This window comes from Moraxella nonliquefaciens, from assembly GCF_001679005.1.
Taxonomy (GTDB): domain Bacteria; phylum Pseudomonadota; class Gammaproteobacteria; order Pseudomonadales; family Moraxellaceae; genus Moraxella; species Moraxella nonliquefaciens.
This window is the reverse complement of the sequence record NZ_LXTW01000032.1, coordinates 519043-573714: the sequence shown is the minus strand read 5'-3', so window position 1 is coordinate 573714 and position 54672 is coordinate 519043. Positions and strand designations below refer to the sequence as shown.

General features: G+C 41.9%; 45 protein-coding genes, 2 tRNA genes and 2 pseudogenes (1 of these 49 only partly in view). 34 read left to right on the top strand and 15 right to left on the bottom strand.

Annotation, left to right across the window (positions count from 1 at the left end; translation table 11 throughout):
• Positions 1–357 precede the first annotated feature (357 nt).
• On the bottom strand, positions 358–2304 hold the full coding sequence (locus tag A7456_RS09575) for an OmpA family protein (protein ID WP_067007343.1): 1947 nt from the start codon (positions 2302–2304) through the stop codon (positions 358–360).
• Positions 2305–2634: 330 nt separating this feature from the next.
• On the opposite strand from A7456_RS09575, the gene A7456_RS09570 reads away from it, so the two are divergent.
• Positions 2635–3756 (top strand): tyrosine recombinase XerC, encoded by a 1122-nt coding sequence (locus tag A7456_RS09570; protein WP_145916113.1) that lies wholly within the window; start codon positions 2635–2637, stop codon positions 3754–3756.
• Here the strand turns inward: A7456_RS09570 and A7456_RS09565 are convergent, their stop codons facing one another.
• Positions 3757–4611 carry a nitrilase-related carbon-nitrogen hydrolase gene (locus A7456_RS09565; RefSeq protein ID WP_067009906.1) on the bottom strand — a complete coding sequence of 285 codons (855 nt, stop codon included), beginning with the start codon at positions 4609–4611 and terminating at the stop codon, positions 3757–3759.
• 286 nt (positions 4612–4897) lie between these two features.
• On the opposite strand from A7456_RS09565, the gene rpoN reads away from it, so the two are divergent.
• Positions 4898–6499: an RNA polymerase factor sigma-54 gene (gene rpoN / locus A7456_RS09560; protein WP_067009903.1), complete on the top strand. Its 1602-nt coding sequence runs from the start codon at positions 4898–4900 to the stop codon at positions 6497–6499.
• A 60-nt stretch (positions 6500–6559) separates the two neighbouring features.
• Here rpoN and A7456_RS09555 read toward each other — a convergent pair whose 3' ends face one another.
• Positions 6560–7048: a hypothetical protein gene (locus tag A7456_RS09555; protein ID WP_066888130.1), complete on the bottom strand. Its 489-nt coding sequence runs from the start codon at positions 7046–7048 to the stop codon at positions 6560–6562.
• A gap of 580 nt (positions 7049–7628) precedes the next feature.
• On the opposite strand from A7456_RS09555, the gene A7456_RS09550 reads away from it, so the two are divergent.
• The 12 genes from A7456_RS09550 to A7456_RS09495 all read left to right on the top strand — a co-directional run bounded on the left by A7456_RS09550 (position 7629) and on the right by A7456_RS09495 (position 16632).
• Positions 7629–9347 carry an acetolactate synthase 3 large subunit gene (locus A7456_RS09550; RefSeq protein WP_227713316.1) on the top strand — a complete coding sequence of 573 codons (1719 nt, stop codon included), beginning with the start codon at positions 7629–7631 and terminating at the stop codon, positions 9345–9347.
• Entirely contained in the window at positions 9347–9859 is a 513-nt protein-coding gene (ilvN, locus tag A7456_RS09545) for an acetolactate synthase small subunit (protein WP_067009897.1), read from the top strand. The genes A7456_RS09550 and ilvN overlap by 1 nt, the downstream gene beginning before the upstream one ends.
• Positions 9859–10134 (top strand): putative quinol monooxygenase, encoded by a 276-nt coding sequence (locus A7456_RS09540; protein WP_067009894.1) that lies wholly within the window; start codon positions 9859–9861, stop codon positions 10132–10134. Before ilvN ends, A7456_RS09540 begins: the two co-directional genes overlap by 1 nt.
• 54 nt (positions 10135–10188) lie before the next feature.
• Positions 10189–10428 (top strand): hypothetical protein, encoded by a 240-nt coding sequence (locus A7456_RS09535; protein WP_067009891.1) that lies wholly within the window; start codon positions 10189–10191, stop codon positions 10426–10428.
• Positions 10419–10787 (top strand): PIN domain-containing protein, encoded by a 369-nt coding sequence (locus A7456_RS09530; protein WP_062498101.1) that lies wholly within the window; start codon positions 10419–10421, stop codon positions 10785–10787. Before A7456_RS09535 ends, A7456_RS09530 begins: the two co-directional genes overlap by 10 nt.
• Positions 10788–10832: 45 nt before the next feature.
• Positions 10833–11855 carry a ketol-acid reductoisomerase gene (gene ilvC, locus A7456_RS09525; protein ID WP_067009888.1) on the top strand — a complete coding sequence of 341 codons (1023 nt, stop codon included), beginning with the start codon at positions 10833–10835 and terminating at the stop codon, positions 11853–11855.
• A 167-nt stretch (positions 11856–12022) separates the two neighbouring features.
• On the top strand, positions 12023–12427 hold the full coding sequence (locus tag A7456_RS09520) for a hypothetical protein (protein ID WP_067010058.1): 405 nt from the start codon (positions 12023–12025) through the stop codon (positions 12425–12427).
• Between the two features lie 307 nt (positions 12428–12734).
• Positions 12735–12947 (top strand): cold-shock protein, encoded by a 213-nt coding sequence (locus A7456_RS09515; RefSeq protein WP_066888116.1) that lies wholly within the window; start codon positions 12735–12737, stop codon positions 12945–12947.
• 414 nt (positions 12948–13361) lie between these two features.
• On the top strand, positions 13362–14111 hold the full coding sequence (locus A7456_RS09510) for an electron transfer flavoprotein subunit beta/FixA family protein (RefSeq protein WP_067009885.1): 750 nt from the start codon (positions 13362–13364) through the stop codon (positions 14109–14111).
• Between the two features lie 137 nt (positions 14112–14248).
• Positions 14249–15181: an electron transfer flavoprotein subunit alpha/FixB family protein gene (locus tag A7456_RS09505; RefSeq protein WP_066888111.1), complete on the top strand. Its 933-nt coding sequence runs from the start codon at positions 14249–14251 to the stop codon at positions 15179–15181.
• A gap of 162 nt (positions 15182–15343) precedes the next feature.
• Positions 15344–16171: a threonine/serine exporter family protein gene (locus A7456_RS09500; RefSeq protein ID WP_067009882.1), complete on the top strand. Its 828-nt coding sequence runs from the start codon at positions 15344–15346 to the stop codon at positions 16169–16171.
• Positions 16171–16632 carry a threonine/serine exporter family protein gene (locus A7456_RS09495; protein ID WP_067009879.1) on the top strand — a complete coding sequence of 154 codons (462 nt, stop codon included), beginning with the start codon at positions 16171–16173 and terminating at the stop codon, positions 16630–16632. The genes A7456_RS09500 and A7456_RS09495 overlap by 1 nt, the downstream gene beginning before the upstream one ends.
• 7 nt (positions 16633–16639) lie before the next feature.
• Here A7456_RS09495 and A7456_RS09490 read toward each other — a convergent pair whose 3' ends face one another.
• Together A7456_RS09490 and rsmG are read right to left on the bottom strand one after the other, a co-directional pair.
• Positions 16640–17398 carry a ParA family protein gene (locus tag A7456_RS09490; RefSeq protein ID WP_067009877.1) on the bottom strand — a complete coding sequence of 253 codons (759 nt, stop codon included), beginning with the start codon at positions 17396–17398 and terminating at the stop codon, positions 16640–16642.
• 30 nt (positions 17399–17428) lie between these two features.
• Positions 17429–18088, bottom strand: a complete 660-nt coding sequence (gene rsmG, locus A7456_RS09485; RefSeq protein WP_145916112.1) for a 16S rRNA (guanine(527)-N(7))-methyltransferase RsmG — start codon at positions 18086–18088, stop codon at positions 17429–17431.
• Between the two features lie 139 nt (positions 18089–18227).
• Here rsmG and A7456_RS09480 point away from each other — a divergent pair, with 139 nt between their 5' ends.
• Positions 18228–20606, top strand: coding sequence for an ATP-binding protein (locus A7456_RS09480; RefSeq protein ID WP_067009871.1), 2379 nt, complete (start codon positions 18228–18230; stop codon positions 20604–20606).
• Positions 20607–20726: 120 nt separating this feature from the next.
• Here A7456_RS09480 and A7456_RS09475 read toward each other — a convergent pair whose 3' ends face one another.
• On the bottom strand, positions 20727–21299 hold the full coding sequence (locus tag A7456_RS09475; RefSeq protein WP_158512519.1) for a 4'-phosphopantetheinyl transferase family protein: 573 nt from the start codon (positions 21297–21299) through the stop codon (positions 20727–20729).
• Between the two features lie 231 nt (positions 21300–21530).
• Here A7456_RS09475 and nth point away from each other — a divergent pair, with 231 nt between their 5' ends.
• On the top strand, positions 21531–22178 hold the full coding sequence (gene nth / locus A7456_RS09470) for an endonuclease III (RefSeq protein ID WP_067010055.1): 648 nt from the start codon (positions 21531–21533) through the stop codon (positions 22176–22178).
• An 11-nt stretch (positions 22179–22189) separates the two neighbouring features.
• Here the strand turns inward: nth and A7456_RS09465 are convergent, their stop codons facing one another.
• On the bottom strand, positions 22190–23857 hold the full coding sequence (locus A7456_RS09465; protein WP_067009867.1) for a formate--tetrahydrofolate ligase: 1668 nt from the start codon (positions 23855–23857) through the stop codon (positions 22190–22192).
• Positions 23858–23900: 43 nt separating this feature from the next.
• On the opposite strand from A7456_RS09465, the gene A7456_RS11950 reads away from it, so the two are divergent.
• Positions 23901–24029, top strand: a complete 129-nt coding sequence (locus A7456_RS11950) for a hypothetical protein (protein ID WP_265091063.1) — start codon at positions 23901–23903, stop codon at positions 24027–24029.
• On the opposite strand, the gene A7456_RS09460 is transcribed toward A7456_RS11950, so the two are convergent.
• The 3 genes from A7456_RS09460 to A7456_RS09450 form a co-directional block, all read right to left on the bottom strand.
• Positions 24004–24459: an Mpo1 family 2-hydroxy fatty acid dioxygenase gene (locus A7456_RS09460; protein WP_066891409.1), complete on the bottom strand. Its 456-nt coding sequence runs from the start codon at positions 24457–24459 to the stop codon at positions 24004–24006. The genes A7456_RS11950 and A7456_RS09460 overlap by 26 nt on opposite strands.
• A 25-nt stretch (positions 24460–24484) precedes the next feature.
• A complete protein-coding gene (gene pnuC / locus A7456_RS09455) occupies positions 24485–25255 on the bottom strand; it encodes a nicotinamide riboside transporter PnuC (RefSeq protein WP_067009864.1) in 771 nt (256 codons plus the stop codon).
• Between the two features lie 223 nt (positions 25256–25478).
• Positions 25479–26708 carry a BaiN/RdsA family NAD(P)/FAD-dependent oxidoreductase gene (locus A7456_RS09450; protein ID WP_067009861.1) on the bottom strand — a complete coding sequence of 410 codons (1230 nt, stop codon included), beginning with the start codon at positions 26706–26708 and terminating at the stop codon, positions 25479–25481.
• Between the two features lie 130 nt (positions 26709–26838).
• On the opposite strand from A7456_RS09450, the gene pgsA reads away from it, so the two are divergent.
• The 5 genes from pgsA to A7456_RS09425 all read left to right on the top strand — a co-directional run bounded on the left by pgsA (position 26839) and on the right by A7456_RS09425 (position 33077).
• Positions 26839–27486, top strand: a complete 648-nt coding sequence (pgsA, locus tag A7456_RS09445; protein WP_067009858.1) for a CDP-diacylglycerol--glycerol-3-phosphate 3-phosphatidyltransferase — start codon at positions 26839–26841, stop codon at positions 27484–27486.
• Positions 27487–27617: 131 nt separating this feature from the next.
• Positions 27618–29768, top strand: a complete 2151-nt coding sequence (locus A7456_RS09440) for a cytochrome c biogenesis protein CcdA (protein WP_158512518.1) — start codon at positions 27618–27620, stop codon at positions 29766–29768.
• 250 nt (positions 29769–30018) lie between these two features.
• Complete coding sequence (locus A7456_RS09435; RefSeq protein WP_145916111.1) at positions 30019–31293, top strand: phospholipase A; 1275 nt, start codon at positions 30019–30021, stop codon at positions 31291–31293.
• 3 nt (positions 31294–31296) lie between these two features.
• Positions 31297–32055 (top strand): ComF family protein, encoded by a 759-nt coding sequence (locus A7456_RS09430; protein WP_067009852.1) that lies wholly within the window; start codon positions 31297–31299, stop codon positions 32053–32055.
• A gap of 242 nt (positions 32056–32297) precedes the next feature.
• The gene (locus A7456_RS09425; protein WP_067009849.1) at positions 32298–33077 is read left to right on the top strand and encodes a hypothetical protein; all 780 of its coding nucleotides are present in this window, start codon (positions 32298–32300) and stop codon (positions 33075–33077) included.
• 93 nt (positions 33078–33170) lie between these two features.
• On the opposite strand, the gene A7456_RS09420 is transcribed toward A7456_RS09425, so the two are convergent.
• On the bottom strand, positions 33171–34937 hold the full coding sequence (locus tag A7456_RS09420; protein WP_067010049.1) for a GspE/PulE family protein: 1767 nt from the start codon (positions 34935–34937) through the stop codon (positions 33171–33173).
• Between the two features lie 189 nt (positions 34938–35126).
• Positions 35127–35354 (bottom strand): hypothetical protein, encoded by a 228-nt coding sequence (locus A7456_RS09415; RefSeq protein ID WP_066888080.1) that lies wholly within the window; start codon positions 35352–35354, stop codon positions 35127–35129.
• 292 nt (positions 35355–35646) lie between these two features.
• Here A7456_RS09415 and alaS point away from each other — a divergent pair, with 292 nt between their 5' ends.
• From alaS to rpmG, 9 genes and pseudogenes are all read left to right on the top strand, one after another.
• On the top strand, positions 35647–38361 hold the full coding sequence (gene alaS / locus A7456_RS09410; RefSeq protein ID WP_067009847.1) for an alanine--tRNA ligase: 2715 nt from the start codon (positions 35647–35649) through the stop codon (positions 38359–38361).
• A 104-nt stretch (positions 38362–38465) separates the two neighbouring features.
• Positions 38466–38561: pseudogene (locus A7456_RS12095) on the top strand (IS982 family transposase); the annotation flags it as partial.
• Positions 38562–38603: 42 nt separating this feature from the next.
• Entirely contained in the window at positions 38604–40757 is a 2154-nt protein-coding gene (locus A7456_RS09405; protein ID WP_067009844.1) for a DNA methyltransferase, read from the top strand.
• Positions 40747–43509, top strand: coding sequence for a DEAD/DEAH box helicase family protein (locus A7456_RS09400; protein ID WP_067009841.1), 2763 nt, complete (start codon positions 40747–40749; stop codon positions 43507–43509). The genes A7456_RS09405 and A7456_RS09400 overlap by 11 nt, the downstream gene beginning before the upstream one ends.
• A gap of 332 nt (positions 43510–43841) precedes the next feature.
• Positions 43842–45128 carry an aspartate kinase gene (locus A7456_RS09395; protein WP_066888072.1) on the top strand — a complete coding sequence of 429 codons (1287 nt, stop codon included), beginning with the start codon at positions 43842–43844 and terminating at the stop codon, positions 45126–45128.
• Between the two features lie 151 nt (positions 45129–45279).
• A pseudogene (gene csrA / locus A7456_RS09390) lies at positions 45280–45447 on the top strand (carbon storage regulator CsrA); the annotation flags it as partial.
• Positions 45448–45537: 90 nt separating this feature from the next.
• Positions 45538–45882, top strand: coding sequence for a HopJ type III effector protein (locus A7456_RS09385; RefSeq protein WP_066891381.1), 345 nt, complete (start codon positions 45538–45540; stop codon positions 45880–45882).
• A 276-nt stretch (positions 45883–46158) separates the two neighbouring features.
• A complete protein-coding gene (gene rpmB / locus A7456_RS09380) occupies positions 46159–46395 on the top strand; it encodes a 50S ribosomal protein L28 (RefSeq protein WP_036362158.1) in 237 nt (78 codons plus the stop codon).
• Positions 46396–46415: 20 nt separating this feature from the next.
• Positions 46416–46571 carry a 50S ribosomal protein L33 gene (gene rpmG / locus A7456_RS09375; protein WP_003659281.1) on the top strand — a complete coding sequence of 52 codons (156 nt, stop codon included), beginning with the start codon at positions 46416–46418 and terminating at the stop codon, positions 46569–46571.
• A gap of 179 nt (positions 46572–46750) precedes the next feature.
• On the opposite strand, the gene A7456_RS09370 is transcribed toward rpmG, so the two are convergent.
• Positions 46751–46837: transfer RNA gene (locus tag A7456_RS09370), tRNA-Leu, on the bottom strand.
• A 22-nt stretch (positions 46838–46859) separates the two neighbouring features.
• A tRNA-Cys gene (locus tag A7456_RS09365) sits at positions 46860–46933 on the bottom strand.
• Positions 46934–47247: 314 nt separating this feature from the next.
• Here A7456_RS09365 and A7456_RS09360 point away from each other — a divergent pair.
• The 3 genes from A7456_RS09360 (at position 47248) to A7456_RS09350 (ending at position 53669) form a co-directional block, all read left to right on the top strand.
• Positions 47248–48714: an efflux RND transporter periplasmic adaptor subunit gene (locus A7456_RS09360; protein WP_067009838.1), complete on the top strand. Its 1467-nt coding sequence runs from the start codon at positions 47248–47250 to the stop codon at positions 48712–48714.
• A 9-nt stretch (positions 48715–48723) separates the two neighbouring features.
• Positions 48724–51870, top strand: a complete 3147-nt coding sequence (locus A7456_RS09355) for an efflux RND transporter permease subunit (RefSeq protein WP_067009835.1) — start codon at positions 48724–48726, stop codon at positions 51868–51870.
• Positions 51871–51944: 74 nt separating this feature from the next.
• A complete protein-coding gene (locus A7456_RS09350) occupies positions 51945–53669 on the top strand; it encodes an efflux transporter outer membrane subunit (RefSeq protein WP_067009831.1) in 1725 nt (574 codons plus the stop codon).
• A gap of 150 nt (positions 53670–53819) precedes the next feature.
• Here the strand turns inward: A7456_RS09350 and A7456_RS09345 are convergent, their stop codons facing one another.
• On the bottom strand, positions 53820–54672 hold the 3' portion of the coding sequence (locus A7456_RS09345) for a hypothetical protein (protein WP_067009828.1). Its footprint extends 104 nt past the window's final position; the window shows 853 of its 957 coding nt (coding positions 105–957); the start codon falls outside the window, past its right edge — the gene reads right to left on this strand; it ends in the stop codon at positions 53820–53822.

Here is a 54672-nt window from a genome sequence, read left to right as displayed (position 1 = left end):
TTTAAACTTATCTTAATAATGTTTATTAACAATAATCATACTCAATATTAACAGTATTATACAAAATGATATTAGTTTTGGCAAATGATTAATATCAGAAAAACTCATTAATGATATTGTGGATTTTTATAAGTATTTGTAATTAATTTAATTTTATATTTTTATACGAAAATGTCAGCCCTAAATTTTCATAAAATCTTATAAATGATAAATTTACGGTATTTTGTGGCATTAATAACAAGCATATTTTATTTCATTTGTATTGCTATATTGTAAATTTTATTTAAAAATATTACATTTTGATGAATAAAAAACCTGTGATTGAACACAGGTTTTGTTATTTTGAGTTTTTGATGCTTAACGCAACTCTCTTTGTATGCCCGGCTCTTGTTCAGAACCAATCGTGGAATCACTGAGTCTAAAAAAGTCATCAGGTAAGTTGGGTATGGTGTCTGGCGATGGCGTCAGAGGCATGTTGGTGCCGATATGATCTGATGGGGTAGGGGCTTGATACTGGGTGGGGTGGTTACCTATAATGACTGGCTGTGCATTTTGCACAGGTTGGGGCAAATAATTGCCATCAGGCATGCCTTGTATGGGCATATTTTGGTCAGGCATGTATGTGGTGGGGGGCATCATGATGGCGTTTGACTCTGGTAACAGCTGAGCGATGTCTACATTGAGTGCAGATAAAGTTGTCTCATCATATACCAAAAACTCTGTTCGTTCATTTTTAAAGCGTCCCAACTCGGTTACGTTGTCCGACACAGGAAAGCTGTCACCTACGCCCTTGGGGGTCAGCTGCTCATCATTTACCCCTTGCCCCACCAAAAAGTCTTTGACCGCTTCTGCTTGTCTTTGCGATAGGTTCAGATTTGCCATGCGGTCAGTGCCATCTTTGCCACTGGTGTGGGTTACGATGATAAGCTTGATGTGGGAGTTGGTTTTGATTTTTTCTGCCAGCAATGATAGCATCTCATGACTGTTGGTAGGTAACTCATCTCTGCCATTAAAGTCAATAATGCCAAGATTTGCCGAACGTGATAAATCATAACTGTCAGGGGGGTCATCTAAATTATTTAGGGCAGCAGTGGCACGCTCAAAACTTTGACTGATAGCACTTTTTCTGTCCAAAGCAGGGGCAGGCGATACTTCAAATTGTGGTGCGAGTAGGGCGATGTCATTGATGATTCTGGGTAAGATGTCCATCTTTGGTGTATTGACATAGATGTGATTGCCAACAATCTCAATGCTGGTGAATGGTTCAGACTTAATCATCGCCATGATGCTCTCTAAACGCTCTAATCCTGTCATTGATGTGCCAAAATTATCATCAATATCCATGATACAGCCAATTTGTCCAAAGTTGTTTTGTAACACATTAAGCAACTGCTCTTTGAGCTGGGCATTACCTATCTCAGCTTGACAGGCGTACAGCGTGCCATTTTCACCTGATGTCAGCGACAGACGAGGTGAGTTTAGGGATTTGACGGTAGGTGTGGCGATGTGCGTGGCGATATTGGGGTCATCGATGACGACTGTCTTTGATTTGTTTTTTAGTAGATGCCACGCCACACCCCCAACAGTCAAAGTGATGAGAGTTACTCCCAGTATGATTAACAAAGGATTTGAGCGTGCTATTTTAGGTTTGATGGGTTTATGATTGATAAGGTTGTTATTTATATTAGCAGTTGTGTCGTTATTTGTATTATTATAAATACTGTTATAAATACTGTGATGAACGTTATTTTGATTGATGTCATCATGATTGAGATGATGGTCTTGTTGGTCATCGCTTGGGGGCGTATTAGAGCCATTGTCATTGGCAGGATGAGCGGGGCTGTCAAAATTACCAGATGCCCCATCAGCGGTTGGCATTTGTGTGTTTAATTGTTCAATCTTTTGAGTTAATGAACTTTGGATGAACTGGGATGACCATGCAGGCAAATGCGTGCGACTTGATTCAAAATTCTGTGCCAAAAAAACAATCAGCCCATCACCTCCTGCCAAATTTGCCACCTCTACCATCATCGGTGGGGTAATGGCTCTAAGCAGTGTCATTGTGGTTTGTTCATCCATGTGAAAACTGCGTGCCAAACGCTTTGCCAAAGGTTCTGCTTGTATGCCCCATAAGGCGACCAGGTTATGATTTTTAACGTGGGTGCTGTCAAAATTGTCATCAAGTTCAATCAAGCGTGCCGCACTTAGGGCATAATACTGTTTTAACAAATCTGCACTTGTGTCTTGGTTTGAGATGCCCATGGAGCTTGATACCAACCCATGTAAATATTGTACAATGTCCATCGTTCGCCTTATCAATTTTTATACTAACCTTTTATTATACCGTAAATATCACCAAAAATCTGCGTTATGATTGTCATCACCTTGCCTTTTATCTTGTTTTTATGCTGTTTTGTCATTTAAGATGCAAAGACTTGACGTGGTGTGTGTGTGGTGATGCGATGATTATTTTGGCAAATGGCAAATGGCAAATGTATTTAACATAATACAAAATAATTTGGTCATTGTGTCAAAATATGTTAAGATGATTAATGTTTGATAATGCTTGATTTAATTTTGTCAATTATTATCCAAGTCAATCACCCAATCCAATATCATATATAGCCAACAACCATGCGACTGTCTGCCATTTTAAATCAATCCGCCCACACCCTTAAACTCTCACCCAGTGATACTTTGCCCGCCCAAAGCAATCAAACAGGGCAAACCCATGATGTCTCTGGCGATAAGATGCCCCTTAGCCGAATGATTTCTCACAGCATGTCTGGGGATATGTCATTGGTGATAGAGCGTTGGCTGTCATCATTGATGAGACAAAATTATTCATCCCACACGCTGTCAGCATATCAGGCGAGCGTATGTCGTTTTGGTGGATTTTTGGGGCATCATGGTCTAAACTGGCAGGCGTGCAGTACCAAGGATTTGGAGCGGTATGTTGTAACAAGGTTGGAGCAGGATGGGGTACAGACGACAAGTGTCAAGCGAGACATTTCTGCCATCAAATGCCTCTACCAGTTTGCCATCAAGGAACAAGAACAAAAAGCGGATGACAAGACAAAAATCCACAATCCGACCATCGGTTATCGCCTAAAATCTGCCCCCAGACCCCTGCCTGTGGTGTTGGATGTGGATTTGATGAAACAGTTGTTGGAGCAAGCATCACCTGATGACCCCAAGCAGGCGGATTTGTGGGTGCGAGATAAGGCGATGTTTGAGTTGATGTACAGTAGTGGATTGCGTTTGGCAGAGCTTGCCTCTCTTGATATGGCGGATGTGGATTTGAGTGCCAAATTGGTTAGGGTGTTGGGCAAAGGCAAAAAAATGCGTATCGTTCCCATCGGTGCTAAGGCGGTGCAAGCCATTAATGCCTATCTGCCTTATCGGACAATGTGGCAAGCCAAGAAAGTCGCTAACAAAACCACCAAACCAGGTAACACCATCACAGCGTTATTCATCAGTGAACAATATGGCAAAAGGTTGGGCAAGCGGGCGATACAGCTTCGTCTGTCTTTGTGTGCCACTCGTGCAGGCATCGCCCAAAACTTGCATCCACATTTGCTTCGTCATAGTTTTGCATCACACTTATTGTCATCTGGCGGTGATTTGCGTGCGGTGCAGGAGCTTTTGGGACATAGCAATCTTAGTACCACTCAAATTTATACCCATGTGGACTTTGGGTTGCTGACCAAGGTTTATGATAAGGCACATCCTAGGGCATTTGCCAGTAAATCCTGATTATAAATCTACCTGACATTTAAATATTGGCATGTTTTTACGAACATCATCTTGCTCATCTTTATCAAAATCAGCATAGGTTATCATAAAATCCCCACCGTCTGTTTTATTGGTACTGCTGATGATTTGCCCATTGGCATCCGCCATCATGCCATGCCCCCACGTTTGGCGAGTGTGTTGCTTGTCTTTGTGAGTAAAATGGTGCCTGCCACCTTGTGCTGAGCCAATGATAAGGCATTGACTGTCTAATGCCCGAGCGGTCAGTAGAGATTGCCAGTGAGCTTTACCTGTTGTGTGAGTAAAGGCAGATGGCACGGTGATGATATCCGCTCCCATGCTCCGAAGTTTTTGACACAGTGCAGAAAAGCGTACATCAAAGCAAATCATCATTCCCACACCGATTGTTACGCCAGCTATCACGCAAGAGACAACCATGGGTGTATCACCTGCTTCAAAGGTACGCCCTTCATCATAGTTGCCCACACCGTCAGCCACCGATGCCCGAAATAAGTGAATTTTGTCGTAACGGGCGATGAGTGTGCCTTGATTGTCAAAGAGTAGGCTACTTTGGCGGAATCTGTCGTCCGTGGGTGTGCCATCAGGACGAGTAAGGCAGGGCAGTGTACCTGCCAAAATATACATATTTGTATCATGGGCAAGGCGTGCATAAAAATCTACCATTTCATGAAAACGGTTGGCAAGTTGTCCTTGCGGCCCCATGATACAGGCATTTTCTGGCAAAACCGCCAAATCTGCTCCACCGTGTTTGGCGGCATGAATGGATTTTTGGATGATGATAAGATTATTGTCAATGTTATCTTGGGAATTTAGCTGAATGTTGGCAATCTTTGGCATGGCTGTTGTTGGTTGTTGGTCAAAGGGTGTTGGAATTTATGATAATCTCATTTGCTTGTTTGGGCAAATTTTGGTTGGTGTCAACTGGTTGATGCAAGCGGATGATTGTGATGAATTTTAACGAAAAAATTACAAAATAACAATCATTGGATATCGCTTGGGTATTATGTCGTAAAATTGACGCCTTTTGGCAAAATCCATGCAAAAATTATGCCAAAATGTTGTAAAATTCATAAAATTGAAAGGTATTTTAAACCATTTTAAAAGTTAGGATGATGACACACCTATGAGTCTCTCATTTGGCTTGGGCGTTGGCTTAAACCAATCCCAAAAACTGACCCCACAAATGCAACAGGCAATCCGTCTTTTGGCTTTGTCGCACCTTGAATTAGAACAAGAGGTACAAATGAAGCTAGAAAATAACCCTTTGCTTGAACGGGTTGATGAACGTGTGCAAATGGAGTTTGACGGCGATGAGCTGACTTTGGATGACTGGACAGATAATGGTTGGCAAAAAAACGATCAATCAAATACAGATAATTTTGATGAACCTTTTGACGGCGACAGCTATGATAAACTGACTGAGTCTGGTTTTGATGATGGAGCAATGGATACAGCTTGGGATAATGTATATGCCTTTGATGTTGAATATCATGGTGATTTTGGTGTGGCAGGTAGGCATAATGATGAGTATGAATTTTGGGGAGCGACTCACACCAGCATTCAAGAGCATGTGCGTTTTCAGATGAATTTTAGTCCCATGAATGCCAAAGAGACGCTGATTTTGGATTATCTGTTAGATGCCATGGATGAGATGGGTTATGTTCGTCTGGGCGTGGATGAGTTGTATCAGAATTTGGCGACCCTTGCCAGTTTTTATCAGTGGGAGCAGACGATTAGCCCGCCTGAGATAGTCTCAGTGCTACAACGCATTCAGGCATGTTCACCAACGGGCGTGGGGGCAAGAAATCTGCCTGAATGCCTAAGATTACAACTGGATGAACTGATAAAAGACAACCCTGATTTGCCCTTTGCTGATGAAGCTTATATGGTGCTTGGGGCAACCACTCATTTACAGACCAATAACATCAAAGCACTCATGCAGGATACTGACCTAAGTGCTGCCGAGATAAAGGGGGCGATGGCGATTATCCGTGGTCTAAATCCTGAACCTGCCTCTAAATTTTATAAAAATGAGGGCAATATCAGTCAAAGCATTGATATCCCTGACATTTTAGTCATTGCCCTAGAAAAAACAAAGGATAAATATGCCAAAAAGTCATTGGTTAATGTCGCCAATACTGATGCATGGCGAGTGCTACTAAACCAGGAGGTTATTCCCAATTTAAAAATCAACCAAGAATATGCCAGTCTCATCAAAAAAGGCGATGATGGCGATGATAATGTCTACCTTAAAAATAAGCTTAGCGATGCTCGTCTGTTTATTCGTAGCATTGATGAACGCAACCAAAATCTACTTAAAGTGGCCAGTTGTATCGTTCGCCGTCAGCAGGGGTTTATGGAGCAAGGTGTGGAGGCGATGATTCCTTTGACTTTAAAGAATGTCGCCGATGAGGTTGGATTGCACGAATCTACTGTCTCACGACTGACCACGAACAAAACCATGCTCACCCCACAAGGTTTATACCCTTTAAAATATTTTTTCTCATCTGGTGTGGACAGTGAAGATGGTGAGATATCATCAACCGCCATTTGTGCCCAAATCCAAAGTATGATTCAAGATGAAGACCCCAAAAAACCATTATCAGATGCTTATATTACTGGCGTATTAGAAAAGCAGGGCGTGAGCATTTCACGGCGAACGGTAACCAAATACCGCGAGGCGATGGGGATTTTACCATCAACATTACGTAAACAAAAAATTTAGCCAAAAAACCCCACGCTATTTGTGGGGTTTTTATCACTTTTAACAAAGCCGTGGCGTGGCTTATAGACCTTGACAATACTGGTTAATCATCTGCTCGTGTTGCTGGCGTCTTGAACTGATTTCTTGGTCATTGAGATAAACTCGCTCACCATTTGCGTTGGTTTCATAGATGCGGCCGCCGATGGTTAGGTTGGCGAAATTGGCACGTAGCGACTGACAGCGACTGGCAAGCTCTTGATTTTGTAGGGCTTGGTTTTGTTGTTCTAGTTCGGCGATACGTTGAGTCTCAGGTGATGGCATCTGCTGTTGCTGCTGGGCTTGTTCTGGTATATGACCTGCATCAGCGACACGACCATCTTGACGCATGGAGATGATTTTACAATCCTTGCCATCCTTAATGTCAACATGCGTACAAACCATGTCTTTTGGTGGTAACTGCATGTACCTAGATTGACTGATGATATGATAGACATCAACACTATTAGCATGTGCATAAGAACCCAAAGTGGCAATGCTAAGAAGTAAAACGGTCAAAGTGTGAAATTTCATGAAAAAAATCCTTAATGTTGGATGATGCAAACACCTATCCACAATCGGCAAAAAATAATGCTAATATTGCAACAAAACCACGATAAAATCAAGACCAATTAGGCAGATAAATGCGGTATTTATCACTTTTTGAGTAAATGTTAGTGTTATTTGAAAAAATTAACAAGAATATTAAAAAAACTGTTGGCAAAAAAGACATTTTGGGGTAAGATAGCAAAATCTTAATTTTAATAACTAAATTTATTAAAAGTTTTCTAACTTATAAAAATTAGTTATATAAGTCAGCGTTCTTTATCAAAAAGACGTTTGTTAAGCCCCAACGAATAAATTACCGTTTATTCATATCGGTTTAACATTGCACAGGACTTACCGGTCTGCAAGACGACATTTTCACTTCATTTGTCAGTCCTTGTACCACGTCTTTGGTAAGTTTGTTTGTTAACCCATTTTGGGAAAAAGGATTGATATGACAGAGCAAACCACCCAAGCCCCCAACATGACAGGGCACACCCAAACGGCAGATGCCGCCAAACATTTCCATGAAAATCAAGCAAAACTTGCCCGTGGCGAAACCGTTGCCATGAGTGGGGCGGAGTTGTTGGTACAAGCCTTGATTGATGAGGGTGTGGAGTATGTCTTTGGCTATCCTGGTGGGGCGGTGTTACACATTTATGATGCCCTATTTAAGCAAGACAAAATAGAACATATCTTGGTTCGCCACGAGCAGGCGGCAGGACACATGGCGGATGCTTATAGCCGTGTTACAGGACGTACAGGGGTGGTGCTGGCGACATCAGGGCCAGGTGCGACCAATACCGTTACTGCCATCGCCACAGCGTTTATGGACAGCATTGCCATGGTGGTGTTGGCAGGACAAGTACCGAGTACCTTAATCGGCGATGATGCCTTTCAAGAATGCGACATGATTGGGGTGTCTCGCCCTGTGGTGAAACACAGCTTTGTTGTGCGTGACCCTGCTATGATTCCTACAATCATCAAAAAGGCTTTCTTTATCGCAAGTTCAGGCAGACCTGGCCCTGTGGTTGTGGACATTCCAAAAGACATGACCAACCCTGCTGATAAATTTGATTACTTTATGCCAAGCGAGATTAACATTCGCTCTTATCAGCCGACTTCTAAGGGGCATGGCGGTCAAATCAAAAAAGCCCTAGATGTGCTGCTCTCTGCCAAACGCCCTGTGTTGTATGCTGGCGGTGGCGTGGTACAAGGGGAGGCATCTGTTGAACTTCGTGAACTTGCCAATTTACTCAATCTGCCCGTTACCAATACACTCATGGGGCTTGGGGCGTATCCTGCCACAAGTGAGCAATTTGTTGGTATGCTGGGCATGCACGGCACTTATGAAGCCAACATGACTATGCACCATGCTGATGTCATCTTAGCGGTGGGGGCAAGATTTGATGACCGTGTAACCAATAACGTCAATAAATTCTGCCCCAATGCCACCATCATTCATATTGACATTGACCCAACTTCCATCTCAAAAACCATTAACGCCCATATTCCCATCGTAGGCAATGTTAAGCCTATCTTAACCGAAATGGTCAATATCATCAAATCGGCGGATAGACGCCTAGATGAGCATGCTCTTGCCGACTGGTGGATACAAATTAATGAATGGCGTAAGCGTCATGGCTTACGTTATGGTGATGATACAGATGCTAATATCCATGCCATCATGCCCCAACGTGTTGTTGAGACGTTATGCAAACTCACAAAGGGTAAGGCAATCATCACCAGTGATGTCGGTCAGCATCAAATGTTTGCAGCCTTGTATTACAAGTATGATGAGCCACGCCAATGGCTAAACTCAGGTGGGCTAGGCACGATGGGTGTGGGTCTGCCTTATGCCATGGCGGCAAAACTTGCTTGTCCTGATAAGATGGTGGTCTGTATCACAGGCGAGGGTTCAATTCAGATGAACATTCAAGAGCTCTCTACTTGTTTACAGTATGATTTACCTGTTAAGATTTTAAATTTAAACAACGCTCAGCTTGGTATGGTCAAGCAGTGGCAAGACATGCTTTATGAAGGCAGACACGCCCAGTCGTATATGCAGTCATTGCCTGATTTTGTCAAATTGGCAGAAAGTTATGGACATAAAGGCGTAAAAATCACCAACCCTGCCACTATGGAACAAGAGCTAAAACAAGCCCTAGAAATGGATGGTTTGGTATTTATTGATGTGTATGTGGATAGAAATGAACATGTCTACCCCATGCAAGTGGCAGGACAGTCCATGCGTGATATGTGGTTATCAAAAGGAGAGCGTACCTAATGGCACAGTTACAAAAACATCTGATTTCGGTACTGATGGAAAATGAAGCAGGTTCGCTGTCTCGTGTGGTCGGGCTGTTTAGTCAGCGTGGTTATAACATTGATACGCTAAACGTCGCCGCTACCGAAGACCCTACGTTATCACGGCTTACCTTGACCACGATTACCACGGCTGATAAGATTGAGCAAATCACCAAACAACTGCATAAACTCATTGAAGTGGTCAAAGTCCAAAACCTATCGGAGGTCTCTGGTGGCAGTCAGATTGAGCGAGAACTCATGCTTATTAAAGTGCGAGCATTGGGGGCGTACCGTGAAGAGGTGTATCGTACGGCAGATATTTTTAGAGCCCAAATTGTTGATGTATCAGCAAGCCTTTATACCATTCTTATCACAGGGGACGCTGCCAAGCTGGACGGCTTTATTGATGTGATTGGTCGTGAACGCATTTTAGAGGTGGTGCGAAGTGGTGTGATTGGCATTGCACGGGGGGAGCGGACGCTTTCTTTGTGATGGCAAAAGTTGTCTTAAAAGGCCATATCATCATTCCTAAAACCAATCGGCAAGTTATTTTAGATGAACTTAAAAAACACATTGACTTAACACGCCAAGAAAGTGGTTGTTTGATATTTCAAATCACACAAGACAACAGCGATGTCGATAAGTTTTGGGTTTATGAAGAATTTGTGAACAAAGAAGCCTTTGACTTTCATCAAGCTCGTGTGCGTTCGTCTGCGTGGGGCGTGGTATCTGCTGATGTAGAGCGACATTATGAGATGAGCCGTTAATCATGATAGATGATTAGTATTGATTATCTATTAAAATGATTTAAGGAGATAAAAATGATTATAGAGCTTGCCAGCCTACCGCCAATGGTGCAGGCATACATCAAAGATGAAAAACAACTACAAGTCATTGTCAAAGATGAGCAGGTGCATTTAATGCCCTTACATCAATTTGCATCAAAGCCAACCAAAAAATCCGATTTTGCAGGGGGGTTGGCACAATTTGCGAATTCTGACTTAATGCCAAAAGAAGAACAAGCGGTAGAGATGGCAATCAGGAAAAAAATATGGCATTGATTGATACAAATATTTTGTTGCGTTTTTTATTGCAAGACCACGATATATTAAGCCAACAAGCCAAGCAAATCATTGATGATAATGATGTGATTTGTTTAAATGCCGTCATTTATGAAGTCATTCACGTATTACAAAGCGTTTATAAAATTGACGGAGCATTGATTGCTGATAAACTTTTGATACTATTTGAAAATGATGTGATTGAAAGTGAAAATAAGTCAGTTATCCTAAAATCCTTATCAATTTTTAAAGAAACTTCTATGGATTGCTTGTTAATTGCTTATCGCATCATTGATAATAGCGTAATTTTTTCTTTTGATAAAAAAGTCAATAATTATCTAAACAGAATAAGTTTTTAATTAACCCACGCCCTTAAATTACGGGCATTATTTAAGGAAACTCGTATGAGCTTAAATATCTATTATGACAAAGATTGTGATTTGTCCATCATTCAAGGCAAAAAAGTTGCCATCATTGGCTATGGCTCACAAGGTCATGCCCATGCCCTAAACCTAAAAGACTCAGGCGTTGATGTAACCGTGGGCTTGCGTGCTGGCTCTGCTTCTTGGAAAAAGGCCAAAAATGCTGGTCTAAACGTTGCCGAAACTGCCGATGCTGTTGCTGGTGCGGACGTGGTGATGATTTTGACCCCAGATGAATTTCAAAAGCAATTGTACGAAAATGACATTGAACCAAACATCAAACAAGGGGCAACGCTTGCCTTTGCACATGGGTTTGCCATTCACTATAACCAAATTGTGCCACGCAAAGACTTAGATGTGATTATGGTTGCCCCAAAAGCCCCCGGTCATACCGTCCGTTCTGAATTTGTCAAAGGCGGTGGTATCCCTGACTTGATTGCCATTTGGCGTGATGCGTCAGGCAATGCCAAGCAAGTGGCTCTGTCTTATGCTGCTGGCGTGGGTGGTGGTCGCTCTGGCATCATTGAGACCAGTTTTAAAGATGAGACCGAAACCGATTTGTTTGGTGAACAAGCCGTTCTTTGTGGTGGTGCGGTAGAGCTGGTTAAAATGGGCTTTGAGACTTTGGTTGAAGCTGGTTATGCCCCTGAAATGGCGTACTTTGAGTGTTTGCATGAACTAAAACTCATCGTTGATTTGATGTATGAAGGCGGTATTGCCGATATGAACTATTCAATCTCTAACAACGCAGAATATGGCGAATACGTAACAGGCGTTGAAGTCATCAATGAGCAATCTCGTGAAGCGATGCGTCATGCGTTAAAACGCATTCAATCAGGCGAATATGCCAAGATGTTCATCAGTGAGGGTCAGCTTAACTACCCATCAATGACGGCTCGTCGCCGTAATACTGCTGAGCATGAGATTGAAAAAACGGGGGCAAAACTTCGTGCGATGATGCCATGGATTGGTGGCAACAAAATCATTGATAAAGAGAAAAACTAAGCACTTTTAGGTACTTTATTTTTTAAGAACAGCCGTCCGTGTGGGCGGTTGTTCTTTTAATGCCTTGTCAGTATGCACTAATCGGCGTATAATAACCCATTTGTGCAGATTTATTTTTGATGATGGCTCATAACATTCTTTATAATATTCACCACTTTTTAAACAGTTTGTCCGATTTTGTCATTTTATATATTTTGGCAAGTCTCATCATTGCCATCTTGATTTGGGTGGAGTCAGCGTGGGTTGCTCGTAATGGTGGTAAAATACCCCAAAACAACTTCTTTGCTGTCATCAGTATTTTGACATCATCATGGCTTATTGTGTCGGGGCTTGCGTTATACTTTTTAGAATTTGATGGTGTTCTGATGAGCGTGCCTGTGGTGTATGGCGTGTATTCACTGCTAAGCTGGATAAAAGGAGCAAAACTCATCGGTGATGACTTGCCAGATGACCCAAAAGAGATTGTTTTACCAAACAAATACTTGACTTATTCACAGTCTTTTGCTTTGGTCTTTGCTGTGCTTTGCGTGGGTATGCTTGCTTTGCCCTACACCAATTTATCTTTTTTGTAAAATTTATAAAAATAAATCCCCTTTTTTGGTAAAATTTTGTTATAATAGTCGTATGGTATTTATTTACCATAGTTTATGTACCATATATTGTGTTTTACTCGCCTTTGTGCGAAAAAACGACTTTGATAACTTGCGGACGAGTGCTGGTATCAGGGCGTATGTTAGATTTATTACTGAACCATTAAGGTAACTTAACGGTTTGATGTAGAGTTTAAGCGTCGTATCTTTAACTTATTTTGCGGTTTTGGCAACATAAATATTTTCACGGCATTTTGCCATTATTTCCCAATTTTCAAGGAAAACTCTCATGTCAAACAAAGTTACTGGTGTTGTTAAATGGTTTAATGAAGCCAAAGGTTTTGGTTTTATCGCCCAAGATGCAGGCGGTCAAGATGTATTTGCCCATTACAGTGCCATTACTGGTTCTGGTTTTAAAACCCTGGCCGAAGGTCAAAAAGTGGCGTTCATTCTAGGCGAAGGCAAAAAAGGCCCACAAGCCGAAGAGATTGAAAAAATCTAATTGCCAATATCATTGGCTAAGCACTCAAAGTAATTTGGGTGCTTTTTTGTTATTTTAGTAATATACGATCAATTAACCCCAATTTGCACCCATGCTAAATTTTAAAAAATTCATTTGTCGCATGGTAAGGTGCGTGATACGCACCTTACTGTCATTGATGTATTTTGAAGTTAAAGGATTATATGTTGGAAGAGCGTGTAGCAAATTGCAATTTGTCCTTGTGTTGTCCTTGTGGAATATGATTTTAAAAAAATGCCATTTCCTATTATCCAAACACCCCAAAAATAAAAATGACTGCTCATTCACGTTAAGTATTTGACCAAAATTTGTAAATTTTAGACAATCTAGCATGGCATAAAGCTGATAAATGTGATATATTTTTATTGAATTTTAAACCCAAAAAACGGAGTAATCATGAAAGTACTAGTTGCCATCAAGCGTGTTGTTGACCATAACGTCAAGGTGCGTGTTAAGGCGGATGAATCTGGCATAGATTTGACTAACGCCAAGATGAGTGTGAATCCATTTTGTGAGATTGCCATTGAAGAGGCGGTTCGCTTAAAGGAGGCGGGTGTGGCAAGTGAGATTATTGCGGTATCTGTTGGTACAAGCCAGTCCCAAGAACAGCTTCGTTCAGCATTGGCACTCGGTGCTGACCGTGGAGTGCTTGTTGAAACCGATGCCAAGCCCTATCCGTTACAAGTTGCCAAAATCCTAAAAGGCGTGGCACAAAATGAGGGGGCAGAGCTGATTTTGCTCGGTAAACAAGCCATTGATGACGATAATAACCAAACAGGTCAAATGCTTGCTGCTCTCATGGATGTTGGGCAAGGCACATTTGCATCTGAGATTAAAGTTGATGGCGGTAAAGTCAACGTTACTCGTGAAGTGGATGGTGGCTTACAAACGGTTACCTTACCACTGCCTGCGGTTGTTACCACAGATTTGCGTCTTAATGAACCACGTTTTCCAAAACTGCCTAACATCATGGCCGCCAAGAAAAAACCGTTGGACATCAAAACTCCTGCTGACTTTGGTGTGGACATGACATCAAAACTGACCACTTTGCAAGTCAAAGCCCCTGCTGAGCGTGGTGCAGGCGTGAAAGTGGGTAGTGTTGATGAGTTGATTGACAAACTCAAAAATGAAGCCAAGGTAATTTAATAAAAAATGTTGAGATAAATGTTGGGCTTATAGAATGAACATAACGTTGATGCCTCTGATGGGTGAAGGCGAATTGCAATTTACCCAACACATTATAAATCAATGACAACCATTTTAAAATAAAAGAGGATATAATCATGACTGTACTGGTTTATGCTGAACACGACAACCAAGAATTAAAACCCGCCACGCTTGCGACAATCACCGCTGCTGGTCAAATTGACAGCGATATTCATGTATTGGTGGCAGGCTTACACGCCCAAGCCGTTGCTGATAGTGCCACCCAAGTGGCAGGGGTAAGCAAAGTGTTGCTTGCTGATAATCCTGCTTTTGCCAATGCCCTTGCTGAAAATATCGCCCCATTGGTGGTGGAGCTTGCTGGTAATTATAGCCACATCATTGCCCCTGCAACAACAACAGGCAAGAACTTTTTGCCACGTGTGGCAGCTTTGCTTGATGTTAGCATGGTATCAGACATCACCGCCGTGGTTGATGAAAAAACCTTTGAACGCCCCATCTATGCAGGTAATGCCATAGCAACGGTACAATCAGTTGAGGATAAAATTGTGCTAAGTGTGCGTGGTTCAGCATTTGATGCGGCACCTGCCACAGGCGGTAGCGCGTCTGTTGAGAGCGTGAGCGTGGGCGGTGATAGTGGCAAATCAAGTTTTGTGGGCGAAGAGCTTGCCAAATCTGACCGTCCAGAGTTAACCTCTGCCAACATCGTGGTATCAGGTGGACGAGCGTTGTCAAGTGGTGAGAATTTTACCAAATACATTGAACCGCTGGCAGATAAGTTGGGTGCTGCTGTTGGTGCGTCTCGTGCGGCAGTTGATGCAGGCTATGTGCCTAATGATTTGCAAGTGGGTCAAACAGGCAAAATTGTTGCTCCACAACTGTACATTGCTGTGGGCATCTCTGGGGCGATTCAGCATTTGGCAGGCATGAAAGACTCTAAAACCATTGTGGCGATTAACACCGACCCTGAGGCACCGATTGCCAGTGTGGCAGATTATTTCTTGGAGGCGGATTATCAAGTGGCATTGCCTGAGCTGACCTCCAAATTATAATTCATGTGATTTTAGTACGCTTAATATGATAGAAAACGCATTTGATGATATTGGGTGCGTTTTTTATCGCATATGCCAAACCCATGCTATATTTTTCGTTCATTTTAGATTACAATAATTACCTTATTCTTATCCTTATCCATTTAATCTTATCCATCCGCCATGTCTGATGTGAGCTTAGTCAAAAAGTTGCCTTATTTATCGTACGAAGAACAGCAGCGAATCACTCGCTTGTGTGTTCGCTGTGCGTTATTACTCATGCAATATGGGGCGGAATCGGTGGTTGTGGTAGATTTGACCAAACGTTTGGGTGTGGCGTTGGGTGTTGGGTCTGTGGAATGTGGATTGTCTTTTAATGCCATCACGCTCACCACGCTCTATCATGGACAGTGTATCACGACTGTGCGAAATACCGTTCATCAAGGGATTAATATCAATATTTTGGTACAAATTCAGCAAATCATTTTAAACGTAGAACATCAAAGACACTCAGATGAGCGAGATGAACACACCGTTACTCACATTGAAAAGCAGTTAGATGGCATTGATCGTACGACATATCCCAACATGCTCACGGCGTTCTTTGTGGGCATGTCTTGTGCCTGCTTTGCTTATTTAAATGGGGGTGATTTGGTCATCTCATTTGTTACGCTTGTGGCAGGTTTTTGTGCCATGCACACCCGCATGTACCTATCTGCTCACCATTTTAACCCTTTTGTGGTGGTCATCATCACCGCCTTTGTGGCGACTTTGCTAGGAGCGATGACTTATTTTTTACAACTGGGAATTCATGCTGATGTGGCGGTGGCATCTAGCGTGTTGCTACTTGTGCCGAGCTTTCCCATCATTAATGCCTTGTCAGATATTTTAAAGGGGTATATTAACATGGGCTTAGGGCGATGGATGTTCGCTACCATGTTGACGTTGTCGGCGTGCGTAGGTATTGTTATTGCGTTGATTTTTTTACGCATACCGCATTGGGGTCTGTGATGAATGTATTAACACTGCTGATGAATGTGGGGCTATCGTGTATGATTACACTAGGATGGTGTTTGATGCTTACATTGCCCAAATCTTATGTTGGACTGTGCCTTATGATGACAGTGCTGGGCTATGTTACTAAAATGGGGTTGTTGGCACTGGGCAGTCATTTGGCGGTGGCGACATTTTTTGGGGCGATGCTGCCAAGTTTTTTGGGGGTGTATTTTGCCCAGCGACATGGATTACCACCAAAAGCACTCATCGTGCCAAGTGTGATTTTTCTTATGCCAGGCATTGTGGCTTATAAAGCGATGGTAACCATGGTGCAAATAGGGTATTTTGGGTTTGGCATGGAACTGTTTGTGATGATGATGACGTACTTTTTTGAGGCACTTTTTGTCATCTCAGCATTGGTACTCGGACTGTCCATTCCAGGGATTTTGTTTTATCGTAAAAAACCCATTGTGTAGGGTGTGGCTAAGAATGTGACTGCCCCAACACTTCATTCATGAGCTGATGATAAGCGATTGCCCCCTTGGATGATTTTTCATATTCAAAAATGGATTTGCCAAAACTTGGTGCCTCAGCCAAGCGAATACTTCTTGGGATGACAGTTTTGTACAATTTTTCGCCAAAATAATTTTCAAGCTCTGCCGACACGTCTTGGGCAAGCGTACTTCGCCTATCATACATTGTTCGTACCACACCACGAATGTGCAGTTTGGGGTTGATTTGAGTGAGCTTTTCAATGGTGTCTATCAAGTCAGCAATACCTTCTAGGGCAAAATACTCGCACTGCATGGGGATAATCACGCCGTCTGTGGCGACAAGGGCGTTCACGGTCAGCATGCTAAGGCTTGGAGCACAGTCCATGATGACATAGTCATAGTCTGGCTTGGCGTTTTTTAGGGCATTTTTTAATAAAAGCGGAGCGTTCGCTACGTCCGCAAGCGACACGTCAATCCCTGCCAAATCACGGTTTGCCCCCACCACATCAAGGTGCTGACTTGCCACAATGGTTTTGACCAGTGGCACATCGTCAAGCAACACGTCCGCCACCGTATAATCGAGCTCATTTTTGTCAAGCCCCAGACTGGTTGTGGCGTTGCCTTGTGCATCAAGGTCAATGAGTAGCACACGCTTTTTGCCGATAAGTGTCAAAGCACAAGCAAGATTAACCGCCGTTGTGGTTTTGGCGACACCGCCTTTTTGGTTGGCGATTGCGATAATTTCCATAAAATACCTTTTAAATCAATATATTAACTATTATTTGGCTATCAAATACACCACACACCGCTCGTCGCTCATTTGTGGCACCTCAATGGATTTGACTTCAATTTGCCAATCTGCCAAATTTACCACATCCTCGCTTGTTGGAGCTTTGCCTTTCATGGCGTATAGCACACCATCTGTCTTTAAATGCGGTTTGGCAACACCCACAAAATCATCAAGACTTGCAAATGCCCGAGAGGTGATGATATCAAATTGCCCATCAAACTCTTCAATGCGACTTGCCACAGGATTGACGTTGGCAAGCCCCAACTCGCCCACCATTTGGCGGATAAATCGCACCTTTTTGCCATTGCTATCTAAGGCGGTAACGTGCCAATCGGGACGCATGATGGCGATGATGACAGATGGCAAACCTGCTCCTGTACCAATATCAAGCACATTCATGCCCATTTTGTCAGAAAAAGGCAAATCTGCCACCACCGCCAAACAGTCCAAGATATGTTTGGTAAAAGCCTCTTGTGGAGCGGTGATGGCGGTCAAATTGTATGCCTTTGTCCAAAGCAGTAAATTATCCAAATAATCAAGCAGTTGTTTGATTTGTACTTGACTGAATGTTAAATTGAGTTTATCGGAAAAATGTGCCAAATCACGAGCAAAATCATCGGCATGGGTGGATATCTTATGATAAGTCATTGTTATAAAGTAGCAGTTTTAGGTAATGGTTGAAATAATTAAGGTGAAATAATTAAAGATAAGTTAATTTTAAATTGGCTATTTTATCACGTTTTAATCTGTTAAAATATCCCTTTTTTGGTATTTTATAATAGAAACAATGACTGACCAATTTACCCCCCATCGCTTGCCCCATACCGACCTAAAACGCTACACCGACACCGATGCCTTACCATCTGACAGCACGCACGCCCAAGCCATGTCATATCATTTTGGGCAAAACCGAGCCGTTAATGCCATACACAGTGCCCTTGACATTAAGGCGGATGGTTATCATGTCTTTGCTGTGGGCGAAAACGGACTGGGCAAACGCACACTCATCACACGCTTACTTAGCGAACGTGCCAAACACGAACCGACACCACCTGATTTGGTGTATGTGCATAATTTTAGCATGCCACGCTACCCCATCGCACTGACCTTGCCAAGTGGTCAAGGGGTGATTTTTGCCAAAGACATGCATAAGCTTTGGCATGAGATTTATAAAAAAATCATCGCCAAATTTAATAGTGTCAGTCATCAAAACAGCATCAATGCAATTAAACAATCTGCCCAAAAACTAGAAAAAAATCTACTCAATGAAATAAACGCCACCGCCAAAAGCCATAATTTAACTCTATTGCATTCTACCGACCAAAAAGCAGTATTTGTTCCTATTGATGACAAAAAGCCTATTAATAATACCGCACTTGATAAATTACAAAAAGAACTTACCAAAATTAACATAGAACTGGATAATATGGATGATGAGGTTAATAAAAAAATAGATGAACTTCATGAAACACTATTAATCAAAATTATCACGCCATTAATAACTCCTATTTTAAAAAAATATGACAATAAACATGATAAAAAAATCAGCCAATACTTAGATGATTATCAAAAAGACATCATAGACAATATCCTATTTATCGTAGAGCATGATGAGGACTTTATGATAAAAACAGCAAATGTTCCTAATCGCTATTATGTCAATGTGATGGTAAGTCATGTGCCAAATGGTGGTGCACCCATTGTCTTTGAGGACATGCCCACTCATCCCAATTTGCTTGGGCATGTTGAACATATTACTCAGCTTGGCACGATTTTGACAGACGCCAGTATGATACGAGCAGGGGCATTACATAAGGCAAATGGTGGATATTTGTTATTAAAAGCATCATCGCTATTAGAACATCCTTATGCTTGGCAAGGATTAAAGCGAGCCTTGCAATCAAAATCACTTAGCATATCAAGCCTAGAACAAATGCTAACCCTAACAGGCTCAGTATCTTTATCGCCTGACAGCACGCCATTATCGGTAAAAGTGATATTATTGGGCGAAGCTGATTTATATTATGAATTATTAGAATTTGAACCTGAATTTAATAACCTATTTAAAATCCGAGCTGATTTTAATGATACCTTACCACGCAATCATGACAGCGAATTATTTATCATTGGCAAAATAGCGGATATGATAAAAAAACATGAATTACCCATATTTGATAATACTGCTTTTGGGGCGATATTGGATGAATCATCCATACATACCGATGATAAAGATAAATTGGGTTTACACAGCGATAGATTATTACAACTTGTGGTAGAATCAGCACGACAGTTTCATTTAAATCATTCTAACAAAGATAAGAATAAAGATAAAAATCATACCAAAATGGTGAATAAAATTCACGTCAAAAATGCCTTAGATGACATCAAAGAGAGAAAAGGCTATTTAAAAGAATTATATTGGCAAGAGATTCAAAACGGACAACAACTTATCAATACCACAGGATACGCAGTAGGGCAGATTAACGCTCTGACTGTGATTGCTTATGCTGATAGTGAATTTGGTTTGCCTGCACGCCTTAGCGCACTCATCGCCCCAAAATTTGGCACAGGCGAGATTCTTGATATTGAGCGAGACGTGGAGCTTGGGGGCAGTTTGCATGCTAAGGGCATGCTGATTATGACGAGTTTTTTACGGTCATTATTTAGTCAATTTGCTGAGCTAAACTTCTCAGCAAGCCTTGCCTTTGAGCAAAGTTATGCCCATATTGATGGCGACAGTGCTACCCTTGCCGAATGTGCTGTACTGTTGTCCGCTCTTGCTGATGTGCCCATCAATCAATCACTGGCAATCACAGGTTCTATGAATCAGCTTGGCGACGCTCAGGCAATTGGTGGTGTCAATGAAAAAATCATTGGTTTTTTTGATGTCTGTTTTGAGCGTGGACTCACAGGCGAACAGGGCGTGATTATACCAATGACAAATCTTAGACAACTCATGCTCCCTGATAATATCGTTAAGGCGGTAGAGTGTGGTAAGTTTCATGTTTATGCGGTAAGTAGTATTTATGAAGCATTGTTCATCTTGACCAATATGCCCATTCATGACAAAAATAAAAAAGGTAATTATAAAAAGCACACATTATTTGGCAAAATTGTCAGACGGCTTATGGCTTGGCAAAGCGATGATGACGAATCTAAAAAATAAAGCCAAAAATAATTTTCCCCATATTAAATCATTTGCCCTGTATTCATTTGCCCTGTATTAAAGTAAATGCTAATTTGGGCAAATATTATTTTGTATTATTTGTATTAAATGATAAAACCATCATCTAATAATCTTCACTTCTCCATAAATAAAAGGATATGCTACCGTTATTACACATTCATCAATCCATATATTTTTAAAGTAAAATTGACCAATCTTATCATGACACACATATCCACCATCATCTGTCATAAATACCGCCTTTAATTCACGTAATGACATACCAATACCCATGCCATGTGCTTTTAATACCGCCTCTTTTATTGTCCAATAGCTAAACCATAATGTATCATTTTGACTACCTTGCCAAAGATGGTATTCATCATCATGAAAATAACGTCTGGCAAGGGCATTTTTATTTAAATGGCGGTTCATGTTTTCAATATCCACACCGATGTTATTGGTAGATAAGCTGTATATGAGTGCATAATCAGTTTGGCAATGGGATTGATTAAAATGTAGGTCTGGGATATTTTTTATAAAAGGTTTGCCAGTGTTTGATTTGCCATAAATGGGTGTGGGTAAGTCATTACTTTGGCAAAATTGACTTAAATGAACATGACGATGATGGGAGATGACTGTTTTTTTGTCAATCGGTCTTAAATCATCTGAGGTGATTTTTGATAAAGGCATGTGATATAGATAAATCATCAGAGGAGTATAAAAATGGCATTAAGATTTTAAAATAAACAATGGTTTGGTTGTGATATAATAATCGTCAACATTGATTTTGTCCAGCCCTTTGCTATGATTGCCAAAGTTAAAACCTCCCAAACCACAAACACCACAAACACCACAAACACAAAAAACAAAAAGCCTAAGCTTGCTACTGTCAAAACTGCCAATACACCAGCATCTCGTCCAATGAACGCCGATAAGCGTGAGCGGTTTTTTGCCAAACTCTCTGAGCACATCAAAGAGCCTGCCACTGAACTTAACTACTCATCTGATTTTGAGCTACTTATCGCTGTCATGCTCTCCGCCCAAGCCACTGACAAAAGCGTGAATATCGCCACATCTCGCCTGTTTTCTGTGGCTAGTACGCCGCAGGCGATTTTGGATTTGGGTGAAGACCGTTTAAAGACTTATATCAACTCAATTGGATTGTATAACTCAAAAGCGACCAACATCATAAAAACCTGCCAAGCTCTGCTAGATAAGCACGGCGGACAAGTACCATGTACCCAAGATGAGCTAGAAGCATTGGCGGGCGTAGGGCGAAAGACCGCCAATGTCGTGTTAAACACTGCCTTTGGCAAGCCTGTGATGGCAGTGGATACGCATATTTTTAGGGTGGGCAATCGCACAGGGCTTGCCACAGGCAAAACAGTATTGGCAGTAGAAAAAGCCCTAATGGCACGAGTTCCTCGTGCGTATCTTGTGGATGCCCATCATTATTTGATTTTGCATGGGCGTTATACCTGCATGGCCCGCTCACCAAAATGTGGTTCGTGCGTGGTGTTTGATGAGTGTATGTTCAAAGATAAAGATGAATGGGCGGATATGGCATGAATGAAGTATGATTAAAACAGCCCCACAATCTCCCCATCAATCACATCAATATTTATGGCGGCAGGAGCTTTGGGCAGTCCTGGCATTTTCATGATATCTCCACACAGTGCAACCAAAAAACCTGCCCCATGTAAGATGGTCATTTCACGCACGTTGATGGTGAAATCTGTGGGTCTGCCTAAGGCTTTGGGGTTATCAGAGAGTGAATATTGGGTTTTTGCCATACAGATGGGCAAGTGCGACAAACCCAGCTTATCAATAATCTCAATATCGGATAAGGCTTTGGCACTAAATGATACGTCTTTTGCCCCATAGATGGTTGTGGCGATGGCACTGATTTTGTCTTTGACATTGGTATTATCATCATAGGTTAGGGTAAAGTGATTTGGGGTGTGCGTGGCGTCGATGACTTTTTGGGCTAAGTCAAGACCGCCTTGTCCACCTTTTGCCCAGACATCGCACAGCGACACCGCCACATGTTCATCATGGCAGGCTTGTTCTATTAGAGCAAGTTCAGCATCGCTATCACTGGCAAAGCGGTTGATAGCGACCACAACAGGCAGACCAAATTTGGATTTCATGTTGTCCACATGTTTTAGTAGATTTGGCAATCCCTGAGACAGTGCGTTAAGATTTTCATCAGTCAAGTCATCTTTGCTGACCCCACCATTGTATTTTAAAGCACGTACAGTTGCCACGACCACAACCGCATCGGGGCGAAGCTCTGCCAATCGGCATTTAATGTTGCAAAATTTCTCCGCTCCCAAATCCGCCCCAAAGCCTGCTTCGGTAACCACATAATCGCCAAGTGCCAGTCCAAGCTTTGTTGCAACAACCGAATTACATCCATGAGCGATGTTAGCAAAAGGCCCACCATGAATGAGTGTGGGCGTACCTGCCATGGTCTGAACCAAATTGGGGGCAAAAGCGGTTTTAAGCAGGGCACTCATTGCTCCTTGGGCTTTTAAATCTTTGGCAAATACAGGCGTGTTATCAAAGCGGTAAGCGACCATCATGTTACCCAGTCGCTCGTTTAGGTCATCTAAATCCTGTGCCAGACAAAACACTGCCATAATCTCAGATGCCACGGTAATATCAAAACCATCAGGGCGAATCACGCCATTGCCAGACTTGCCCATGCCACCCATGATGTGGCGAAGAAAGCGGTCATTCATATCTAGGACACGCCGCCACAGCACTTTTTTGGGGTTGATGCCCAGTTCGTTGCCATGGTGAATGTGGTTATCAATCAAGGCAGACAGTAAGTTATTGGCACTGGTGATGGCGTGAAAATCCCCTGTAAAATGTAAGTTGATATCCTCCATGGGGATAACTTGTGCTTGACCACCTCCTGTTGCGCCACCTTTGATGCCAAATACAGGGCCAAGTGATGGTTCACGTAGGGCAAGTACAGCACGTTTATCAAGTGCACTTAGAGCATCAGCCAAACCGATGGCAAGCGTGGTTTTGCCTTCACCGGCGGGTGTGGGATTGATGGCGGTTACTAAGATTAGCTTGCCTTTATGGCCTGTGGTTGGTGTATGGCGGATTTTGGCTTTATATTTGCCATAGTGTTCAATGTCATCATCAGACAGACCGAGTTTTTGGGCGACATCACTGATGGGAGCGATGGTTTTTAGGGCGTTACTGGCAATTTGGGCGTCGGTCAGTTGAGTCATGATGATTCCTTAGCGTCATATGTGGTTAGATGAAATGTAGAAAATGATGAAATCCATCACCGCCAATAAAGTAAATAGATTATCATGGCATTATAATGATTTTATCATCAAAAAGCCACAAAAAGCCACGATGAAATTTGGGGCGGTCAAGCGTGAGTTTGTTGATTATTGACAGGTATTTTGCCAAGCAGTGAAAACGCTACCCACAAAGGCCCAATCAGCAAAAATTGCAAATCCTTAAAAAAAGACGGTTTTGCTCTTTCTATTTTATGCCCAATAAATTGTCCAATCCACGCCAAAATAAATACCCAAATCCAAAACCAAATGCCAACAGGGGCAAACATGACAATGCCAAGACACATCGCATAAAAGCCAAGCATGGCAATAAAGGACAATAAAGACAAGCGTATATAAAACCACAGCACACCTATGGTAATAACTGCCAACAGATAACCTGAAATATGATAAAGCAGACCAACAATGGTCAAAAAGATGATTGGCACACAAATATAATGAATGCGTTTATTGGTGGTGTTTTGATGGCTGATGGCATATTCAGACAGCCAAATTGATAAAGGTTTTTGGGATTTAAAGGGGTTCATAAAATATCCTTATTATAAGAATGTATCAATAATGGGCATATCCTAATTTGTTTTTATGTATTTGTTCACTACGATACCAACCATACAATCCAACGACGGCATTGATTTGATAAACCATTGTCTGAATGGCAAAAATATAATTGGCGGTCATGATATTAACAACAAGCCAAACCATATTTACAATAATCCATAAATACCAATTAAATGAATATCGCATTATCATAGTTGCCTGAGCACTTACAGATAAAATAAATGCCAAAATATTAATGGTATAAAAGCTAATGCCCATAAAAGTAGAGCCATCGTCTTGATAAATGGCATAATCATGAGTGGTCAGCCAATCATTGATGATGGGAAATAAATAAATGCCAATACCAATAAATAAGATGGTAATCATCCATACATATTTATTTGCTGATTGCACAAGCATATCGCCGTCAATGTCGGTGTTCTTTTTCCAATAAATCACCCCCCAAACATGCGTAAAAAAGTTAAAGAGTGGAGCAAGCATGAGTCCAATCGCGCCATGACTGCCTTGTACGACGACCTCGCCGATGGTGGCAAGCATGCCAAAGCCGTTGCCCATGACATTCTTACGAAAGGATAAGCCGACCACACATAAAAGTCCAACATATGAGACAATAAGATAAAACCAGTCAAACCCTGTGCGTTCTGTGGTTTGCCAAAAGCCAACAAATAGGGCAATCATCCCAACGATAAACCAAGCAATTATCCATTGTTTTGACCAATCTTTTTTACCAAATCCTGTGATATTGTCCAAAAATTTAAATTGCATGGGTCGTCCTATTTGTTTGGGCAGATTATTAAAAACTATTTAAAAATTAAATCCGCTTTATATTTTCCTAAAATCAATATGTATTTGATTTTGCATTTTTGTCATTGGCTTTTTAAAAACCAAGGCAATGATTGCTTTTAAGGTATTTTTAAGGCATTTTAAAAAAGATTGCGTATTTTATCAAGTCATTTTTGTGTAAAAATGGCAAAAAATCTGTTAGGTTTTATACCGCCATTGCACAAGCAAAACCACTTGCCCATGCCCAGTGAAAATTATAACCGCCAAGCCAACCTGTAACATCTAGTACCTCGCCGATAAAGTACAATCCGCCGCACAGCTTACTTTCAAAGGTTTTGCCAGATACTTCACAAGTATCCACACCGCCACAAGTTACCTCTGCCACTCGGTAGCCTTCGGTGCCTGATGGCTTGATTTGCCAGTCATTTAAGGTATCACCAAGGGTGATGAGTTCTTTGTCTTTGATATTGCCAAGTTCGCTGTCTTTGTAAGTATGCCAAAAGTTGCTCTCCAACGCCAATAATAATTTTTTGGCAAAATATGGTGCTAAGGCGGTGCGAATGTATTGTTTGGGGTGTGCGTTTTTGTGTTTGATTAATAATTTGCCTGCATCTGTGTGTGGTAGTAGGTTAATGTGAATGTGTTCACCTAATTGCCAATAATTGGACAGTTGGAGCATGGCAGGGCCAGACAGACCCCGATGGGTAAATAGAAGCGGTAGGGCAAATTGGGCTTTATCATTAAAAGCGATGACATCCGTGCTAATGCCACTTAATGCTTTTGCCATGTGTCCGACATGGTCGGTAAAGGTAAATGGTACAAGCCCTGCTGATGTTGGTAGTATATGATGCCCAAACTGAGTTGCCACCTCATAACCAAAACCACTTGCTCCAAGTGTGGGAATGGATAAGCCACCTGTGGCGATGATGAGTGAGCGAGCAGATAAGATGTGCTCACGGCTGTCTTTGTGTGTGCTTAGGATGAATTCATTATTTTTGTTGATGGTGTTAATTTTTGTATTTAGCCAAATGGTAACGCCATGATGGCGACACTCGTTTAGTAACATGTTTAGAATATCTTTGGATGATTCATCACAAAACAGCTGTCCATGTGATTTTTCATGAAAGCCAATGCCGTGTTTATAAATATAATTCATAAAATGATGGGGTGTGAATTTTGCTAATGCTGAACGCACAAAATGTGGGTTGTGACTGATAAAATGCTCAGGGCGTACGTCCATGTTGATAAAATTGCACCGTCCGCCCCCTGACATGAGAATTTTTTTACCTGCTTTGTTGGCATGGTCAAGCACCAGCACACTTTTGCCACGCTGGGCAAGATGAAAAGCACAAAAAAGCCCCGAAGCTCCTGCTCCGATGATGATGGCATCAAAGTGGGTACTGGGTGTGGGTGATGATGGGAGTAGATGACTCATAAGACGATACAAAACCAGATATGAAAATTGTTTTATTTTACCCAAAATCTGTGTAAAAATCTTAAATTTTTACACAAAAGCCCCCCATTTTAGGGTATCATAGGCTCAAATTTTCATGTTTTAATCTGCCATGTCTAACAATAAGCCTAATAAGACTAGCATTTTTACCCTACCCAATAACTTAACCATTGCTCGCATTGTCATGATACCGCTGTTCGTGGCGATTGCGTACATGCCCCCCGCACTTGGCATTGGTGTGCCTGCCATTCCTGATAACGCCATTGCCCGCCTTGGCATGCTAGAATACAGCGATAACATGCTCCGTCATTTTTTGCTGACATTTGTTTTTATATTGGCGGCATTGACCGATTGGCTTGATGGCTATTTGGCACGTAAATTGAACCAGAGTTCGGCATTTGGACGCTTTTTAGACCCTGTGGCGGATAAATTGATGGTGGCAGCAGCACTGATTGTTTTGGTACAGTGGCATCCAAACATCGTGATGGCGATTAGTGCCATTGTCATCATCTCTCGTGAAATTGCTGTGTCTGCACTGCGTGAGTGGATGGCAGAGCTTGGTAATCGTACCAGTGTGGCGGTCTCATATGTGGGTAAATTAAAAACCACATTTCAAATGATTGCCATTATTGTGTTGCTGCTTAACTGGGAGAGTTTGGAGATGTTGGGTTATGCCTTGATGGTTGTTGCGGTGATATTAACCTTATGGTCAATGATGATTTATCTTAGGGCGGCATGGCCTTATTTAAAGCAAAATTAAATTTGAAGTAAAATTAACAAAAATCCACAATCATGTGTAAGTTGCGTATAATCGCCAAAAACGGCTTATGATATAATAAGCCGTTTTTTCTGTGGCTTATGCCATTTTATCATTTCATCATGGCTAAAAATATGTCAAAATTCACCTGTTCGCCCCGTTTTTCCATCCTAGCGATTGCTTTGTCTTTGACTCTGCCCCTGCCAGCGATGGCACTGTCTGCTGATACCGCCAAAAGCGATGGCAGTGTATCAAGTTTATTCGCCCAGCAACCCAAATCAAAATTTTTACCTGTTCATCAGGCTTTTAACGTCTCTGCCCATCAGCAAGGCAACCTACTCACACTCACATTTGGCGTAACGCCTGGGCATTATGTATATAAAGATAAAATCAAACTGACCCTACCTGATGGTGTGAGCATGGGAACATGGTCATTTAATAAAACACACACCATGATAGATGACCCTGAGTTTGGACGGGTAGCGGTGTTTGATGATGACGTGGTGGCAACTGTTAAATTGACCGCCAGTGCTGATACGAATGCTCCGATAAGTATCCGCTGGCAGGGCTGTGCCAAGGCGGGGCTATGCTATCCTCCTGAGACGCTAAATACCACCATCAATCTGACAGGCAGTTCTGATTCATCAAAAAATAATGACACAGGCACTCAGAGCGCAAATAAGACAAGCCCATCTAGAAAAGGTGCACCCAAAGACGCAGGGTCTGGCTTAAATAATGACTCAAACCATGCTTTGGATAAAAGAAATCCAAATGTAGCACCTGCCCAATCTGGACAGACAGCGACAAATCAAAATGAGGTGAGTTTATCCACCAACCAAAATGCCATGCTTGATCAAACATCATCAACCCCATCGTCGCCATTGGTAACTCATGTGCTTGATGATGAGCAAGGGGGGGTCATGGGTGAGCCAAATATGGGTTTGGACAGTCATACCTCTGATGGTATGGTCAATCTCTCAACCAATACCTCAACCAATACCCAAACTAAGACAACCTTAGACACCAATCATCAGGCGCTCAGCAGCCAAAGCGACCCCTTTGGTATTAACAAAAACCCTGCTTTGGCGGTATTGTTGCTCTTTTTGGCAGGATTGTTGTTATCCTTTACACCATGTGTCTATCCAATGATACCGATTGTTGCTAATATTGTAACGCACAACAAATCTAACACCGCTTTAAAAGGTTTTGTTTTGTCGGGCAGTTATGGGCTGGGCGTAGCAACCGCTTATGGCGTACTGGGGGGATTGATTGCGTGGTTTGGGCAGGCATTGGGTGTGCTTGGACTGTTACAAAATCCTTATGTGTTGGGAATATTTGCCATTATTTTTGCCTTGCTTGCCTTGTATATGTTTGATGTTGTTAAGATAACATTGCCATCTGGGGTGCAAAACATTTTACACAGAAAGTCTCAATCTGCTGACGATAAACTGGGCAGTGTCGGTGGTAGCTTTATTGCTGGGGCGTTATCGGCGTTGGTGGTATCGCCTTGCGTGTCTGCCCCCATGGCAGGAGCTTTGACGGCGGTTTCGGTAAGCGGTAGTGTGCCTTTTGGTTTTATTGCTTTATTCTCTTTGGGGTTGGGGCTGTCTGTGCCACTCATGTTCATCGGTTTGGCACAAGGTAAGTTCATGCCAAAAGCAGGCGAGTGGATGAACCGTGTCAAGGAATTTTGTGGATTATTATTACTGGCGGTATCGCTGTCTTTGTTGGAGCGACTGCTGCTGTCGCCTGTCATGCTTGTCATTTGGGCGGTGTGGTTTGCGATGACGGCGGTATGGCTGTTTAGAATAAAAAATATGGCATCCCATGCCTTTGCCTTGGTAGGGGTTGTTTGGATGGCGTGCCTTGTGGTGGGAGCAAGCATGGGGGCAAATGACCCATGGCGACCTTTGAGCAAACTTGGGACAACAGCGACAGCGACCATCGCAGATGCTAGGGCAGATATTAAGATAAGCAGTCTGGATGAACTTGACCCCATTCTCGCCAGTCATGAAAAAGTACTGGTGGATGTAACCGCCGATTGGTGTGTGGAATGTCGCATCATGGAACGCACACTGTTTACCAACCGCCCCGAGGTGCTGTCAAATTATCAAGTTGTTAAACTGGATATCACTGAGACCAATGACGACAGCCGAGCCGTATTGGCACGTTATGGACTGTTTGGGCCACCTGCATTGCTCATTTATCAGCAAGGACAATTACAAACCATGCTGCTCGGTGAGGTTAAGCGTACCGATTTTGAGACTGTATTGGCAAAATTTTGATGATTTTTTAAATAATTAGGGTGTGCCTGCCTTTTGTGTTTTTCATACAAATACCAAAGGTAGGCACGTCCTAATTACTGTTTGATTTACAATTTACAAGCATGTTTGATTTTTGTTAAAATATGCTGTTTGTTCTAGTGTATAATGATTGATAAAATTAGATAAGATTTAGATACATGATGCCCAATGTACCGCTCTTATTTGATGAGTGGCTAACATCATTTGCGTTATGTGCTTGTGTGAGATATTTATGAATTTTATTCCAAAGCGATTGAGCCTTGCTGTGTCATTCTTGTTACCATGTTTGGGTGTCATGAGTGGGCAGGCATGGGCAGAAGAGATGATACTACCCATCTCTGATGAGCGTGTGCAGATAAGTGAGCTTGACATTGCAAGCCCCATATACGATGAACGGCTGTTTTTTGATTGTGCGTCTGTGTTAAATGATGGTGAGCGTTTGGCATGTTTTGATAGCATTGCCCTAGGTAGGGTGCCAAGCGTGCTTCATGAAAAACGTCCCCTTGATTTAAAACAGACATTTGGACATCTTATAAAAGGCAGTCCACAAATTGCCTTTATTGAGCCTGTCAAGTATCCATCGGCCATTGATATGACTTTAACAGACGATGACATGAATGAGATGAGTGATGATATGAGTCCTAACATCAGTGCCAGCGGCTTTGGTAGTGTGGATGGTGGTAGATACACTCCGATGAGTCTGGCTTATGATTTAGACAAAAACAGCGGCGGACTGTGGAGAGCTCGCCCCTACAACCCCATGTATATCTTGCCAATCTTTGTTAATACCAAGCCCAACCGCTCGGTTGGCACACCAACCCAAAAGACCCAAAATTATACCCAAAACGAGCATCGCAGTACTGAGTTAAAATTTCAGGTGTCTTTTAAATCCAAAGTTGCTGAGGACTTATTTGACAGCAACGCAGACATGTGGTTTGGTTATACCCAGCAGTCGCACTGGCAGGTGTATAACGAAGATAATTCACGTCCATTTAGGGCTCATGATTATGAGCCAGAGTTATTCATCACTCAGCCTGTGGCAGCACAGTTGCCCTTTGGTGGCAGGTTGCGTATGTTGGGTGCAGGTGTGGTGCATCACTCAAATGGTGAGGATGACCCGCTGTCACGTTCGTGGAATCGTGCCTATGCCATGGCAGGAGCAGAGTGGGGTAAGTTTACGGTCATGCCACGTGTGTGGGGGCGTATCTTAAAAAAGGACAATGGCTCCAAGCCCAACGATAATCCTGATATCATGGATTATTATGGTTATGGTGATGTGCGTTTTATGTATCAGTTTGATAAGGGTAATAACGTATCAGGCACTTTGCGTTATAATCCTAAGAACAGCAAAGGAGCGATTCAACTTGACTATGTTCGCCCCATCGGCAAAGGCGTAAGTGGTTATGTTCAGCTGTTTCATGGCTATGGCTCATCCATCATTGATTATAATCATGAGTCTACAACCGTGGGTGTGGGCGTGATGTTAAATGATTGGATGGGGTTATAATCCTTGCCTGCTCGTCTGCCCCCATATGCCCTTGCCATGCTTGCTTCATACATACATGAGTGTTGTCAGTTATGTGGACAAGCGATAGATGTCAGAGCTGATTTAAAGATGGAACATGCAACCCAGCATGCCCCATTTTACCATGCCCCTTTTTATCGTACGCCATTACTTTGTATTTATTGCCATGCACAATGGGCGGATAGATTGCCAATATTTGCCATACGTGATGATAAGCAGGAGATGCCTTTGTATGCAGCTGCTTATTATGAGGTGCCATTAAAGCGGGTCATGACGGTCTTTAAGGATAAAGCGAATGTATCATCACTTATGGTTTTGTATCATCTGATGAAATATGTCAGGCGACCCCAAGGCATCAACGCCGATAATGCTGTACTGATTCCAACACCGACAACAGACTCTCGTTTGGTAGAGCGAGGTTTTTATCCTGTGCTGATTTTGACGAGATTTTTGTCCTTTTTATGGCAAATACCGATATGGCAGGGCATCTCTCGCTTGGATAATGCCATTCATCAGCGTGGTCTTAGTCGTGGTGAGCGTTTGCAAAATGTGAAGCATGATTTTTATCTTACCGGTACGCTACCTACCCGCCATGCGATACTGGTTGATGATGTTGTAACCACAGGCTCAACACTGCTTGCCATGGCAAATGCCATTTGGTCAGAGCATGCTACTGCCAAAGTTCATGCCGTTTGTGTGTTGCATGGGCGAGAGGGGATTCATCTGCCCATCAAAGGTAGATAGGCATACTTAAAATAAAGCCAAATATTTATTGAGTTTTTATATTGGGTTTGTATTGAATATTGCATATCATGATTTTGAATTTGCACGTTTACATAATAAAACATGAAATTTATTAAAATATCACAAATCCCTTTGAATTGACTATTGATTTTATGGCTTTTTAATATTAAAATAAAAGCATATAAATTAATATTTAGTTTATATGTGTTTATATATTTTTATATTACTTATTTGGAGAAATGATGAACACTTTTAAATTAGCAGTGCTAACCACCGCGGTAGCATTTTCTGGTACTGCCATGGCAAATGTCGTAACCAATGCAGGTCATACCATTGTAGACAGTGGTAAAACTGTATTTACCACACTGACCACACCAGGTGCCATCAACGCCGAAATTGGCACATTGGGCTATGGAGCGAGCATTGCATGGTCAGCCAACGAATCAACCGAGGTGGTTGCTGGTTGGAACGGTGGCAGTTTTAATGTGGAGAACAACATTGGTGGTAGCGACTCTATCATCAACTGGAAAAAAGTGTTGGGTAATGATTGGGAAAATTATCAAGGTAAACTAAAACTTGATGGTGATTATAGCAACCCTTATCTTGGTGTTAATCTACGTCCTTGGAAAAACCGCTTGACCGTGGGTACTGGTGTCATTGTGCAAGACAACAAGCTTAATGCCACCCTAACCTCCCAAGAGGGCAAAGCGACCATTAAGATTGATAACAAAGAATACCAAGTTAATGGTAACATTAACGTTAAGGCAAAGTCTGGTAACACCCTAGCCCCTTACTTAACTTTGGGCGTTAAGCCAAATATTAACAGCAACAGTCGCTTAGGTTTCTTTGGTGAGGTGGGTGCTGCCTATACTGGTAAATGGAAAACCGAGGTGAATTTGGATAACGCTACTGTTCCAAATCAAAGTGATGTTGAGTTCAAAGCTGACCTAGAAAAAACCATCAGAGATAATAACCCTACCTGGTATCCCATCGTTAAAGTTGGCGCAACATATCGCTTCTAATCTAAGCACCTAACTTAAAAACCCCAAAGCAGGACTTTGGGGTTTTGTTTTGGTCTTGATTAAATATTATCAAAATTATGGATAATTTGTCGGTCAATTTAACGGCACAACTCTTAACACTTCTTCAAGCGTGGTTACACCCTCTGCCACACGTTTTGCCCCCTCTATGCGTAAGGGCAGTACGCCCTCAGAGTGTGCTTGGCGTTTTAAATCATCAAGGCTTGCATCTTTGGCGATAAGTTTTTTGAGTGCATTGGATAAAGGTAGAATCTCATACAACCCAATTCGCCCTTTATAACCTGTATTTCGGCATTTATCGCAGCCCACAGGCACATAAATTTTGGATGGTACAGGTGCCCGCCATGGGGCAACAAGCCCACGCCATTCATCGGCTAAGGGTGAGTTCTCTTCTATTTTTTGGGCGGATTTACAATGAGGGCAAAGTGTTCGCACCAGTCGTTGGGCGACAATCCCCAAAATGGTTGCTGATGTCAAAAATGGTTGAACACCCAAATCATGCAGTCGTGTTAAGGCACTGGGTGCGTCATTGGTGTGTAAGGTGGACAGCACCAAATGCCCCGTAAGACTTGCCTGCACTGCCATGTCCGCCGTCTCGTTATCTCGGATCTCTCCTACCATGATGATATCAGGGTCTTGTCGCATGAGTGAGCGGATGCCATCTGCAAAATGCAAATCAATCGCCGCATTAATCTGCATTTGGTTAAAAGATGGTTCAATCATCTCAATAGGGTCCTCAATGGTACAGACGTTGACTTGTTCTGTGGCAAGTTGCTTTAATGTGCTATATAAAGTGGTGGTTTTACCGCTTCCTGTTGGGCCTGTTACCAAAATAATACCATGAGAATGATTGGTAAGCGTGTGCCATGTTTCTAGCTGTCTGCCAGTTAGACCAAGTTCTTTAAAGGTGCGTACCAATACCTCAGGGTCAAACACACGCATGACGAGTTTTTCGCCAAAAGCGGTAGGTAGGGTAGATAAACGCAGTTCGGTTTCTAACCCTTTTGGGGTGCGAGTTTTTAGTCGTCCGTCTTGAGGTTTGCGTTTTTCAGCAACATTTAATCGCCCCAAAATCTTGATACGGGCAGTAACAGCAGTTAAAATTGCAACAGGCATCTCATACACGGTATGTAACACCCCATCAATCCTAAATCGCACCTTGCCCATCTCACGGCGTGGCTCTAAATGAATGTCACTGGCCTGCTGTTCAAAGGCGTATTGTAGCAACCAATCCACGACTTTGACAATATGTTGGTCGTTGGCATCGGGGTTGCTATTATCGCCAAGTTGCAACAAGGCCTCTACATTGGTAACGTCCGCACTTGCTCTTTTTTGGGCGATGTCTGCCCCTGCGATAGCTTTTGTTACTTGATAAAATTCGGCACGATAGCGATTTATCTGCTCAGGTGAGAGATAGACAGTTTTTATGGTTTTGGGGCGGACGATGTGACTGATATTGGCATGCCAATCATGATAAAAAGGTTGGTCAGTTCCAATAACCACATTGGTGTCTGTTATGGCAACGGGCAGAATGTGCTGATTTTTGGCGTATTCAAAGGACATGACATCTGTAATACTTGGCACGTCTACTTTTAGGGGGTCAATTCTCACCACGTCCATACCCGCTTTGTTTGCCAACCACGCATTGAGCTTATCCAAAGTTAGGATCTGACGGTCTAACAAGCTTGTCAGGTTAAAACGGGCGATATTTTGGATGGGGTGTAGGGTGGGGTCATTACGACTGGTGATGACAAGATTGTATGATTTTTGGTCAATGCGACCTTCCTTTAATAACTCATCCAAGCACCAACGTAAATCAACGATTAAGGATAATTTACTCATGACGGCTCTTTTTATCAAAATATTATCAAAATAAATGTCATTGTAACATGAATTGATGAATGGATTTTGATTTTGTTTGCGTGCATGTCTACAAAAAGCCACGATAGAATGTGCTATCATGGCTTGTCTGTGGTCTGCTTTGGGTGGTTTGTTCTGGCTTATGTAGGCTAGATAAGCTGTGCCAATGTGTTATTGGGTTTTTTGTTGTTTGGGGGCATGCGTGGCAGAATTTGTTAGGGTACTGATGCGTTTGGTAACAACAAATGCGATGGGAATGCTCACCACAAGCCCTGCAACCACTGATCCAAGCACGGTTTGCATGTTGGTCATGTCATTGACAAATACCACAATCATCAAAACGCCAATAAGTACAGTAGATGCAATTGAAAAAATGGCACTAAATAGTGGAATGTTCATGGTAAGTCCCCATTGCTTTTATGGATAAAATCTATATGCTATTTATACACCTTTTTTACATGAATGTTAAGTATTTTTGTCTAAAATTCCATAATTTTTATAAGGTTTTTTATTTATTCTAAAAAGTTATTAAAGTTACCAAAATTTTAACTAAATTTTGTGAAAAATTGCTTAAAATCACTGTTAATTATGGCAGTTTGTGATAAAATTAACCGTTTATTTATCAAATTTGCCCAATTTGCCCCATGATTTTTAACATAAAATCACAGGCAGGCAGGATACTGGAAAAATCATGACAACCACCCATTCATCTAAGACCATACAAGCTAAAACCATGCAATCAAATGAAGTACGCCAAGCCTTTATTGACTTTTTTGTCTCAAAACAGCATGCCCATGTCCCCTCATCAAGTCTTATTCCACACAATGACCCCACGCTGCTGTTTACCAATGCAGGCATGAATCAGTTTAAAGACACTTTTTTGGGGTTAGAAAAGCGCGACTATGTGCGTGCTGTGTCATCACAAAAGTGCGTGCGTGCTGGCGGTAAGCATAACGACCTTGATAATGTGGGCTACACCGCTCGCCATCATACTTTTTTTGAGATGCTGGGTAATTTTAGTTTTGGTGATTATTTTAAAAAGGACGCCATTGCCTTTGCGTGGGAATTTTTAACCGATGACAAATGGCTTGCCCTGCCAAAAGACCGTCTTTATGTGACTGTTTATCACACCGATGATGAAGCCTTTGATATTTGGCACAAAGACATCGGTCTGCCCCAAGAGCGTATCATTGCCATTGGCGATAATAAAGGCGGGGCGTACCAGTCCGATAACTTTTGGATGATGGGGGATACAGGCCCTTGTGGTCCTTGCACAGAGATTTTTTATGACCATGGTGAGCATATTTGGGGCGGTCTGCCCGGCACGCCTGACGAAGATGGCGACCGCTATATTGAGATTTGGAACTGCGTTTTTATGCAGTTTAACCGCCAAAAAGATGGCACAATGCAGCCGCTGCCCAAGCCATCGGTTGATACAGGCATGGGGCTTGAACGCATCAGTGCCATCATGCAAGGGGTGCATGGCAATTATGAGACTGATATTTTTACCAAGCTGATGACACAAGCAATCAACATCATTGGCTTGCCAACTGACACCGACATTCAAAATGAGCCATCTTTAAAGGTGCTTGCTGACCACATTCGTTCGGTGGCGTTTTTGATTGCTGATGGGGTTATCCCAAGCAATGAAGGGCGTGGCTATGTGTTGCGTCGCATCATTCGCCGTGCGGTGCGTCATGGCAACAAACTTGGGGCAACAGATGCGTTCTTTTATCAGCTGGTTCACCCACTTGCTGACATCATGGGTAATGCCTACCCTCAACTGCGTCATGAACAGCACAAAATTGAACAAGCGATTTTAAAAGAAGAAGAACAATTTGCCAAAACATTATCGCAAGGGCTAAAACTGCTGTCGCAAGAATTGGACAGCTTGCAACAAGGCGATGTTTTGGCAGGTGAAACGGTGTTTAAATTATATGATACCTATGGTTTTCCTGCGGATTTGACAGCGGACATTGTGCGTGAAAAAGGCATCACCATTGATGAGGCAGGCTTTGAGATGAGCATGGCAGAGCAACGCACAAGAGCGCGTGAAGCAGGCAAATTTGCCATGGATTATCACGCTCTCATTCAAGTAGACAGTGCCACCGAATTTTTGGGCTATGAACGGCTTGATAATGACAGCACCGTGATTCATCTTTATCAAGATGGCAAGGCCACCGACACGCTGGCAGAAGGTGATGAGGGCGTGTTAATCCTTGATAAAACCCCATTTTATGCCGAAAGTGGCGGACAGGTGGGTGAGCTTGGCGAAATTAGCACCGAATCTGGCGTATTTGATGTGTTAGACACCCAAAAATCAGGACAAGCCATCATTCATCATGGGGTGGTAAAAATGGGGCATATTAACCGCAACCAGTCAGCGACCGCCCAAGTGGCAAGTCAGGTGCGTGCGTCCAGTGCCAAAAACCATTCCGCCACTCATTTGCTACATGCCGCTTTACGCACCATATTGGGCGATGGGGTTAGCCAAAAAGGCTCAATGGTGAGCAGCGATTTGCTTCGTTTTGATTTTTCATATGACAAACCATTGACCGAACAAAATATCAGCCAAATTGAAACCATGGTAAACCAACAAATCTTAGCCAACACCCCTGCCCATGTTGAGATTTTGGACATTGACAGTGCCAAAAACAAAGGAGCGATGATGCTCTTTGGCGAAAAATACGGCGATACGGTGCGTGTGCTATCCATGGGTACAACCGATAAAGATGGCAAACCATTTTCCATTGAGCTATGTGGCGGTCTGCATGTGACTCGTACAGGAGATATTGGGCTGTTTAAAATCGTAAGCGAACAAGGCATTTCAGCAGGTGTTCGCCGTATAGAAGCCGTTACTGGCATGGGAGCGGTTCACTATGTGCAACAAGGCGATAAGCAATTAAACCAACTTGCCAATCAGTTTAAAGCCAAACGCCATGAAATCGCCCAGCGTGTGGCACAGTTGAGCGATAAAAACCGTCATCTGGAAAAACAAATTGAACGGCTAAACCAAAAAATTGCCAGCCTGCACGCCAATTCATTGACGGACAACCTAAAAGACATTCATGGTCAAAAAGTACTGATTGCCACGGTCAACGGCATGGATAATAAAACATTACGCACCTTATCAGATGACATGAAATCAAAACTGGCTGATGGCATTGTGATACTGGCAAGCGTTTATACGGCAGACGGTGAAGACAAAATCGCCATGACCGCAAGCGTGGGCAAGCACTTAACAGGCAAAATCAAAGCAGGCGACATCATCAAGCACCTAAGCGAAAACTTGGGCGGCAAAGGTGGCGGCAAACCAGACTTTGCCCAAGGGGGTGCAACCGATGTGGCGAACCTGCCAAAGCTGATGACTGACTTGACAGATTGGATTGGGGAGAAATTGGGTTAAACTTTACCCATATTGTCTTTCAATCAGCAAATGCCATAATATAGATTGCTAACCAAAATGTGTGCATGTTTGCCGAGCATTGCAATATATGCACACATTTTTTAATTATGCGTAAAATATTGGCTTATAACTTCTACTTTGTGATTAATAAACAGTTAGGTAATCCCCCATTTCAGTTTGAGCTGCTTATTTCAAGTTGAGAGTGGGGTATTTAATATGATTTTATACAAGAGAGGGTTTTTATGGATAGCAATATTCAAAATCAACTGGAACAAACATTACAATCTGATGGTAGAGTTTGGGTAAACAATGACAGTAACGAAACAAGTATTTTAGCCAAAAATATCCTATTGGATTTGGTAGAAAAAACCGACCCGACCATTATCGGTTTGTTATTGGGGAATGATGAGTTAAAACGCCATTTCTTTGTGGAAGTGAATGGTGTTTTGGTGTTTAAATTGCAGGATTTTCGTTTTTTCTTGGACAAACACAGCGTCAATAATTCCTACACAAAATACGCCAACCGCATTGGTTTGACGGACGGCAACCGCTTTTTAAAAGACAGCAGCGATATTGTGCTAGATTTTCCGTTTAAAGATTGTGTGTTAAATGGTGGACAAAGCACCGAAGAAGGCGAAGAGATTTATTTTAAACGTAATAATGACCAGTCAGATAGTCAGTTATACACCAAATTGACCCAAAAAAGACAAGAAATATTTTTTAATCAAACACTTGCTTTTGATGAAATTGACCGACTTTTTGACGCAAAAGCATTCTCAAAATTCTCTCGCTATACCGCAGATGGCAAACAAGCCGTTGGTGAAATCAAACGCCATTTTGACGGCACACCAGCCGAAAATCTCATTATCAAAGGCAATAATCTGATTGCCCTGCATTCGCTTGCCAAACAGTTTAGGGGCAAAATCAAGCTGATTTATATTGACCCGCCGTATTATTTTAAAAATAAGCAAGATAATGATAGCTTTGGGTACAACACCAATTATAAATTATCAACTTGGTTAGTTTTTATGAAAAATCGTCTTGAAATTGCGAAAACATTGTTATCTGATGATGGTGTAATCTTCGTACAAATAAAAGATGATGGCATTTATCACTTGAAACTTTTACTAGATGAAATTTTTGGTATTGAGAATTTTGTAAATAATATTAGTGTTAAGATGAGTGAAGCAACAGGGGTTAAGATGTCTCATTCAAGAATGAGATTTCCAAACATAAAAGAGTATATTTTATTTTACAAGAACAGTTCTTCTTTCTCGGGTTTTACACATATTGATAAATATGAAACAAAAGAATGGGATAGAGAGAATAATATTTTCCTTGAAAACCTATCATTTGAACAAAGACAGGAATTAATTTCTTACCAAGAAAAAGACGAAATATCCGAAATAGATTTACAAAAAGTTATTAAAATTTTAGCTAATGTTAAAAAAGTTTCTTTAAATACTAAACTTCAAGAATTAGATGTAGAAGACAAGGAACAATGGTTGTTTGACAATAGTTATAGAATTATCAAAACAGCAGGTTCTAGCAGTATTAAAAATCAAGTATTAGCTTTAGATGATGTTCCCAACCAAGATATTTCAGCATTAATTTCAAAGAAAGATAAGGTTCTATTTTTTTACATCACAGATTTTAACCGTGAGGCAAATGACCCAAGATTACGTGTGATTTTTGCCGATGAGAATATTTGGAAAAACCCTTGCGACTTTTGGCAAGATATTAAAACAAGTGGGGCAATTGCGAAAGAGCGCGGTGTCCAACTTAGTAATGGCAAAAAACCCGAAAAATTACTACATAGAATAATATCGATGACAACGAAAGAAAAAGATATTGTTTTAGATTTCTTTTCTGGCAGTGGTACTACCGCCGCTGTTGCCCACAAAATGAATAGGCAGTGGATAACGATTGAACAGATAGAAAATCAAGTGAATTTGTCTATTCAAGGGTTAACCAACGTGATTAATGCTGACAATACAGGCATATCTGAATTAGTCAACTGGCAAGGCGGTGGCGAGTTTGTCTATGCCGAACTTGCCCCATTTAACGAAACCGCAAAACAACAAATTTTGGCTTGCGAAAATTCAGACGGCATCAAAACGCTGTTTAATGAATTATGCGAACGCTATTTTTTAAAATATAATGTGAGCGTGAATGAATTTAGCCAAATTATTGAAGAGCCTGAATTTCAATCTTTGCCATTAGACGAACAAAAACAAATGGTGCTTGAAATGTTAGATTTAAATCAAATGTATGTTTCATTATCCGAAATGGATGATGAGCAATTTGCAGGTTGCTTAAATGATGACGATAAAGCGTTAAGCCGTGAATTCTATCAATCAGCAAAAAATCAAGCGGAGAAAAAAGATGGCGAATGATAAAACTTTGTTTGAAGTGATTGAAAATGAACGTAAAGCGGTTAAAAAATACAAGCCTGAATTACTTGAAATGCCTGAATTTATGTCCAAAAACTTAAAATATGATTTTTTTGAATGGCAAAAATCCGCCCTTGAAAACTTTTTGATTTTTGACCGCGTGCCAGAGCTAGACGATTTCCCTGATTTAAAAAATAAGCCAACGCATTTGCTATTCAATATGGCAACAGGTGCTGGTAAAACGATGATGATGGCGGCGTTGATTTTGTATTATTTTAAAAAAGGGTATCGGCATTTTCTGTTTTTTGTGAATCAAAATAATATCGTGGATAAAACGGAAAATAATTTTATTGACCCAACGCACGCAAAATTTTTATTTACTGAGAAGATTTTGCAAGGTGATACGGTAATTCCCATTCGCAAAGTGGAAACGTTTAGCCCACATTCGGACGGCATTGAAATTAAATTTACCAGCATTCAAAAACTGCATAACGATATCCACACCGAGCGAGAAAACCAAACCACATTGGCAGATTTGCACAAATTGAACCTTGTGATGCTTGGCGATGAGGCGCACCATTTAAACGCGCAAACCAAAGGCAAAAAACAAGGCGACTTAGATTTAGAAAAAGAAATCAATAGCCGCACTAGCAATGCCGAAATTGAACGCAAAGGCTGGGAGCATACGGTTTTGGAATTGTTACTCAATAAAAATGGCAATCCTAGCCAAAATGTGCTGTTGGAATTTACCGCCACGCTGCCTGAAAATGCTGACGTGCAACAAAAATACGCCGATAAAATCATCACAAAATTTGGGTTAAAAGAATTTTTGCAAAAAGGTTATACCAAAGAAATCAATTTGGTATCCAGTACGCTGGGTAAGAAAGAGCGAGTATTGCACGCTTTATTATTTGCTTGGTATCGCCATCAAATCGCGTTGAAATATGGCATTGCCAATTTCAAGCCTGTGATGTTGTTTAGAAGTAAGACGATTGATGAATCAAAAGCTGATTATTTGGCATTTTTAAATTGGGTAGAAAATATGCAAGCGATTGATTTTTCGTTTTTAACGACATTTTGGGCAAGCTTAAACGATGGCGATAACGCCAACGAACAAGGAAAAACCCGCACCGAACAAGCCCTAAAATTTATGCAGGAAAATAAATTTGAGTTTGTGCATTTGGCAAATTGGGTACAACAAAATTATCAAAAACACAATGTCATTATTACCAACTCCGAAACCAACAAAACCAAAACTGAAAAAACCGACAGCGAAACCGAAAAATTACTAAACAATTTGGAAGCGGCTGATAATCCGATTCGTGCTATTTTTACGGTGGATAGATTAACCGAAGGTTGGGATGTTTTAAATTTGTTTGATATTGTGCGTTTGTATGAAGGGCAAAACGGTGGCGGTTCAAATAAAAAATCGGGCAAAACGGCTGCCGCTACCGTATCGGAAAAACAGTTGATTGGTCGTGGTGTGCGTTATTTTCCATTTTCGTTTGAAGATAAACAGCCGAATAAACGCAAATTTGACAACGATATGCAACATGAATTGCGTATCTTGGAAGAATTGTTTTATTACACGCACGATGAGCAATCCCGCTATATTTCAGAACTGAAAAACGAGTTACGAAAAGACGGTTATTTGCCTGAAAAAGACGATGATAAGGTATTGGCAATATTTAAACTCAAATCTGAATTTGCAGATAATAAGGATTTTAGAGAGTTGTTAATTTGGGCGAATAAAAAAATCCCCAATCCCAATGCTAAAAGTAATAATGCAGACAGCCTAAAAGCCAATCCGCAAACACTTTCATTCCAAATTCACGGCAATCAACTGTTGCAGGAAATGCAATTTACAGCCGATGAAAATGATGAAACAGCCCGACAAATCGGCACACAAAATAATTTTACTCAAACCATAAAAATGAGTGAAATGGAACGGCACATTTTCAATAAAGCCTTGCATATCAAAGGAAAAAATAGTCAATCTTTATTTCATTTTGATCGCCTGCAAAGCAAACTCAACATTCAAAATCGCAATGAATTACAAAATAAATTGTTGAAAGACTGGCAGATTGAATTTTTGGGATTAGAGCAAGATAAACAGATTCGCCCAGATGACAAACTTGCAGGCTGCCTGAAAATCTTGGAAATGGTTGAAAAACATCTGAATGAAAGTGATATGCCGTTTATCGGTACAAAAGAATTTACGCCTAAAAAATTGTGGGAAATTTTCGGCACACCAAAACAAAAATGGGTCAAAAAAGATGATGTAAAAACTGCTATTGCCATGCAAAATGATTGGTATGTGATGGATAATTTTGCTGGAACGAGTTTGGAAGAAGCGTTAATTCAATTTATTTCAGAGCGTTTGGGCGATTTGAAATCTCAATATGACATTCATTTAATCCGTAATGAAGAAGTCTTTAAATTGAATAACTTTGCCGATGGCGAAGGATTTATGCCCGACTTTATTTTATTGCTGAAAGATAAACAAAAATCTTCTTCCAATGGTGTGGATGGCTTTTTACATTACCAAATTTTCATTGAACCCAAAGGTGAGCATTTAGTGGAAACTGATAGGTGGAAAGAAGAATTTTTAGAAGCCATCACAGCAGAATATGGCAAGGATAAGATTCTGCAAAAAGATACGCCACATTATAGGCTAATCGGACTTCCATTTTTTACAGAGAAAAAATATATAGAAGGAAATTCTTTATTTGAGGAAAGGTTTAAAATTTTATAACAGCCAAAGCGATAAATTGGCAAAATTTGGGGCGGAGTTTGAAGATAAATTATTAAAAGGGTGAAAAATTATTAATGATTAAAAGAACGAAGGATAATCACACTTATCATCTGATGGGGCTAAAATCAGCACCTGACCAACTTTGGTATTAGCCTTGGGCGTCAGTATTGGCACACAGATGATAAAATGCTTGTCATATACCGCCCAATCCGCTAAAATATTTAGGTTTTTATCAAAAAACTGTTACATTCAGTCTTAATCACCAAATTCACTATAACTGATTATAAATTAAAATCAGTGATGATCGTTATTTGATTTGTAAGGTATCATTCATGGCATTAATCGTACAAAAATATGGCGGGACTTCGATGGGGAACATCACTCGCATCAAAAATGTCGCCCAGCGTGTCAAGCGTTGGCATGACAATGGGCATCAGGTTGTGGTGGTGGTATCTGCCATGAGTGGTGAAACCAACCGCTTAATCGGTTTGGCTCGTGAGATCAGCTCCGATCCAGACCCTCGTGAATATGATCAGATGGTTGCCACAGGTGAGCAGGTATCTACTGCTCTACTTGCCATGGCATTAAAGGATTTGGGCATAAATGCCAAATCCATGACTGGCAGGCAGGTTGCCATCAAAACCGACACAACCCACACCAAAGCACGTATCGAGCATATTGACGCTGATAATCTAAAACAGGAACTTGCTGATGGTAAAGTGCTGATTGTGGCGGGCTTTCAAGGTGTTAATGAACACAATGACCTAACCACGCTAGGGCGTGGCGGTTCGGACACCACAGGTGTGGCAATCGCTGCTGCCATTGGTGCAGATGAATGCCAAATCTATACAGATGTGGACGGTGTGTATACCACTGACCCACGAGTAACACCCAAAGCCAAAAAACTCTCCAAAATCACTTTTGAAGAAATGTTAGAAATGGCATCTCTTGGTTCAAAAGTGCTACAAATCCGCTCGGTAGAATTTGCTGGTAAATATCAAGTACCACTTCGTGTCTTATCCAGTTTTGATGAGGGTGATGATGGAATATTTGATGATAAATTTAAACAAACTGTCGGTACGCTAATTACCGCTGATGAAGGAGATGATATGGAACGTGCTGTAATCTCAGGCATTGCCTTTAACCGTGATGAAGCCAAAATTGTTGTACTTGGCGTGCCTGATCATCCAGGCATTGCATCTGCTATTTTAAGCCCAATTGGCAGAGCCAACATTGAAGTTGATATGATTATCCAAAACATGTCCGAAAATGGCGTAACCGATTTTAGCTTTACCGTGCCACGTGGTGATTTTGATAAAGCCATGAAAATCCTAAATGAGCAAGTCAAAGATGACATTGGAGCAAGCGATGTTGTTGGCACAAGCGATGTTGTCAAGGTCTCTATCGTGGGTGTGGGCATGCGTTCACATGCTGGTGTGGCAAGTAAAATGTTTGAAACACTGGCATCCCAAAACATCAACCTACAAATGATTTCAACCTCTGAAATCAAAGTCTCTGTACTCATCAAAGAAGAGTGTCTGGAAAAGGCAGTTAAATCACTACATACCGCCTTTGGTCTTGACCGTGAAGATGGTGAGAGCAAGGTTGCAGGACTTTAACTGTCGTAAAATTTAATAATCAGCATGCAATAATCAGCATGATTGTTAAATTTTATAAAAAAAGCTGACAACTTACCCAAGAAGTTTTATAATAATGGCTTGGGTAATTTCTATTTTTTGCTTTATCATACTTTTTAGCAAGGAGCTATCTATGTTAATCTTAACCCGCCGTGTTGGTGAAACCTTAATGATTGGTGATGAGGTCAGTGTGACTGTGCTTGGTGTCAAGGGCAATCAAGTCCGCTTAGGTGTCAATGCCCCAAAAGACATTGCTGTGCATCGTGAGGAGATTTATCAACGCATTCAACACGAACGCTCTATGCAAATGCACATGAGTCATCTGGAACAAGGTAATTTTGCCCCACCATCATTTGACGATGACGATTATTTTAATCGCTGATGGTGTATGATGAATCATACTGACATTTCACGATTATTAAACGGCATTGAGCAGGGCAGTTTGACTTTTAAGGATGTGCTTGCCTTTATTGATGCTAATTATATTTATACACCTGTCATCTTTTATAACGGCGAGGTGGTCAATCATGTTGGCACGAACGAAGGTTCTGCCAAAGTGTTTAGTCTTGCCAAATTGCATGGCCTAAATCAGATTGATACCTTAAAGCTGTTTGCTGAGCATTATAAGATGGTACTAAACACGCCAGATGGTACCGACCATGCCAATATCCGTAACTTTTTGCATTATGGTTGGCAGGGCTTTGGTATGCCTGTGAGTGCTTTGACCGCACGTTAATTTTGCCAATTTCATGCTTGCTTTATAAAACTTATTCTACACAATAAGCCCATTTTAACAATTTTACTTGAAGTGTTAGTAAGATTGGTGTATAATTTTGGCTTTGATTTTTCTGTCTCTTTCTATTTATTGTCGCCTTTAACAATAATGATGAAATGACATCACTAACAAGTTTGAACAGTCCGCCAAGTCCATACCTAATTTTGTGGCGATTGTTTAAATGGCACAACCGATACCGCTCAATATCCGTGCCACATCGTAATATAGGAGTTCATCATGTCTCGTGTATGCCAAGTTACTGGAAAACGCCCACTTGTGGGTAATAACGTATCTCACGCTAACAACAAAACCCGTCGCCGTTTTTTGCCAAATCTACACAACCATCGTTTTTGGGTAGAATCTGAGAACCGTTTTGTGCGTCTTCGTGTATCTTCAAAGGGTATGCGTATCATTGACAAGCATGGCATTGAAAAAGTGCTTGCTGATTTGCGTGCCCAAGGTCAAAAGATTTAATTTAGCAAAAGGATAATACCATGAGAGATAAAATCAAACTTGTTTCTACCGCTGGTACAGGTTATTTTTATACCACCACCAAAAACAAACGCACCATGCCTGGCAAAATGGAAATCAAAAAATTTGATCCAAAAATTCGCCAACACGTTCTTTTTAAAGAAGCAAAAATCAAGTAATTGATGGTGTCAAACCATAAAAAAACCAAATTCGCCATTCGGATTTGGTTTTTTTATGGTTTAAAACATGTCACAAAATCATGATGATTTTTTATTTTTGGTCAGGCACACATCCGACTATGATAAAATGTTTAATAAAAAAATTCCCAAATATCACATATTTGGGAATTTTTAATAAATGGTGCCCGGGGCCGGACTTGAACCGGCACGCTCAAAAGAGCGAGGGATTTTAAATCCCTTGTGTCTACCAATTTCACCACCCGGGCGGATAACTAAAAGTTATCAAAATGGAGGCTGAGGTCGGAATCGAACCGGCGTACACGGAGTTGCAGTCCGCTGCATGACCACTCTGCCACCCAGCCTTAATTCTTCGGTCCATCAATGACCTAAGTGGACGCTATAATAGCATGTTTTTATAAAATTGCAAGTATTTTTTTAAATTTTTGTCACATTTTTTTAAATTTTTATCAAATTTAGTTTATTAAATACAAGGCTTACCCTTTATACTAAATTAGCGTATAATAGTGCGTCTTGCTGTTTTTAAAAACAGTAAAAAATTCAATGGTTTTAGCATTTTACTTTTATTGGTTTACTTTCTATCATGGGATGTCCTAATCAAAAAAGTAAAACCCTAAGACTCTTTTTAGGCAATTTTAAACATATTAAGCAGATACTTATGAAATTTAGTTTGCAAGTATTATCATTTTCTGTGCTTGTGGCACTTGTTACGCTGGTAGGTTGTGGCAAAAGTGAACAAAAAGCGGACGGTGCAGCAGTAGGAGCGGGTGAGCAAATGCCCCTAGCAAGCGTGGAGGTACAGACCGTAACTTTGCGTTCAATACCTGTGGTTAAATCTTTTTCAGCTCGTGTAACAGCAATTGAGACATCTCAGGTACGTCCACAAGTAACAGGCATTGTGGAGGCGGTATCTTTTCAAGAGGGCAGTTATGTCAAGGCAGGGCAGGAGCTATACCGCCTAAACCCTGATAATTATGTCAGTGCTGCTAACAATGGTATGGCCGCCATTCAGATGGCACAGGCGAGTTTGATTAGTGCCAAGGCAAGTTTGGTCGCCCAAGAGGCAACCCTTGCCCAAGCTCAGGCGGATTTGGCTCGTGTGGAGGGATTGATTGATATTGATGCAGTATCAAGACAGCTGTATGACCAATACATCACCGCTGTTAAAACCGCACAGGCAAATGTAGAGGCTGCCAAAGCCAGTGTCAATCAAGCCAATGCCTCCATTTATAGTGCTAAGGCAAACCATGATGCCAGTCGGCTTGATATCAGCCGTACCATCATCAGAGCACCCATTAGTGGTAAAATTGGCATATCAGCGGTTACAGCAGGCGCGTTGGTCTCTGCCAGTCAAACCACGCCACTTGCAACCATCTCACGCACTGATATGGTCTATGTGGATATCAAACAGTCATCATCAGAGCTACTAACAATGCGTCAACAGATGGCAAATGGTCAAGCAGGTGAGGGATTGCCAGAGGTGCAAATCATTTTAGAAAATGGCGAGATTTATCCACTTATTGGTCATTTGGCTCTGTCAGATGCCAGCGTGGATGAATCAACAGGGACTGTTAAGCTAAGAGCGGTGTTCCCAAATCCTGATGGATTGCTTATTCCGGGCATGTATGTCAATGCCAATTTGGCACAGTCAGTGGTGCATAACGCCATGCTGTTGCCCCAAAGTGCCATCATTCGCACCCCCAAAGGTGAAACGCAGGTTTATGTGGTCAATCACAATAACCAAATTGAGGTGCGTCATATCAAAACCAGTGGTACGCTCCAAGGTCAATGGGTAGTAACAGATGGTCTAAGCAATGGCGAGAGTGTGGTTGTGGTTGGAGGTGCCAAGGTCAAGCCCGAGCAAACGGTTAAGACATATCCATATTCATCAGGTGATAAAAACCCCCAAGAATCCAAGCGGACACCAAAACAAGTTGCCCAAACGCGTCCATCAGTCCCCATCATTAGCGGTCAATCCCTACAACAAAATGGAACAAACCAACCAAACCAACCAAGCCAAGAGCAAGCATTGCACCCTACTCAGAGTACAACACTAAAAGATGATAGCCGTGAACAGGCAGAAGCCTTGGCGATGGCAGAAGCTGCCGATGATGTGGCACAATAGGGGCGAATGATGTCAAAATATTTTATTAACAGACCCATTTTTGCATGGGTTATTGCTATTTTGATCATGCTTGTGGGTATCATTGCCATGCGTCATCTGCCTGTTGAGCAATATCCACAGATTGCCCCACCAACGGTGTCGGTGAGTGCTGTTTATCCAGGTGCTGATGCTCAGACGGTTGAAAATACGGTAACGCAGGTCATAGAACAACAGATGAAAGGACTTGATGGACTCATGTACATGTCATCTGGTTCATCAGCCAATGGTTTGGCATCCATCACGCTGACCTTTGAAAATGATGTAGACCCAGACACTGCACAGATACAAGTTCAAAACAAACTACAAGCAGCGACCAGTTCACTGCCTGTTGATGTACAGCGTCAAGGTCTGTCGGTAAACAAATCTGGCAGTAGCTTTTTGATGGTGGCATCTTTTATCTCAGAAGATGGCAGTATGACTCAGTCGGATATTGCTGATTATATCAACACCAACGTGGTAGACAGTCTAAGCCGTGTCAATGGTGTAGGTTCATTAAACGTATTTGGTTCACCTTATGCCATGCGTATTTGGCTAGACCCTGCCAAGCTGTCATCTTATGCACTCATGCCATCTGATGTTTTAACAGCAATTCGGTCTCAAAATGTGCAAGTATCAGCAGGTCAGCTTGCCAGTTTACCAACCGACCTTGACCGTCAAGTGATTAATGCAACTGTGAGTGTGCAGAGCTTTTTACAAACCCCCAAAGAATTTGGTCAGATTCTGCTAAAAACTGATACGTCGGGGGCAAAGGTTTATTTAAAAGATGTGGCGGATATTGAGCTGGGTTCGGAGAGTTATGCCGTAAAGACGCTTTATAATGGGCAAGAAGCGGCGGGCATGGGTATTATGCTTGCCTCTGGTGCCAACGCTTTGCAGGTACGTCAAGCAGTACAAGAACGCCTAGATGAGTTGTCGCAAGGTTTTCCTGCGGGACTAAAAATCGTTGTGCCTTATGATACCACGCCGTTCGTCAAACTCTCCATTCAGCAAGTGGTGATGACGCTATTAGAGGCGATTGTGTTGGTTTTTTTGGTCATGTTTTTGTTCTTGCAAAACTGGCGTGCGACCATTATTCCAACACTTGCTGTGCCTGTGGTTATCTTGGGAACGTGTGCGGTACTGTTTTTATTTGGCTTTACCATTAACATTTTGACCATGTTTGCGATGGTGCTTGCCATCGGTCTGCTTGTTGATGATGCCATTGTTGTTGTTGAAAATGTGGAACGCCTTTTAGAGGAAAATCCAAATATCTCGGTAAAAGAGGCAACTACCAGATCAATGGATGAGATTAGTAAAGTGGTTATTGGCATTGCCATCATTTTGTCGGTGGTATTTGTACCGATGATTTTCTTTGGTGGTTCATCTGGGGTGATTTATCGTCAGTTTGCGGTAACGCTGATTGCCAGTATGTCGCTGTCAGCGGTAATTGCTCTGATTTTTACCCCTGCTTTGTGTGTGACCATTTTAAAACGCCAACCCCATAAAGACGTTCATACCCAAAAAGGATTTTTTGGTTGGTTTAACCGCTTTTTCTTTAAAGCCAGTCGTGATTATGAACATTTTGTTGGCAAAACTTTTAATGCCAAATGGTTCTTTGCCATCGCCTATGTTGGCGTTATTATTGCTATTGCATTGATTTTTATGCGTCTGCCAACCTCATTTGTGCCAGAAGAAGATCAAGGCATGCTCATGACACTGGTGCAGTTGCCTGCTGGCTCAACCCTAGACCAGACCGAAGAGGTGATGGCAAAGGTGGGTGGCTATTTTCATGAACAAGAGGCGGATAATGTGGAATCGGTTTTTACCGTTTCAGGATTTAGTTTTGGTGCCAGCGGTCAAAATACAGGGCTGGCATTTGTCAAATTAAAAGATTGGGGTGAGCGAAACACCAAAGACAGTGTGGCACAGGCGATTGCAGGGCGTGCCATGGTGCTAAATGCCATGATTCCTGAGGCGACACTTGTGTATCCGATTGCCCCACCCGCCATTCAAGGCTTTGGCAATGCCAGTGGCTTTAATTTACAATTACAAGACATCGGTGGCGTGGGTCATGCCAAGTTACTAGACGCACGTAATATGCTCCTTGGTATGTCCGCCCAAAACGAGCATGTGGTTGGTGTTCGTCCCAATGGTCAAGAAGATGCTCCCAAGCTTAAAGTGAACATTAACCAAGAGCAGGCAGCAGCTTATGACCTAGATATGACAACAATCAATACCACACTTGCCCAAGCCTTTGGTGGCAGTTACGTCAATGACTTCATTGACCGTGGTCGTATCAAAAAGGTGTATATGCAAGGCAATCCTGACAGCCGTGCTACCCCTGAGGATATTAACAAATGGCATGTGCGTAATGCTCAGGGGCAGATGATTGGTTTTGGGGCATTCTCAGACAGTCAGTGGGAGTTTGGCAGCTTAGCCCTTCATCGTTATAATGGCTTATCATCGCTGAATGTGCAAGGTGCTGCTGCTGTTGGCAAAAGTACTGGCGATGCCATGCTTGCCATGGAGGAGATGATTGCACAGTTACCTGAGGGCATCGGTCATGAGTGGACAGGCCTGTCGTTAGAAGAGCGTAAATCAGGTGGTCAAGCCCTGTCATTATATATCATCTCCATGCTTGTGGTGTTCTTGTGTTTGGCGGCGTTGTATGAGAGTTGGTCTGTGCCATTTTCGGTCATGCTGGTCATTCCACTTGGGGTCATCGGTGCGGTTGTATTTACCATGTTGCGTGGTTTTGCCAATGATGTATACCTACAAGTGGGTCTATTGACGGTGATCGGTCTGTCCGCCAAAAACGCCATTTTGATTATTGAATTTGCCAAAGCCATCCAAGAATCTGGTAAATCTTTAAAAGAGTCGGTCATGACGGCAGCCCGTCTAAGGCTGCGTCCGATTATCATGACATCACTTGCCTTTGGTATTGGTGTGGTGCCACTGATGATTGCCACAGGGGCAGGCTCTGGCAGTCAAAATGCTGTTGGTACAAGTGTGGTTGGTGGGGTAATTACAGCGACTTTTTTGGGCGTGTTCTTTATTCCAATGTTCTATGTGTGGGTGCGTTCTGTGTTCCCATACAAACATAAAAAGACAACCAACATAAACACAAATAACGCCTAATACAAAGCATTGCCAAATTAGCCCATATTGTGTATCATGAGATGATTTGGGCTGATTTGGTTAAGAGAGAAATTATGAAAAATAACATAAAAACACCACGCCTATTCATGCTAAGCACGCTTGCTATTTTTATGAGTGCATGTAGTACCATTCCCCAAAAGTCTCAGAATGTATTGGCACAGCCTGCCGTGCCTGTGGCATTGCCTTATGAGGTTTTTGATACCAATACAACCATCAGTACGCCAAAGATACCGAGTATGGCAGGCATGCGTTGGCAGGATTTTTATGCTGACCCCAAGTTAAAAATCTTAATTGAGATGGGTTTGGTGCATAATAAAGACTTACAAGCAGCCATGTTGGCGGTACAAAGTGCCAGAGCTCAATATCAGATTAGCAGTACCAATGCTTATCCCAATATTGGCGTATCAGCTGGGGCAACTCATAGGGCAGATGCTCGTGATACAAATCCCAACACCAGTTATCGTGTTGGTCTTGCCCTGTCAAGTTATGAGCTTGATTTGTGGGGTAAAGTTGCCAGTACCAAAGAGTCGGCACTACATGATTATTTAGCACAAAACTCCGCCAAAGATGCTGCCCAAATTTCCATCATCTCAGCGATTGCCCAAGGTTATGTGAATCTAAGCTATGCCTTAGCCCAAAGACAGCTTGCCTTAGAAACACTCAAAACTCGTGAGCATTCGCTATTTATCAATCAAAAACGCTTTGAGGCAGGCATTGATCCCAAATCAACCAGTCTACAAGCACAAGCATCATTGGAGATGGCAAAATTAGCCATTTATCAGGCTGACACGAATGTCTTAAAGGCAAAAAACGGCTTACAACTGCTCATAGGCTCACCCATTCCTGATGAACTTTTGCCCGACATGGGGGTAGATGATATTACCACACAGACCTTATTTAGTGCAGGTTTGCCCAGTGAGTTGCTCTATTATCGCCCTGATATTATCCAAGCTGAACACCACCTAAAATCAGCAGGGGCAAACATTAATGTCGCTCGTGCTGCCTATTTTCCCAGTATTAGACTGTCAAGCGATGTCGGCTATGGTTCTAATCATTTGAGTGATTTATTCAAATCGGGGGCGTTTAGCTGGTCGGTAGGGCCATCCATCACCCTGCCAATCTTTGATGCAGGGGCAAGACGTGCTAATTATGAAGTGGCACAAATCGCTCAAAAGCAAGCTTTGGTAAGTTATGAAAAAGCCATTCAAACAGCATTTAAAGAGGTCTCTGATGTGCTTGCTACCCGTGCTACGATGGAGCATCAATTAAACTCACAGTATCGCCTACAAAAAAATTATCAAGAAACTTACAATATCGCTCACGCACGTTTTCGTTCAGGACTTGATGATTACCTAAATGTGCTAGATGCTGAGCGTTCACTCTTTGCCAATCAACAAAGTATTTTAAATTTACAGTTACAAAAGCTTCTAAGTCAAATTGAGTTATATCAAGCATTAGGTGGGGGAGCAACGCTCATCGCTGAACAAATCACAGACTTTAATAAACAGCGTCATGCCATGCAAAGTGCCAGTTTGGCAACTGATGAACAGATGGCAAATGCACACATTAAAGGGGATGATGCTGCCTACACACCAAAACTTATACAACCCAAACCCAATAACATTAGTGTGATAGAGCCGTCTAATGTGGGTGGTGTGGCAACAGAATTTGCCACAACCAACGACGCACAGGCAAGCACCATCTCTAACACGCACCCATCAAATACAACCATCATTACACCTACCGATGTGGGTGAACCTATACAAATAGCTCCTTGATTGTGCCGTTAAAAAGTCTGCAATCTGATACAGGTTGCAGACTTTTTTCATGGGTTTTCATTTCATAGGTTTTCATAGGTTGGGCGTGTTTGTTGTAAGATGACAGACGAAGATGACTGATGGAATGTGTCAAGTATCGCCATGCAAAACTTACTTTGATTGATTTTCATCATAAATGGCCACTTGTAGCCAAATGTTGGCTTGAATGTAGTCTTGTACTTGAATTTGATTGTTTTGCTCATCGCTGACGGCAGCGACACGCACCACAAACATCTTAGCATTATGTTCACGCAAAATCGCCACATCAAAGAGTGTGATGGGTACATCAAAAAACTCAGTGTGGCTAATACCGAGCACTTGACCTTGACACCATGCTTCATCTTCTTGTCCAAAGGTGTCGCCAAACAGATAAATACAACTCTCCCCAAAATTAATCTCCACAGGAGCAAGAGGGGTATTTTTATCATCATCTTTGGGTGTCCATGCCTTTATCTGTTCGTCAATATCATCAGGAATCACGCCATCATTGTCTGCCACAATGTCATTAAAGGCACGATGATAGCGAATGGCTTTGGGGTTTTTGACCAGTAGCGTCTCGTCTTTGTTGCTAGGCTCAATGTTGTACGCCCACGCACTAAAATTGGCATAATAAGTTTTTGGGGTTTTGTACTCATGGCGGTTGATGGCATAGAGTTGGTCAAAGGCGTAGATGGTAGTGCCATCGGTGGTTTTAAGGCGTAAAATGGCATCAGCGGTACGTTTACAACGAATCACACGTTCAATCTGACAGTGTAACCCATGAGGACTGTGTACCGCAGGATAGGCATTGATAAAGGCAGTAGGTTTACCATTATCCATGGCAAGGATTTGCTTGATATGACAAGGGGTATCTTGTCCAAGCAAAAGGGTCTTATGATCGGTACGCCCCACGGTCAGACCAGTAGGTAAAGTGGCACTCTCCAACATATTTTGGAGCCAATTTGGTACATCATCGGCGATATTA

What these genes read in the sequence shown, in the direction of transcription:
- A7456_RS09575 (WP_067007343.1), bottom strand. Translation starts at nt 2,304, where the DNA reads ATGGACATTGTACAATATTTACATGGGTTGGTATCAAGCTCCATGGGC.
- A7456_RS09570 (WP_145916113.1), top strand. Translation starts at nt 2,635, where the DNA reads ATGCGACTGTCTGCCATTTTAAATCAATCCGCCCACACCCTTAAACTC.
- A7456_RS09565 (WP_067009906.1), bottom strand. Translation starts at nt 4,611, where the DNA reads ATGCCAAAGATTGCCAACATTCAGCTAAATTCCCAAGATAACATTGAC.
- rpoN (WP_067009903.1), top strand. Translation starts at nt 4,898, where the DNA reads ATGAGTCTCTCATTTGGCTTGGGCGTTGGCTTAAACCAATCCCAAAAA.
- A7456_RS09555 (WP_066888130.1), bottom strand. Translation starts at nt 7,048, where the DNA reads ATGAAATTTCACACTTTGACCGTTTTACTTCTTAGCATTGCCACTTTG.
- A7456_RS09550 (WP_227713316.1), top strand. Translation starts at nt 7,629, where the DNA reads ATGAGTGGGGCGGAGTTGTTGGTACAAGCCTTGATTGATGAGGGTGTG.
- ilvN (WP_067009897.1), top strand. Translation starts at nt 9,347, where the DNA reads ATGGCACAGTTACAAAAACATCTGATTTCGGTACTGATGGAAAATGAA.
- A7456_RS09540 (WP_067009894.1), top strand. Translation starts at nt 9,859, where the DNA reads ATGGCAAAAGTTGTCTTAAAAGGCCATATCATCATTCCTAAAACCAAT.
- A7456_RS09535 (WP_067009891.1), top strand. Translation starts at nt 10,189, where the DNA reads ATGATTATAGAGCTTGCCAGCCTACCGCCAATGGTGCAGGCATACATC.
- A7456_RS09530 (WP_062498101.1), top strand. Translation starts at nt 10,419, where the DNA reads ATGGCATTGATTGATACAAATATTTTGTTGCGTTTTTTATTGCAAGAC.
- ilvC (WP_067009888.1), top strand. Translation starts at nt 10,833, where the DNA reads ATGAGCTTAAATATCTATTATGACAAAGATTGTGATTTGTCCATCATT.
- A7456_RS09515 (WP_066888116.1), top strand. Translation starts at nt 12,735, where the DNA reads ATGTCAAACAAAGTTACTGGTGTTGTTAAATGGTTTAATGAAGCCAAA.
- A7456_RS09510 (WP_067009885.1), top strand. Translation starts at nt 13,362, where the DNA reads ATGAAAGTACTAGTTGCCATCAAGCGTGTTGTTGACCATAACGTCAAG.
- A7456_RS09505 (WP_066888111.1), top strand. Translation starts at nt 14,249, where the DNA reads ATGACTGTACTGGTTTATGCTGAACACGACAACCAAGAATTAAAACCC.
- A7456_RS09500 (WP_067009882.1), top strand. Translation starts at nt 15,344, where the DNA reads ATGTCTGATGTGAGCTTAGTCAAAAAGTTGCCTTATTTATCGTACGAA.
- A7456_RS09495 (WP_067009879.1), top strand. Translation starts at nt 16,171, where the DNA reads ATGAATGTATTAACACTGCTGATGAATGTGGGGCTATCGTGTATGATT.
- A7456_RS09490 (WP_067009877.1), bottom strand. Translation starts at nt 17,398, where the DNA reads ATGGAAATTATCGCAATCGCCAACCAAAAAGGCGGTGTCGCCAAAACC.
- rsmG (WP_145916112.1), bottom strand. Translation starts at nt 18,088, where the DNA reads ATGACTTATCATAAGATATCCACCCATGCCGATGATTTTGCTCGTGAT.
- A7456_RS09480 (WP_067009871.1), top strand. Translation starts at nt 18,228, where the DNA reads ATGACTGACCAATTTACCCCCCATCGCTTGCCCCATACCGACCTAAAA.
- A7456_RS09475 (WP_158512519.1), bottom strand. Translation starts at nt 21,299, where the DNA reads ATGCCTTTATCAAAAATCACCTCAGATGATTTAAGACCGATTGACAAA.
- nth (WP_067010055.1), top strand. Translation starts at nt 21,531, where the DNA reads ATGAACGCCGATAAGCGTGAGCGGTTTTTTGCCAAACTCTCTGAGCAC.
- A7456_RS09465 (WP_067009867.1), bottom strand. Translation starts at nt 23,857, where the DNA reads ATGACTCAACTGACCGACGCCCAAATTGCCAGTAACGCCCTAAAAACC.
- A7456_RS11950 (WP_265091063.1), top strand. Translation starts at nt 23,901, where the DNA reads ATGATGAAATCCATCACCGCCAATAAAGTAAATAGATTATCATGGCAT.
- A7456_RS09460 (WP_066891409.1), bottom strand. Translation starts at nt 24,459, where the DNA reads ATGAACCCCTTTAAATCCCAAAAACCTTTATCAATTTGGCTGTCTGAA.
- pnuC (WP_067009864.1), bottom strand. Translation starts at nt 25,255, where the DNA reads ATGCAATTTAAATTTTTGGACAATATCACAGGATTTGGTAAAAAAGAT.
- A7456_RS09450 (WP_067009861.1), bottom strand. Translation starts at nt 26,708, where the DNA reads ATGAGTCATCTACTCCCATCATCACCCACACCCAGTACCCACTTTGAT.
- pgsA (WP_067009858.1), top strand. Translation starts at nt 26,839, where the DNA reads ATGTCTAACAATAAGCCTAATAAGACTAGCATTTTTACCCTACCCAAT.
- A7456_RS09440 (WP_158512518.1), top strand. Translation starts at nt 27,618, where the DNA reads ATGTCAAAATTCACCTGTTCGCCCCGTTTTTCCATCCTAGCGATTGCT.
- A7456_RS09435 (WP_145916111.1), top strand. Translation starts at nt 30,019, where the DNA reads ATGAATTTTATTCCAAAGCGATTGAGCCTTGCTGTGTCATTCTTGTTA.
- A7456_RS09425 (WP_067009849.1), top strand. Translation starts at nt 32,298, where the DNA reads ATGAACACTTTTAAATTAGCAGTGCTAACCACCGCGGTAGCATTTTCT.
- A7456_RS09420 (WP_067010049.1), bottom strand. Translation starts at nt 34,937, where the DNA reads ATGAGTAAATTATCCTTAATCGTTGATTTACGTTGGTGCTTGGATGAG.
- A7456_RS09415 (WP_066888080.1), bottom strand. Translation starts at nt 35,354, where the DNA reads ATGAACATTCCACTATTTAGTGCCATTTTTTCAATTGCATCTACTGTA.
- alaS (WP_067009847.1), top strand. Translation starts at nt 35,647, where the DNA reads ATGACAACCACCCATTCATCTAAGACCATACAAGCTAAAACCATGCAA.
- A7456_RS09405 (WP_067009844.1), top strand. Translation starts at nt 38,604, where the DNA reads ATGGATAGCAATATTCAAAATCAACTGGAACAAACATTACAATCTGAT.
- A7456_RS09400 (WP_067009841.1), top strand. Translation starts at nt 40,747, where the DNA reads ATGGCGAATGATAAAACTTTGTTTGAAGTGATTGAAAATGAACGTAAA.
- A7456_RS09395 (WP_066888072.1), top strand. Translation starts at nt 43,842, where the DNA reads ATGGCATTAATCGTACAAAAATATGGCGGGACTTCGATGGGGAACATC.
- A7456_RS09385 (WP_066891381.1), top strand. Translation starts at nt 45,538, where the DNA reads ATGAATCATACTGACATTTCACGATTATTAAACGGCATTGAGCAGGGC.
- rpmB (WP_036362158.1), top strand. Translation starts at nt 46,159, where the DNA reads ATGTCTCGTGTATGCCAAGTTACTGGAAAACGCCCACTTGTGGGTAAT.
- rpmG (WP_003659281.1), top strand. Translation starts at nt 46,416, where the DNA reads ATGAGAGATAAAATCAAACTTGTTTCTACCGCTGGTACAGGTTATTTT.
- A7456_RS09360 (WP_067009838.1), top strand. Translation starts at nt 47,248, where the DNA reads ATGAAATTTAGTTTGCAAGTATTATCATTTTCTGTGCTTGTGGCACTT.
- A7456_RS09355 (WP_067009835.1), top strand. Translation starts at nt 48,724, where the DNA reads ATGTCAAAATATTTTATTAACAGACCCATTTTTGCATGGGTTATTGCT.
- A7456_RS09350 (WP_067009831.1), top strand. Translation starts at nt 51,945, where the DNA reads ATGAAAAATAACATAAAAACACCACGCCTATTCATGCTAAGCACGCTT.